Origin of the sequence: Enterobacter cloacae complex sp. S1 (assembly GCF_014930525.1) — a bacterium.
Lineage (GTDB): Bacteria > Pseudomonadota > Gammaproteobacteria > Enterobacterales > Enterobacteriaceae > Enterobacter > Enterobacter hormaechei_C.
The window spans coordinates 1-56921 of sequence record NZ_JADBRE010000023.1; the positions used below are offsets into that span (position 1 = coordinate 1).

Genomic DNA, 56921 nt, shown 5'->3' on the forward strand with positions numbered 1-56921 from the left:
GGCGCAGCCGCCACCGGGCAAAAACTACGACCTGCGAAACGCCATCAGCGTCACCACAATCCCCACCACCGCAGAAACTGCACCGGCCAGGAAGACGGACGGGTAGCCAAACGAGGTGGCTAACACCCCGGCCAGCGGCCCGGTGACCCCGTATGAGATATCCTGAAACGCCGCATAGCCGCCCAGCGCCGTGCCGCGCACCTGCGGAGCCACGCGTTTCACCACTTCAACGCCCAGCGCCGGGAAGATCAGCGAGCAGCCGCAGCCGGTCAACGCCGCACCCAGCAGCGCAACGGATGCAGAGGGCGCCTGCCAGAGCAGTACCAGACCCACGGTCTCAATGACAAGTGACGCCACGGCCACCTTCACGCCGCCAAAGCGATCCGGCATCCAGCCAAACAGCACGCGCATCAATACAAACGCGCCGCCAAAGGCCGTCAGCGTAAAGCCCGCCATCGCCCAGCCGCGGCTCATGAAATAGAGGGAAACAAAGGTACCAATAACCGCGAAGCCCACCCCCTGAAGCGCCAGCCCAAGCCCCGGCTGCCAGATTTGCCCCACCACGCTCCACAGCGAAGGACGCTCGCCTTTATGGGCGGGCACCTTACGCACCGAACCGTTAAACGCCCACGCCAGCAGCGGCAATACCATGGTGGTGCCTGCCAGCGCCGCAAAACCAAACTGGCTGTGGATCAGCAGCCCCAGCGGTGCGCCTGCCGCCAGCGCGCCGTAAATCGCCATCCCGTTCCAGGACATCACTTTTCCGGAACGCGCAGGCCCCACCAGCCCCATTCCCCAGGTAAGGGTGCCGGTCAGCAGCTGGCTTTCGCCAAAGCCGAGGATCAGACGCCCTGCCACCAGCAGCGCGAATTTATACGCTGCATCTATCGGCAACAGCGCCGCCAGCAGCCAGGCTCCCCCCGCCAGCCCGCAGGCAAACATGCCCTGCAACGCCGAGCGTTTTGCGCCGTGCTGATCCGCCAGGCGACCGGCGTAGCCCCGGGTTAATACCGTCGCTAAAAACTGAATGCCCACCGCAATACCGACCATGGTGTTGCCATAGCCCAGCTCCTGGTGAACGAACAAGGGGATCACCGGCAGCGGCAGGCCAACGGTCATATAGGTCAGAAACACCGCAAAGGCGATGCGGAAAAGGGAAAGGTTCCCGGAAGGAGCGCTCTTCTCAGGGGTAACAGCCTTCATGCATAACTCCGTGTTCAGGCATAAAAAAAGGGAGCCGCGCGGCTCCCTTCTACTATACCTTCAAACGCTTACGCTTTCAGCTTACGCATCACCAGCGTGGCGTTGGTGCCGCCGAAACCGAAGCTGTTGGACATAACGGTCGTCAGCTCACGTTCGGTGGTTTCGGTCACGATGTTCAGGCCAGCCGCCTGCTCGTCCATCTCTTCGATGTTGATGCTTGGCGCGATAAAGCCGTTTTCCAGCATCAGCAGAGAGTAGATCGCTTCCTGCACGCCCGCCGCTCCCAGAGAGTGACCGGTCATGGCTTTGGTTGCAGAGATAGCCGGGCTATTGTCGCCGAACACTTCACGGATCGCACCCAGCTCTTTCACGTCGCCTACCGGCGTTGAGGTGCCGTGGGAGTTCAGGTAGTCGATTGGAGTATCAACACCGTGCATCGCCATCTTCATGCAGCGCACCGCGCCTTCACCGGATGGAGCAACCATGTCAGCGCCGTCAGACGTTGCGCCGTAGCCCACGATCTCAGCATAGATGTGCGCGCCACGCGCCAGCGCGTGTTCCAGCTCTTCAACCACAACCATACCGCCGCCGCCAGCGATAACAAAACCGTCGCGGTGTGCGTCATAAGTACGGGACGCTTTGTCTGGCGTTTCGTTGTATTTGGTGGACAGTGCGCCCATCGCGTCGAACTCACAGGCCATTTCCCAGCCCAGCTCTTCGCCGCCGCCAGCAAATACGATGTCCTGTTTGCCCAGCTGGATCTGCTCAACCGCATTACCGATACAGTGTGCGGAGGTCGCACATGCAGAGCTGATGGAGTAGTTCACACCGTGGATTTTGAACGGCGTTGCCAAGCACGCGGAAACCGCTGACCCCATGGCTTTGGTCACAACATATGGACCGACCGCTTTCAGGCCGCGCGGGCTGCGCATGGCGTCAGCACCGAACACCTGAGCTTTAGAGGAACCGCCGGAGCCTGCAATCAGGCCCACGCGTGGGTTGTTCTGGTAAGCGTCTTCGCTCAGACCAGAATCCTTGATCGCTTCCTGCATGGAAAGATAGGCGTAGATAGAGGCATCGTTCATGAAACGAACCACTTTACGGTCAATTAAACCGGTGGTGTCCAGTTTAACGTTACCCCATACGTGGCTACGCATTCCAGAATCTTTAAACTCTTCAGAGAAAGTGATCCCGGAGCGTCCTTCACGCAGAGATGCCAGGACTTCCTGCTGGTTATTACCGATGCTGGAAACGATGCCCAGGCCAGTAATCACTGCACGTTTCATTCAATACCTCTGTAAGTCGCACTATAAAAAGTTTCGAGTCGCACAATAGCGTACACTTGTACGCCGAACAAGTCCGATCAGCCATTTTCTGTGGAAATTTGCACCGATGGGCTCACATCGCTAAGATCGTGCCACTGCCTGTCGGACGAGTAACTTACGTGAAACAAAACGCCATACAACCTGCCAACCTCGAATTCAACGCTGAGGGTACACCTGTTTCCCGAGATTTTGATGACGTCTACTTTTCTAATGATAACGGACTGGAAGAGACGCGCTATGTCTTCCTCGAAGGAAATCATCTCAGCACCCGCTTCCCTGAGCATCCGCGCAGCCTGTTTGTCGTAGCGGAGAGCGGTTTCGGCACCGGGCTGAATTTTCTGACCCTCTGGCAGGCGTTCGACCAGTTTCGCACTGCACACCCCGAGGCTACCTTACAAAGATTACATTTCATCAGTTTCGAAAAATTTCCGCTTACCGCGCACGATCTGCGGCTTGCCCATCAGCGCTGGCCGGAGCTTACCCACTGGGCGGAACAGCTTCAGGCCCAGTGGCCTCCGGCTATCGGTGGCTGTCATCGTCTGATTCTGGACGACGGACGCGTCACGCTCGACCTGTGGCTTGGCGACATTAGCGACCTGACCGATAAGCTCGATGACTCAATGAATCAGAAGGTGGACGCCTGGTTCCTGGATGGTTTTGCGCCCGCCAAAAACCCGGACATGTGGAGCCCGCACCTGTTCAGCGCCATGGCACGTCTGGCGCGCCCGGGCGCGACGCTTGCCACCTTCACCTCGGCGGGATTTGTTCGCCGTGGGTTGCAGGAGGCGGGGTTTACCATGCGGAAAACCAAAGGCTTTGGCCGCAAACGCGACATGCTGGTCGGGGTGATGGAACAGGATCTGGCGATCCCGGCGCAGGCCCCCTGGTTTGCCCGTCGCGCCAGCACCTCGCGTGAGGTCGCCATTGTGGGCGGGGGTATCGCCAGCGCCCTGCTCTCGCTGGCGCTGCTGCACCGTGGCTGGCAGGTGACGCTCTACTGCGCTGACGAGGCGCCGGCGACGGGCGCATCAGGCAACCGTCAGGGCGCGCTTTATCCCTTATTAAGTTCACACGATCCGGCACTGTTCCAGTTCTTCCCGGCGGCGTTTACGTTTGCTCGCCGCCTTTACGATAGCCTGCCGGTTGCGTTCGACCACAACTGGTGCGGCGTGACGCAGCTCGGCTGGGACGAGAAGAGCCAGCAGAAAATCACACAAATGCTGTCGCTGGGTCTGCCGGAGGCCATCGCCCATGCAGTGACGGCACAGCAGGTTGCTGAGACCGCTGGCGTCGACACCGGCTGCGGGGGTATTCAGTATCCACTCGGCGGCTGGCTGTGTCCGGCTGAACTGACTTCTGCGGCGATAGCCCTCGGGCAGTCGCGTGGGTTGACAGTGCATTATGCCCATAAGGTTCAATCGCTAAGCCGCACTGCGCACTGGAAACTGCGTTTCGCTGACGGCAAAGAGGTCCAGCATGCCAGCGTTGTGCTGGCCAACGGGCATCATATCAGCCAGTTTACCCAGACAGCGTCATTGCCGGTTTATCCAGTTGGCGGCCAGGTGAGCCATATCCCAACCGCCCCCCAACTGAGCAAGCTGCGTCAGGTGCTGTGTTACGACGGCTACCTGACGCCGCAAAATCCGTCCAACGGCCATCACTGCATCGGTGCCAGCTACCATCGCGGTGAAACAGATATGCAGTACAGCGAAGCGGATCAGCAGCAAAACCGCCAGCGCCTGCTCGACTGTTTCCCGGATGCGTCGTGGGCAAAAGAGGTGAATGTCAGTGAGGGTCAGGCGCGCTGCGGCGTACGCTGCGCGACCCGCGATCACCTGCCGATGGCGGGAAACGTGCCGGACTATGACGCCACGCTTGAAGTCTATCAGGATCTTGCTGACAACAAAGAAACGGCGGTAAGCGCGCCCGTTCATCCCGAGCTGTTTATGCTGGGTGGCTTAGGCTCGCGGGGATTATGCTCCGCGCCGCTGCTGGCTGAAGCGTTAGCCGCGCAAATGAGCGACGAGCCGGTTCCGCTGGACAGGGTTACGCTCGCGGGGCTGAATCCAAACCGACTGTGGGTGCGGAAATTGCTGAAGGGGAAAATGGTCAAGTAGGGTGCGGTCTGGTGCCCTTACCCCGGCCCTCTCCCTGTGGGAGAGGGTGGTGATACACTTACTTCGCTTTCGCCTGCTGGAACAAATTGTCCCACATGCCCAGCACTAAAGACTGGTCGCGCGGAGAGAGTTCCCCGGCCAGAATGGCTTTTTCCAGGCTGCGAGTGACTTCCGCGTGAACGGCGTCGGCAGAGTGATCGTCCCCGGCTTCCAGCGCGGCTACAGCCAGCGTCAGGTGACCACGCAGATAACCGCTGGCGAACAGCTCATCATCACTGGCGTGTTCCACCATGTCATCAATTAACGCCAGAATGCGTGATTCAAATTCTGCGATCATCTTCTTTCCTCTGTTAAAGATCTTCCGGCCAAGGGAAGCATTCCGCCGTGATCTCCGGCGTGTGGTAATAATTCTGTAAAGCCTCGATCAGGCGTGCCGGACGTGCCGGGATGCCTTTCTCAAGATAATCCATCACCTGCGCATGAACGCGGCGCTGGAAGACGATACGGTCTGGCTCGAAGTCGCCTTCGAGGTTGTCACAACTTACGTTGAACGGGAAACCCGCCGCTACGCAGAACAGCCATTCCAGCGCCTGAGGTTTCACCTCCACATCTTCGAACTGCCCCTGGGTGGCGGCGTCGCGCCCGTCCGGGCAGTACCAGTAACCAAAGTCCACCAGCTCGCGACGCGCTTTCCCGGCGATACACCAGTGCGAAATTTCGTGCAAACCGCTGGCGTAAAAGCCGTGGGCAAAGGTGATGCGGTTATACGGAACCTCGTCATCAGCAGGAAGATAGATCGGTTCGTCGTCGCCTTTAATCAGACGGGTATTAAAATCATCAGCAAAACAGCTATCGAAGATCTCAATCAGCTGTTCGTAGTTATGCGTACTGTTCATTAGTTCATCCCCAACCAGGTGAGGATCTCCTGTCCATGGCTGTCATAAAGAAGTTTGGCGCTCATTACCGCCGAGACGACAACAATCATCGGGCGGATCAGCTTTTGTCCTTTGCTTAATACCAGACGCGAGCCTGCGCGCGCGCCCAAAAACTGCCCTGCCATCATCACAAACCCGGTTGCCCAGATAACCTTGCCGCCAATGATAAACAGCAGCAGACCGCCAACGTTGGAGGTCGCGTTGAGGACTTTGGCGTGGGCGGTGGATTTGGCGAGGTTGAATCCGGCCAGCGTCACGAATGCCAGCGCATAAAACGAACCTGCCCCCGGGCCAAAGAAGCCATCGTAAAAACCGACGCAGCCACCGGCAATCAGCGCAAACGGCAGGCCGTGAAGACGACGCTGTCGATCTTCTTCCCCGAGCTTTGGCATCAGCAGGAAATAGAGGCCGATACAGATAACCAGCAGCGGCAGGATCTGGCGCAGAATGTCGGACTGTACGTGCTGGACCAGCAGCGCACCCGCCGTTGAGCCAATAAACGTCATCAGGATATTGAGCTTCTGATCGGCGAGATTCACCACTTTGCGCCGGATGAAATAGAGCGACGAGGAGAGCGAACCGCCGCATGCCTGGAGTTTGTTGGTGGCAAGCGCCTGGGCAGGGCTCATGCCTGCCGCCAGCAGCGCCGGAACGGTGAGCAACCCGCCGCCGCCCGCCAGGGCATCGATAAATCCGGCTAACATCGCAACAAAAAAGAGCACCGCCAGCAGCAGCGGTGACACCATGAACAGATCGACGAAATTATCCATTAAAGTACATGCTCATCCAGTAGCGCCTGGCAGGAAGGCGGCAACGGAGGCGGTGTCTTCTTCTCAGGCTTAGAGGTTCCAGGCTTGGCCGGTTCAAACCAGCTTTGCAGTTCGTAACCACAACCATCGCCAGGCGGTGGCAGCGGCTGATCTTCACATTCCAGGCTGTTCGCCGGACAGCGCAGGCGAACATGCATATGCGCCCGGTGCTGGAACCACGGGCGCACTTTACGCAACCAGTCGCGATCCGTTCCCGCATCCAGGCAAAGCTGCTGCTTGATGGCCGGATTAACAAAGATCCGCGTGACGTCGTTATCCTCTGCCGCCAGCTTAATCATGCTGGAAATTTCCGGCGACCAGCGCGAGGCGACGACCCGTTTACCGTCGGCCGAGACCAGATCCAGCGCCTGCGGTTTCAGCAGCTGCGCTGAGCTCCAGCGCGTTTTCGGCAATTGCAGGAAGATATCCACATCCAGTCCGGTCTGGTGGCTGGCGTGACCGCCGTTGAAGCGACCACCGGCAGGCATCCCCATATCGCCAATCAGCATCGTCCCCAGCCCCAGGTTATGCACCTGGTTGCCAAGACGCTGAATAAACAGCAGCAGGTCAGGATGGCCGAAATAACGGCGCTGATCGGTACGCATCACCTGATAAGTGTCCGACTGCAACGGCAGCGCCTGCGCACCGACAATACACCCGTTGGAGAAAGCGCCAATGGACTGCGCGCTCCCCGCTACCGGGTGGGTGATTTTCTGCCACGGCGTAGCGGCCAGGCTTGCTCCACTGGCCAGCAGCGCCAGCAGAGCGATTGCGGTTTTTTTCATAGTTACCAGCGTGGAATGGTGGTCGTCACATCCGCATTCTGCGCGCGCTGGCGCAGGAAGTGATCCATCAGCACGATCGCCAGCATCGCTTCTGCGATCGGCACCGCGCGGATCCCCACGCACGGATCGTGACGCCCTTTGGTGATCATCTCAACTTCATCGCCAGCGCGGTTAATCGTGTGGCCCGGGACGGTAATGCTGGACGTTGGCTTCAGCGCGATATTGGCAATAATTTGCTGCCCACTGCTGATGCCGCCCAGAATGCCGCCCGCATGGTTGCTCTGGAAACCCGCCTTCGTGATTTCGTCGCGGTTCTGGCTGCCGCGAAGCTTGACCACGTCAAAACCGTCGCCGATTTCAACGCCTTTCACCGCGTTGATGCTCATCAGCGCGTGGGCGATGTCGGCGTCAAGGCGGTCAAATACCGGCTCGCCCCAGCCAGCCGGCACGCCGTCGGCCACCACGGTGACTTTCGCACCAATGGAGTCGCCCTCTTTTTTCAGGCCACGCATCAGCTCGTCCAGCGCGTCCAGCTTGTCGGCATCGGCGCAGAAGAACGGGTTGAGCTCTACCTGATCCCAGTCTTTGATTGCCAGCGGAATGTCGCCCATCTGGGTCAGACAGCCGCGGATAACGATGCCGAATTTCTGCTGGAGATATTTTTTGGCAATTGCCCCTGCCGCCACGCGCATCGCGGTTTCACGCGCGGAAGAACGTCCGCCGCCGCGATAGTCGCGAAAGCCATATTTTTGTTCGTAGGTATAGTCGGCGTGACCAGGACGGAAAACGTCCTTAATCGCGCCGTAGTCCTGAGAACGCTGATCGGTGTTTTCAATCAGCAGACCAATGCTGGTTCCTGTGGTACGGCCTTCAAATACGCCGGAGAGAATTTTGACCTGGTCCGGCTCGCGACGCTGCGTGGTGTAGCGAGAGGTACCCGGACGACGACGGTCAAGGTCATGCTGTAAATCGGCTTCGGTCAGTTCGATGCCTGGCGGGACGCCATCAACGATACAACCCAGTGCCAGACCGTGCGACTCGCCAAAGGTGGTCACACGGAATACCTGTCCAATACTGTTTCCTGCCATCACGGCTCCGATGTTGTTGTTTGTGTTTGAGCGTTGTGAAACGGGCCGAAGCCCGCTGGATTAATCTTTGTAAATGCTGAAGTATTCGCGTGCATCAAGCAGCTGCGCCTTGGTCAGCATAAAGACGCCGTCACCGCCGTTGTCGAACTCAAGCCAGGTGAACGGCACATCCGGGTACTGCTCTATCAGATGTACCATGCTGTTGCCTACTTCACAAATCAGAACGCCGTCGTCGGTCAGATAATCCGGCGCGCAGGCCAGGATGCGGCGGGTCAGCTTCAGCCCGTCAGAGCCTGACGCCAGGCCCAGCTCCGGCTCGTGACGGTACTCGTTCGGCAGGTCGGACATATCTTCTGCATCCACGTACGGCGGATTGGTGACGATCAGGTCGTATTGCAGCGTCGGCAGGTCGCGGAACAGGTCAGAGCGGATAGGCGTGACGTGATGAATCAGCCCGTGCTCTTCAATGTTGTGTTCGGTGACGGCCAGCGCGTCGGTGGAGATATCGACGGCGTCCACTTCCGCTTCCGGGAAGGCGTACGCGCAGGCAATGGCGATGCAGCCGCTGCCGGTGCACATATCAAGAATGTGCTGCGGCTGATGGTTAATCAGGCCGTCAAAATGGTTGTTGATCAGCTCGCCAATCGGCGAACGCGGCACCAGCACCCGCTCATCAACATAGAATTCGTGGCCGCAGAACCAGGCTTTGTTGGTCAGGTAAGCCACCGGAATGCGCTCGTTTACGCGACGGATCACGCGCTCAACGATGCGGTGTTTTTCACTGGAGGTCAGGCGCGCGGTGCGCATGTCTTCCGGAATATCCAGCGGCAGGTAGAGAGACGGCAGCACCAGCTGCACGGCCTCATCCCACGGGTTGTCGGTACCGTGTCCGTACCAGATATTGGCGGCGCTGAAGCGGCTAACCGACCAGCGCAACATGTCCTGTATGGTATGCAGCTCGTTTACTGCTTCATCGACAAAAATTTTATCCACTCTTTCCTCCAGGGCATGCTCGCATAATTTTCGGCGGCTAGTTTGCCATGAAGACGGCGATAAATCAGCAATGACGCGTACCGCTTGAGGTTAAAAAATGCGTTTAGTCGGGTACACTATCGGAAATACGAGATGAGAATGACGAATGAAAAAGAAAACATCGCTCAGCGAGGAGGATCAGGCTCTCTTCCGCCAGCTGATGACCGGGACGCGTCAAATCACGCACGACACCATTGTCCATCGCCCGCAGCGTAAAAAAGTCAGCGAGGTACCGGTCAAACGGTTGCTCCAGGAGCAGGCCGATAACAGCCACTATTTTTCAGATGAGTTTCAGCCGCTGCTAAATACGCAGGGTGCGGTGAAATACGTGCGCGAAGACGTCAGCCATTTTGAACTGAAAAAATTACGCCGGGGAGATTATTCGCCGGAGCTGTTCCTCGATCTGCATGGGTTGACCCAGATGCAGGCGAAACAGGAGCTGGGGGCGTTGATCGCGGCATGTCGTCGCGAGCATGTTTTTTGCGCCTGCGTGATGCACGGCCACGGCAAACATATTCTTAAGCAACAGACACCGCTGTGGCTGGCTCAGCATCCACACGTGATGGCTTTTCATCAGGCGCCAAAAGAGTACGGCGGAGATGCCGCATTGCTGGTATTGATTGAGGTGGAGGAGTGGCAGCCGCCAGAATTGCCCTGACAGGATGGCGGGAGGCACGCTGCACCCCGCCATATCGCACGTCACGTCAGATGGCTTTTGCCATCTTCAGGTTGCACGGACTCATTTGCCAGTTAAAGACCCCTTTGCCGGTTTCGTCGAGGGTGACGTTGGCAATGGCGGACGTTGTGAACATCGGTGGCGTTTCGCCCGGGCACAGCTCAGATACCAGATAGCCGACCAGCGGCAGGTGGGAAATGACCAGTGCGGAAGCGACACCTTCATTGCACAGCGCCTGAAGGTATGCACTGACAAGGCCAACATCGCCACACGGCGTGAGTTCAGGGAGAACATCCACACTGGATGGCAGGTTCATACACTCCCCTACCACATCCAGCGTCTGTTCTGCCCGCAGGAACGGACTCACCAGAACGCGTTCAATGTCCACTTTTTGACCTTTAAGCCATGTCGCCATCTGACGGGATTCGTCGCAGCCACAGACGGTTAAAGGACGTACTGAGTCACTGGCGGCATCGAGTGCCGCGTCGCCGTGACGCATGATAAAAACTTGCATATTGCACCGCTTTTGTTAACCAGAATCACCGGCGTTAACTACCCGCGATTAATGCTCTGAGGTAGAAAACCCGATGGCCGGGCATTGTGCCTGATCCATTCGGTGAATGAAACGCTGTTTTTTACCTCAATGGCGTAAGTATAGTCAATCTCTGTTTACAATTTCGCCAGAACAGGTTCCATCACCTCAGGATTTACCCTTCTTTGACTTCAGTTTACGCAATCAGTTTCCCTTGCGGGCCAGAATGTCTGACCCCGTTCCGCCATCTGCAATAATTCGTCACAAGGTGTAAACCGTGGACCATATTGCGAGGCCAGACGTTGCAGGATCGCAACCACTTCACCCGCCCCGAGGGTATCCATATACCGGAACGGACCGCCAAGGAATGGCGGAAAACCGATACCAAACACGGCGCCGATATCGCCGTCCCGCGCGCTTTTGATCACCTGCTCACCAAAGCAGCGCGCCGCTTCATTGAGCATCATCATCACGCAGCGCTCAGCACACTGAACCGCCGACAGTTTTCCCTGACCCGTGACAGGAATAAGCGCATAAACCGAAGGGTCGACCTGTTTCTTGCTTTTACGCCCTTTCACGGCGTAAAGATAGAAACCGCGTTCATTTTTTCTGCCTTTGCGATCGTCCTTCAAAATTGCGGAAACAAAGTTTGCAGGCGGCGCAAAACGATCGCCATAAGCCGCTTCCAGCACAGGGATAATTTTAGTCCCCGTATCAATTCCTACCTCATCCAAAAGTTGGATTGGGCCGACGGGGAAGCCAAACTTCACCAGGGCGTCATCGACGTGCTCAATTTTCTCCCCTTCCGTCAGCAACCGCATCGCTTCGTTAATGTACGGCGCCAGAATGCGGTTGACGTAGAAGCCGGCTTTGTCCGCGACCACAATCGGGGTTTTGCCCTGTTTTTTCGCCAGCTTCACCACGGTGGCAATAGTTTGCGGGCTGGTTGTGGCATGCGGGATAACCTCCACCAGCGGCATTTTTTCGACAGGGCTGAAATAGTGCAGCCCTATCACCTGCTCCGGGCGCACGGCTTTCGCAGCGATGTCGCCGATCGGCAAAGACGAGGTGTTTGATGCGAAAATGGTGTGCGGCGCGCAATGCTGTTCAACGTCCGCCACCATCTGCTGCTTAAGGGCGAGATCTTCGAACACGGCTTCAATCACCAGATCGCGGTGTGCAAACCCACTGTAGTCGGTGGCGCCAGTGATCATCGAGAGGGTTTTATCACGCTCACAGGCCTTGATATGGCGGCGCTTCACTTTGCGATCAAGATTCTGCCAGCTGTACTGCAACGCGTGGTTGATACCCTTTGGGTTGATATCTTTGATACGTACGGGCAATTTGCCTTTGCTGGCGGTGACAAATGCGATGCCGCCGCCCATCAGCCCACCACCCAGAACGCCAACGGCACGCAGCGGAGCCGGTTCAGCTTCACTGCCCGGATCTTTTTTAACCTCCGTGCTGGCAAAGAAAATGCCGCGCAGCGCCTGCGACTGCGGCGTCATCGCCAGCTCGCCAAAGGCTTTCGCTTCCGCAGCATAACCGCTGCTGCTGCCCTGCGATAAACCGGTTTCAATCACCTTCAGAATGCGCGTCGCTGCCGGATAGTTCCCTTTGGTTTTTTGCTCGGTTTTTTTACCCACCATATTGAACAACAGCGTGCGCCCCAGCGGCCCGGCGAGGATACGCTCGCGCACCGGCAGAGGGCGTTTCGCCTGACGACCTTTCAGCGCCCGCTCAACGGCGGCCTCAAGCAAGATGGCGTGCGGAACGACCTCATCAACCAGACCCGCCTTTAACGCCTGACGGGCGCGCAGCTGTTTACCGGTTAAAATCATCTCCAGCGCCGTACTGACGCCCACCAGACGCGGCAGGCGCTGCGTGCCACCTGAACCGGGCAGCAATCCAAGCTGTACCTCCGGCAGTCCGAGTACGGTTTTCGCATCGTCGGTACAAATTCGGCTGTGACAGGCCAGCGCCAGCTCAAGCCCACCGCCCAGGCAGGCCCCGTGGATCGCAGCGACAACGGGTATCGACAGCGCATGGATCTCCGCCATTACCTGCTGCCCCTGACGGGCCAGGTCTTCTGCTTCCTGAGCGCTTTTCGCCCGGGCAATCATGTTGATATCGGCCCCGGCAATAAAGTTATCCGGCTTTGCCGAGATAAATACCAGGCCACGTATCGCTTTGTTTTCGCGGATCTGTCTGAGCATCGCACGCACCTGAACGCCGAACTCGGCCTTCAGGGTGTTCATCTTTTCGTCGGGTACATCAATGGTGATAACAGCCACGTTATCAAGGCGAACAGCCAGGTTAAATGCAGATGTCGTTTCCATTATTCAGCCTCCAGAACCATTGCTGCACCCAGGCCGCCCGCCGCACAGGCGGTAACGAGACCAAAACCGCCGCCGCGGCGACGCAGCTCGTGCAAAGTCTGGGTTATCATTCTCGCGCCGGTCGCCGCAAATGGATGGCCGTAGGCGATGGATCCGCCAAGCACGTTAAACTTACTCTGATCCACTTCGCCGGTCGCGTGGGCGCGGCCCAGTACATCGCGCGCGAAGCGCTCGCTTGCCAGCAGCTGAATGTTTGCCAGGGTTTGTGCGGCAAAGGCTTCGTGCATATCGATCAGGGTTAAGTCAGCCAGCGTCAACCCCGCACGCTCCAGCGCCAGCGGCGTGGACCAGGCCGGACCGAGCAGCATGTCCTGCCTGACATCAATGGCGGTAAAGGCGTAGCTACGCAAATAGCCCAGCGGTGTTATGCCAAGCTCTTTCGCCCGGGATTCCGTCATCAGGATCACGGCGGCGGCACCGTCCGTCAGTGGCGTACTGTTGGCCGCCGTAACGGTGCCATGTTTACGATCAAACGCCGGGCGCAGTTTTGCGTAATCCTCCAGCGTCGAGGTGCCACGGATATTGTTATCTTCCACCAGCGGTTCGCGGAAAGGCGGGATGTAAGCCGTCATCACCTCGTCGGCAAGTTTGCCTTCCGACCAGGCCTTCGCAGCGAGCTGATGCGAGCGATGCGCCAGTGCATCCTGCTGTTCGCGGGTAATACCGTAGGTTTTTGCCATCTGCTCGGCAGTGTCGCCCATACGCAGGCCGGTGGAGTATTCAGCAACGGCAGGTGGCACGGGCATGAGGTCGCGCAGACGTAAACGCGAGAAGAGTTTGAGCTTCGCACCGGTGGTCCGGGCTTTGTTGGCATCCACGAGGATGCGGGCCAGCTGTTTGCTCACACCGATGGGCAGCACGGATGAGGAATCCGCGCCGCCGGCGATCCCCGCGCGAATGGTCCCCGCCATCAGGCTTTCCGCCACGTTCGCCACCGCCTGGAAACTGGTGGCGCAGGCGCGGCTGACGCTGTATGCGTCGGTGTGAACATTCATGCCGGTGCCCAGCACGATTTCACGTGCGATATTGGGCGCTTCCGGCATTTGCACCACCTGGCCGAAAACCAGTTGCTCAATAACCTCTGGCGGGATCTCGCTGCGAGCCAGCATCTCCCCCACCACCATTTTTCCCAGTTCGACAGCCGGTATACCGTGAAACGCGGTTGCCTGACGCGCAAACGGCGTACGTAACCCGCTGACAATGGCAATGCGGTCACCGTGTCGGGTGATAAGCGGTAATGCCTGACTCATAACACTCCCCTGTAAAAAAATTTTGCGCACACATTAAGTGGTCTGACCTGATAATAGTCTTAACTATTTTTTTACATTGAGCCAATCGGGGAAGCCAAAAATTGCGAGCTAAGGCACAGAGAAGAAAAAGAAAATGCCCCTGCATGGCAGAGGCATTTGTGAGATTTGTTGCCGGGTTGCGGCGTTGCCTTAACCGGCCTACACGATCGTAGGCCCGTGCAAAAAGTATTAACGCAGGCCCAGCTGGAAGATCAGCGTTTCTGCTTCGCAGGCGAACACAAAGTCGATATCCAGCCGCACGCCGCCTTCCACTTCCGTGAAGGTGGATTTGATTTCACACGGATCGGATTCGACTTCACGCGCGCGCTGGCTCAGCGCGGCCAGCGTCTCTTCCGCTTCAGCGCGGTTAGGGAATACGCGGCTGTAAGAGGCGGTGCAATCGGTGTTGTCCATAATGGTGCCAACATCCATACAGCAGCAAACCGGGGTTTCATCAGCACTGCATTTACTCATAGCTCAATTTCCTCTGTATTCGCGCAGGGCGCGAGATAAACACGATGCGTCTATTTTACGCCCCCGAACGAGCCCCCTCCAGCCGTTAATGGCGCAAAATCGGATAAGTGAGCAATATCACACTAAAAAATGATCTAAAACAAAATTCCCCTTTTCAGAGGAATCGCACTGGTCACAATTTTGCCAACCAGATCTCGTTTCAAGAAACATATCTGAAAATATTAATAAACAAACTTGCAACATCCCAGCTGGTCAGACCTATACTCTCGCCACTGGTCTGATTTGTAAGTCATACCTCAGACCCTACACTTCGCGCTCCTGTTACGGTATGTAACAATTATTGAATAAAAATAACTCAATGAGGTTATGGTCATGAGCCAGAAAACCCTGTTCAAACAAACTGCTTTAGCAGTTGCAGTGGCAATCGTCTCAACGTCCGCCTGGTCAGCGGGCTTCCAGTTAAACGAATTTTCTTCCTCTGGCCTTGGCCGTGCGTATTCCGGGGAAGGTGCGATTGCCGATGACGCAGGCAACGCGAGTCGTAACCCGGCACTGATCATGATGTTTGATCGCCCTACCTTCTCTGCCGGTGCGGTTTACATCGATCCTGATGTCAATATTTCTGGCAAATCTCAGTTCACCGGCGCAGATCTGAAGGCGGATAACATTGCGCCGACCGCGTGGGTGCCTAACCTGCACTTTGTTGCGCCAATCAATGAACAGTTTGGTTGGGGTGCCTCTGTCACCTCTAACTATGGCCTGGCAACGGAATTCAATAACAACTATCCGGCCGGGGAATACGGCGGTAAAACCGACCTGACGACCCTGAACCTCAACCTGAGCGGCGCATATCGTCTGAACGATAACTGGAGCTTTGGTCTGGGCTTTGATGCTGTCTACGCCGATGCAAAAATCGAGCGTTACTCCGGGGAGCAAACTGCTGCGCTGCCAAAAAACAGCAATAAAATTGCCAGCCTGAAAGGTGATGAATGGGGTTACGGCTGGAACGCCGGTATCCTGTATGAACTGGATAAAAACAACCGCTGGGGTCTGACCTATCGCTCAGAAGTGAAAATTGATTTCGATGGCGATTACAAAAGCGGCATCCTGAGCCCAGTCAACGGTATGGTGCCAGGCGCAGGTACCACCATTCCATGGGGTACCTCGAATCAAACCGTACCGGGCTCACTGTCGCTGCATCTGCCAGAAATGTGGGAAGTGTCAGGTTATAACCGCGTTGCGCCGCAGTGGGCAATTCACTACAGCCTCGCGTATACCAGCTGGAGCCAGTTCGAGGAGCTTAAAGCCACCGGCAGCAACGGCCAGACGCTGTTCTATAAAGACGAAAGCTTCCACGATGCTTACCGTATCGCGCTTGGTACGACCTATTATATGGATGACAACTGGACGTTCCGTACCGGCGTGGCATTTGATGACAGCCCGGTACCGGCCGATAAACGTTCTATCTCCATTCCGGATCAGGACCGTTTCTGGGTGAGTGCGGGGGCAACCTACGCGTTCAACGAGAATGCCTCTATCGACGCGGGCGTGTCGTACATGCATGGCCAGAAGGTGACCTTCCAGGAAGGCCCATACGAGTTTACCTCTGAAGGTAAAGCCTGGCTGTTTGGTACCAACTTCAACTACGCGTTCTAATCCCAACACGATTAAAAAAGGTGAGCATTGCTCACCTTTTTTATTTATTCCGAATCGATATCTTTTAATTCGTTCTCAATGGCTTTCGCGTTCGGATTATCTTCCGGCTTCAGCTTACCGCCGTTGGCAATAAAGTCATGGTTCTGGAAGTAGGCCTCGCGGACCATGATGTACGGATCGGAAGACTGACGCAGCAGACCATCAGAATCCAGCAGTTGCGCACGCGTTTCAATTCCTTCCACGGTCCATTTACCAATCGACAGCGGCCAGGTGAGCCATGACAGTACAGGATACAGCGTATCCACCATGTCGCCGCCATCATCACGCACGGTAAAGCTGCCGTAGAATGGCAGGTGCACATACGGACCATAACCTACGCCATAATGACCCAGCGTGCTGCCGAAACGGTGCGGCTGTTCACGCTGTAATTTCGGGTTCGCCATGCCTGCGACATCAATTAAGCCGCCCATACCCAGCAGGGAGTTCAGGAAGAAGCGGGTGAAATGCACCATCCCCTGATACGGGTCGCCCTGGAGGAAGTAGTTCACCATAACCGCTGGCTCTTCCAGGTTACTGGTAAAGTTGCTCAGCCCGTTACGCGCCGGCTGCGGAACGTAGTCACGCCATGCCACGGCAACCGGACGAACCAGATATGGATCCAGCACATTATAGTTAAAGCTGTACATTGAACGGTTAAATCCTTCGAGAGGATCGGAGCGTCCCGTTTGCTCGCCAGAGCTGGCGCAGCCCACAAGCATTGTTACGCCCAGCGCAAGCGCCGACAGCCGAAGCTTCATAAATTTCTCCCTGTTCAATATGGCTATCGTTGAATGCCATCTGTGACGGAGCCTGTGATGCTCCGCCTGAAACGTGCAAGTGATTGTAACAGCACGCTTACCGATGTCTACGAGGACAATGACGACCCGCTCGCGTCATCACGCTAATTTCAGCATAGCCTGTCTTTCAGAATTCGTTTCGCTGGCAATTTTATATTGGCTTTGAAAGAGATGTCTCACCTTTATTGCCATTTTCAGCAATTTAAGAGCATCCCCACGGGGAAAGCGCTAAAAGCCGCTACGCTTAAATGAGCAATTACCCCGAAGGAGCTGTTATGAAAGACATTAGCGAAGAGAAAATTGGTGAAAGCAAAGAGGAGCTTGAGATTGAAAGTGAGGAGAAAGACCGGGGAGAAGAGATAGAAGTCGATGAAGATCGCCTGCCGTCGCGCGCCATGGCTATTCATGAGCATATTCGCCAGGACGGGGAAAAAGAGATGGAGCGCGACGCGATGGCCCTGCTGTGGTCAGCCATTGCAGCCGGTCTGTCGATGGGCGCCTCTCTGCTCGCCAAAGGGATATTTCACGTTCAGCTGGAAGGCGTGCCGGGCGGTTTTTTGCTGGAAAATTTAGGCTACACGTTCGGCTTTATTATCGTCATTATGGCGCGACAGCAGCTATTTACGGAGAATACCGTCACTGCCGTACTGCCCGTCATGCAAAATCCGACCCTCGGTAATTTCGGTTTACTGATGCGCCTGTGGAGCGTCGTGCTGCTGGGTAACCTGATCGGTACGGGCATAGCCGCCTGGGCGTTCGAGTATATGCCAATATTTGATGAACCGACCCGCGACGCATTTGTGAAAATTGGCATGGATGTGATGAAAAACACGCCGGTTGAAATGTTCTCTAATGCCATAATTTCCGGCTGGATCATCGCCACTATGGTCTGGATGTTCCCGTCAGCGGGCAGCGCGAAAATCGTGGTAATTATCCTGATGACCTGGCTTATCGCACTCGCCGATACCACACACATTGTTGTCGGAACCGTTGAAATCCTTTATCTGGTATTTAACGGCACACTCCACTGGAGTGACTTTTTCTGGCCGTTCGCCCTGCCAACCCTCGCAGGCAACATTTGTGGCGGGACCTTTATCTTTGCGCTGTTGAGCCATGCACAAATCCGTAACGACATGTCCAACAAGCGTAAGGCCGAACTTAAGGCTCAGGAAAAAAAGGATAAAACTGCCGAAAAATCGGCGTAAACGGTGACTCTTTGACCAGTCAGGCGGCAATGCGCTTAACGAAAAGTGTAAATAACGCTATACTCTTGCCGCTTCGTCCCCTTAGTTAAATGGATATAACGAGCCCCTCCTAAGGGCTAGTTGCAGGTTCGATTCCTGCAGGGGACACTTCTGTCTTTCCTTACGCCCCCTTCCAAAGCTCCACGCAGTTTCGGCCACGCCGTTTCGCGCCATATAAGGCTTCATCCGCCGCCTGAATCAATCGCTCGTAATCGGGATGCCCGTTGAACATCGCAACGCCTATCGAGAGGGAGAGCGGGATAATATCGCCGGTTGGGGAGTTAACCTTGATTTTTTCCACCCGCCTGCGGATACGCTCGGCAATTCGCAGCGCGTCCACCTCTGAGATTTCCGTTAGCACAATCAGAAATTCATCGCCGCCGTAGCGAAAAACGTAATCACAGGTTCGCACGTTGTCGTAGAACGCGCCGGAGACTTTTCGCAGGATCTCGTCCCCGGTATTGTGCCCCCAGGTATCGTTGATTTGTTTAAATTTGTCGACGTCAATCAGCAGCGTCGAGAGCTTTGTTCCCGCCCGGGTGGCGTGCAGGATTTCGCGTTTGAAGATGGTTGGCAGGAAACGGCGATTCAACAGGCGGGTCAGGACATCAACCCCCACCTCGTGTCGCGACACTTCGTCAAACAGTTCGCGCAAAAGCGTGATGATTTGCGAGAGGGTATTACGCATTCGCTGCAAGAATTTATCCCGCTGCGCTTTATCACTCAGACCCTGCCCTGCAAGACGGACCTCGTTAAAAAGGTCATCGAATTCCTGAATCAGACGAGAGATATGACCGGCCTCAGCGATGCCGCTGAAATAGTGCCGACCTTTATGGCTAAACCACAGTCCAAATTCAGACTGCCCCAGCGGCAGACTGTTGCCGATACTGGAATTAAGCGTGATCTTATACAGAAGCACCATTTCCCATGACAGCAGCGCCGCGGTCTGTCTCTCCTTCTCCTCTTCTGCGTTCTCCATTAAGGAAAAGATGCGATAATTTTCGTCCTCTTTCGCCGCATTGTTCTCGCTAAATACATAGGCCCGCGACATCACTTCCATGGCCAGATCGATACTGTTTATCGCGTAGTGATAAATATGCAGCTTCACCTCAGGCGAATGGGCGCTGGTAGTAATGACAGGTAACAGCAGCTTTTTCAGAACACGGAAGCCCATTTCAACTAAATCAACCGAAATACCAATACGGGCATGAACATCCGCAGCGCGCTGCTGCGCCCGCATCTGCTCTTCAACCTGCTCCACACGGCATGAAAGCACATCAATAAGCCAGCGACGAAGCGCCTCCTGAAGCTGCCTCTCCACCTGTTCGGTTGTCAGGAATTCAGCTGCCGATGGATCTGCCAGCACAACACAATAGAATTCAGCGACCAGGGGAGTTGCGTTGTCTCTGGCAAGCTCAGTCGCAAGCCGATGCACATCGGGATCGGTTTCATTAATCAGCTTCACCCACTCTTCTTTCACCGTTTGCAGGTAGGTTTCCATGGTCTGCACCTTCAGGAGACATGCGGGAACGCAGATTTAACAATAGCAAAATCAAACCACTCCGTAATTGCCGCTTTTTTCAACAAAAACGAGTGATGGCTCATAATGTATAACGGTGCTACATTATGCCGCCCACCCAAGTCAGCAATGGCCAGGCAACGTCGTAAAGAACGGTAAAGCCTGCAACCATGACCTCGTCCTACGGTCTTAATGGCACGTGGTATCGCGAAGTCTGCGCTACCTTAACAGGCTTTACAAAGGTTCCACTATTTTGTCTCAATCCAAATTTCAGCGGGCGTTTTTGCACCCGCGCTACTGGTTTACATGGTTCGGCCTTGGCGTACTTTGGCTGCTGGTTCAACTTCCATATCCCGTGATCCGTTTCCTGGGTTCTAAGCTCGGCAGCGCATCGCGTTACTTTCTTAAGCGTCGTGAATCCATTGCCCGAAAAAATCTCGAACTGTGCTTTCCGCATTACAATGCGCGGCAGCGCGAAACGCTGATTGCGGAAAACTTTAAATCTATCGGTATGGCGCTGCTTGAAACCGGTATGGCCTGGTTCTGGCCAGACGAGCGTGTCCGTAAATGGTTTGACGTGGAAGGCCTGGATAACCTGAAACGTGCCCAGATGCAAAACCGCGGCGTGATGGTTGTGGGTGTGCATTTTATGTCGCTTGAGCTGGGCGGCCGCGTTATGGGTCTTTGTCAGCCAATGATGGCAACCTATCGCCCGCATAACAGCGCGCTTATGGAATGGGTACAAACGCGGGGCCGCATGCGTTCAAATAAGGCGATGATCAGCCGTAACAATCTCCGCGGTATGGTTGGCGCCCTGAAAAAAGGTGAAGCCGTCTGGTTTGCCCCGGATCAGGACTACGGTCCTAAAGGCAGCAGTTTTGCCCCTTTCTTTGCGGTTAAAGATGTCGCTACGACGAACGGTACCTTTGTGATTTCACGTCTCTCAGGCGCCGCGATGTTGACGGTGACCATGGTCAGAAAAGCGGATAAGTCAGGCTATCGTCTGCATATCTCCCCAGAGATGGCGAACTATCCTGAAGATGAGAGTGAAGCCGCGACCTTTATCAATAAGGTGATTGAGTTTGAAATTATGCGTGCGCCTGAGCAGTATCTGTGGATGCACCGCCGCTTTAAAACCCGCCCCTTGGGCGAAGCCTCGCTCTATATCTGACCCCTTTCGAAGGTTAGTTTCGCTAAGAAACTAACCTTTTCAAACACCTGTAATCGCAGTGCGTAACGGCTTTTTTCGACCGTCGCTCAACAGGCATTTATTGCGTACCGAAATCAAACTGTCGCCGTTCCACGACACTCGTAAGTGTAGGAAATTATTTAAAAAAATGCCTCTTGTCACTCCTGAAATTTAGGCGTACATTAGCGCCGTCTGGCGACAGGAAAGCACAGAATTCAGAGCTGAAGTTAGCGACGTCACGGGATAATTCCGATTTCCCCTTTCGCATGATTTCAACTCTCTATACTCAGTTGGACTCTGTTTTTTTAATGCGTACCGGAAGATACGCGGAGCGATGAAACGTGAAATATTTCTTTATGGGCATTTCGGTTATTGTTTTAGTTTGGGCCGGAACGTTTGCTCTGATGATCTAGTTAAGAAAATGCAGTCAAAAAAACAGGCGCCGTTGGCGCCTGTTTTTTTTGGTGTCCGTTACGACTCGGGTTGTTCCGCAACGCTCTTCGCTGCAAGCAGGCCATCCGCGCGGAACATGCTTTTAATGCCCCGCACTGCCTGACGGATACGGTCGCTGTTTTCAATCAGCGCGAAACGCACGTGCGTGTCACCGTAGTCACCAAAGCCAATGCCTGGAGAGACGCAAACCTTCGCGTCCTGAAGCAGTTTTTTGGCAAATTCCAGAGAACCCATCGCCGCATACGGCTCAGGGATTTTCGCCCAGACGTACATAGAGGCTTTAGGCATTTCCACCATCCAGCCTGCTTCATGAAGCCCTTTTACCAGCACATCACGGCGGCGTTTGTACTGAGCGGCAATATCGAGCACGCATTGCTGCTCCCCTTCCAGCGCCGCGATGGCCGCGACCTGTAACGGCGTAAAGGTGCCATAGTCATGGTAGCTTTTAATACGCGCCAGGGCGCTCACCAGCGTTTTGTTTCCCACCATAAAACCAATTCGCCAGCCCGCCATGTTGTAGCTTTTCGACAGGGTGAAAAACTCAACCGCCACATCGCGGGCACCCGGTACCTGCATAATTGACGGCGCTTTCCAGCCATCATAAACGATATCGGCGTAGGCGAGATCGTGTACCACCAGCACGTCGTAACGCTTAGCCAGCGCGACCACTTTCTCGAAGAATTCGAGTTCAACGCATTGTGCTGTTGGGTTTGACGGGAAACCGAGGATCATCATTTTCGGCTTCGGATAGCTTTCACGAATCGCCCGTTCCAGCTCGTTAAAGAAGTCGACGCCTTCCACCAGCGGGACAGAACGCACCTGCGCGCCGGCAATCACCGCCCCATAGATGTGAATGGGGTAGCTCGGATTCGGCACCAGTACGGTATCGCCGTGATCCAGCGTCGCCAGCATCAGGTGGGCCAGCCCCTCTTTGGAGCCAATGGTCACAATCGCTTCACTTTCAGGATCGATATCGACCTGATAACGATCCTGATACCAGCGGGAGATCGCCCGACGTAAGCGTGGAATGCCGCGTGAGGTGGAATACCCATGGGTATCGGGACGCTGGGCAACCGTGCAGAGTTTCTCAACGATATGCGGCGGCGTTGGGCCGTCAGGGTTACCCATACTGAAATCGATAATGTCTTCGCCGCGCCGACGCGCAGCCATTTTCAGTTCAGCAGTGATATTGAAAACATAAGGGGGGAGACGATCGATACGCGTAAAACGGCGTTCAGGACTGAATTCAGCCATAGATTCCTCAGAGTCACGTTAGCGCCCGGACCGTCCGAGCGACGCTGCCACCCGTGTGGCGTGCTTAGAAAATAACCTGAAGAAAAAGACGCTGTCGAGAGGATAACGGCAAAACAATATTTTGCGCTAAAACGGGAATGCGATTGCAGTGAAAAGCGGAACTCTTATCGCGAACAGGCAGTTTTAAGCGCTACGATTTAACACAATATTTTCAGTATCGTTACCTGGCTTTTCTCCCCAAACGGAAAAGCACCGGCTTTCAGTCAAAAGCCAGCAATCCCCTTTGAGAATTATGGTTTTTCCCCATTTGATAAATCTGATGGATAGCTGGTCATCAGGCCCTATGTTTTCTATCATAGCTTTTTCCCGTTTTCCCAGGCCTGACCGTGCACGAAATCTTCAATATGCTCCTCGCGGTGTTCGACCGCGCGGCATTAATGCTGATCTGTCTCTTTTTCCTTATCCGCATCCGCTTGTTCCGCGAACTGTTGCATAAATCTGCCCATTCGCCAAAAGAGCTGCTGGCCGTCACGTTTATCTTTTCGATGTTTGCCCTGTTCAGCACCTGGTCCGGGGTGCCGGTAGAAGGCTCGCTGGTGAACGTGCGCATCATCGCCGTCATGTCGGGCGGGATCCTCTTTGGTCCCTGGGTAGGGATTATCACAGGTATCATCGCCGGCACCCATCGATACCTGATTGATATAGGCGGCGTGACGGCAGTCCCCTGCTTTATCACCAGCATTATTGCCGGGCTGCTCTCGGGCTGGATTAACCGCAAAATCCCGAAAAAGCAGCACTGGCGTGCAGGGATTATCGCGGGGATGGTCTGCGAAACGCTGACCATGATCCTGGTCATCGTCTGGGCGCCAACCGTTGCGCTGGGGCTGGATATCGTCTCGAAGATCGGTATTCCTATGATCCTCGGGAGCGTCTGTATCGGGTTTATCGTGCTGCTGGTGCAAAGCGTGGAGGGCGAAAAAGAGGCCAGCGCCGCGCGTCAGGCCAAGCTGGCGCTGGATATTGCCAACAAGACGCTGCCGCTTTTCCGACACGTTAACGCCGAATCTTTACGTCAGGTTTGCGATATCATCCGCCGTGATATTCACGCCGATGCGGTCGCCATCACCAATATTGACCACGTGCTGGCTTACGTTGGCGTCGGGGAGCGCAATTATCGCGACAGCGACGATACCATCAGCCCGACCACCAGACAGGCGATTAACTACGGAAAAATCATCATTAAAAACAATGATGAAGCCCACCGGACGCCAGAGATCCACTCAATGCTGGTGATCCCGCTGTGGGAAAAAGGCGTGGTCACGGGGACGCTGAAAATTTACTACTGCCATGCGCACCAAATCACCTCCTCGCTCCAGGAGATGGCGATTGGCCTGTCGCAGATTATCTCCACTCAACTTGAGGTTTCGCGTGCAGAGCAGCTGCGCGAGATGGCAAATAAGGCAGAGCTGCGCGCCCTGCAAAGCAAGATCAATCCCCATTTCCTGTTTAACGCGCTGAACGCTATCTCCTCTTCCATCCGTCTGAATCCGGATACCGCGCGGCAGCTGATATTTAATCTGTCGCGCTATCTGCGCTACAACATTGAGCTAAAAGACGACGAGCAGATCGACATCAAAAAAGAGCTGTATCAAATCAAGGATTACATCGCCATCGAGCAGGCACGCTTTGGCGATAAGCTCACGGTCATTTACGATATTGATGAAGAGGTCAGCTGCGTGATCCCAAGCCTGCTGATCCAGCCTCTGGTGGAAAACGCCATTGTTCACGGTATTCAGCCGTGTAAAGGCAAAGGCGTAGTAACGATTAGCGTGACGGAAAGCGGTAACCGCGTGCGCATCGCCGTGCGCGATACCGGGCACGGCATCGATCCGAAAGTCATCGAGCGCGTCAAATCAAACGAAATGCCGGGCAACAAGATCGGACTGCTGAATGTGCATCACCGGGTCAAACTGCTGTACGGTGACGGGCTGCATATTCATCGTCTTGAGCCGGGCACCGAAATTGCCTTTTATGTTCCGAATGAGCGAACGCCCGTGAATGCCCCGATATCCTTGTTGCCGTAGGCCGGAGTAACAGATGAAAGTCATCATCGTAGAAGATGAATTTCTGGCTCAACAGGAGTTGAGCTGGCTTATCAAAACCCACAGCCAGATGGAGATTGTTGGCTGTTTTGAGGATGGTCTGGACGTGCTGAAATTTTTACAGCATAACCGGGTCGACGCGATATTCCTCGATATTAATATTCCGTCGCTGGACGGCGTCCTGCTGGCGCAAAATATCAATCAGTTCGCCCACAAGCCGTTTATTGTGTTTGTCACCGCGTGGAAGGAGCATGCCGTGGAGGCATTCGAGCTTGAGGCGTTTGACTATATTCTCAAGCCGTATCAGGAGTCGCGTATTATCAGCATGCTGCATAAGCTGGAAGCCGCGTGGCAGCAGCAAGCATTACCCGCCAGTGCCAGCCCGGTAGCGCGGGAAAACGACACGATTAATCTGGTGAAGGACGAACGGATCATCGTCACGCCTGTCGACGATATTTACTATGCCGAAGCGCATGAAAAAATGACGTTTGTCTATACGCGGCGTGAATCCTACGTCATGGCGATGAACATCACCGAATTCTGCAATAAACTCCCGGCCGCTCACTTCTTCCGCTGCCACCGCTCGTTCTGCGTCAACCTGAACAAGATCCGCGAAATCGAACCCTGGTTTAATAACACCTATATTTTGCGGCTAAAGGATCTGGATTTCCAGGTGCCGGTAAGCCGCAGCAGGGTGAAAGAGTTCCGCCAGCTCATGCACCTGTAGCGCGTTCCCTCTCCCGCAGGAGAGGGGAATGAGCATCAGAGGATCTGACCCAGTACCTGACGCAGATGCGCCCCGGAGCCCAGTAAGCCTGGGTTGTCTTGGACAATCAGGTAAACAGGAATGTCCTGGACATAGCTCCTGAAGCGGCCTTTGTCTTCGAAGCCGCCACGGAAGCCGGAGGCGGTAAAGAAATCGAGGAAGCGCGGCACGATCCCGCCCGCAATATAGACCCCGCCAAAGGTGCCAAGGTTCAGCGCCAGGTTGCCGCCAAAACGCCCCATGATGACGCAGAACAGCGACAAAGCACGGCGGCAGTCAATACAGCTGTCGGCCAGCGCGCGTTCGGTCACATCTTTAGGTTGCAGATTTTCAGGCAGACGACCGTCTGATTTTACAATCGCCCGATACAGGTTCACCAGGCCCGGGCCAGAAAGCACCCGCTCGGCCGACACGTGCCCAATCTCGGCGCGTAGCTCCTCCAGAATAATGCCCTCTTCTTCGCTGTTCGGCGCAAAATCCACGTGACCGCCCTCGCCCGGCAGGCTGACCCAGCGTTTGTCGACGTGGACCAGGTGCGCCACCCCCAGGCCGGTGCCTGCGCCGTAAACGGCAATCGGTTTGCCTTCAACCGGGGCCGTACCGCCGAACTGAATCAGATGCTCTGGTTTAAGCATTGGGATAGCCATGGAAACCGCAGTGAAGTCGTTGATAATTTCAAGGTGCGAGAAGCCGAGGTTTTTCCGCATTTCGGCAATTGAGAAGGCCCACGTGTGGTTGGTCATCGCCACCCAGTCGCCGGTGATCGGACAGGCAATAGCGATACAACCGTCTTCAACGCTCACTTTATGCTCTTCCAGATAGACGCGAACCACCGCTTCCAGGCTTGGGTAATCCAGCCCTGAATAGGTTTTCGCCTGAGAAATTTCACCGCTGTTCACATCGCACAGGGCAAGGCGCGCGTTGGTGCCGCCTACATCACCTACCAAAGCATACTTTGTCATTCTTCTACTGCTCCGCTAAAGTCAGAATAAATCTTTGGGACACTGTAAATTCAAGGCGTGATAACAACAACGACCAGAAGGTGACTGCCCATGGATTATCGATCTTCGTCACATTATAACTTTACCGTTTCAGCACCTTTTGCACTATTGCCACAATGCTGATTGTGCAAAGTAACGTTAAGCCGTTTTGTACAAGGAAATCATCATGCTCCATCCGCGAGCCAGAACCATGCTGTTATTGGCTGTCCCGGCGCTGATTATTGGCGTGGCGTCGAGCCTGGTGCTCATCGTCGTCATGAAAGTGGCGGCGGTGCTGCAAACGATTTTATGGACCGCGCTTCCGGTAAAACTCGGCATCAGCATTGACTCGCCGGGCTGGATCATGATGATGCTGACCCTGACCGGGATTGCCGTAGGGCTGGTGATCCGCTATAGCCCGGGTCATGCCGGGCCGGACCCGGCACTGGAACCCTTGATTGGCGCGCCTGTCTCTCCCTCTGCTCTGCCGGGGCTTATTATCGCGCTGATTATCGGTCTTGCGGGCGGCGTAAGCCTCGGGCCTGAACATCCCATTATGGCGGTTAATATCGCGCTGGCGGTCTTTCTGGGGGCGCGTCTTTTCCCGCGCGTTGGCGCGCTGGACTGGACGATCCTGGCGTCAGCAGGCACCATCGGGGCGCTGTTTGGCACTCCGGTCGCGGCTGCGCTCATTTTTTCGCAAACCCTCAGCAGTGATCATGAAGTACCGCTATGGGATAAACTCTTCGCGCCGCTAATGGCCGCCGCTGCGGGAGCCCTCACCACCAGCCTGTTTTTCCATCCCCATTTTTCACTCACCATCCCCCACTACGGCCAGATGCAACTCACCGATATTTTCAGCGGTGCCGTCGTCGTCGCGATCGCCATTGCGCTGGGGATGGTCGCGGTGTGGTGTCTCCCTCGCCTGCATCGCCTGATGCACAGGCTGAAGCATCCGGTGCTGATTCTGGGCATGGGGGGTTTTATTCTGGGCGTTTTAGGCGCCATCGGCGGGACGGTTACGCTGTTTAAGGGTCTGGACGAGATGCAGCAGCTGGCCTTCAGCCAGGTCTTTAGCGTCTCCGATTATCTGCTGTTCGCGCTGGTAAAACTGGCGGCGCTGGTGGTCGCTGCGGCCTGTGGTTTCAGGGGAGGTCGAATCTTCCCGGCGGTATTTGTTGGCGTCGCGCTGGGGCTGATGCTGCATGAGCACGTTGACGCTGTCCCTGCGGCGATTACCGTCTCCTGTTCCATTCTGGGGCTGGTACTGGTGGTCACGCGCGATGCGTGGCTGAGCCTGTTTATGGCGGCCGTTGTCGTGCCGGATACCACGCTTCTGCCGCTGCTCTGTATCGTGATGTTGCCCGCCTGGCTCCTGCTGGCGGGCAAACCGATGCTGATGGGATGGCGAAACGACAGGTAATCAGGCGTTATTGCGCGCCTCCAGCGCTTTGGTCAGCGCGCTCAGCAGCGGCGGGATATCGGCTTTCGGCAGCATCACCTCGATCAGCGAAAGCCGCTCATGGTGTGCCACTTTATCCAGCACCTCCGCCAGCGCTTCCGCTTCGCTGACGCGCCAGCACTCTGCCTGAGGCGCCAGGCTCAGCGCCTGCGGGATCTGCGTCCAGTTCCAGAGGGCAATATCGTTATAGCGCTGCTCCGGCCCGTGGATGGCCCTTTCCACCGTGTATCCTTCGTTGTTAAGCACCAGAATAATCGGGCGCTGTTTGTCGCGCAGCATCGATCCCAGCTCCTGAATGGTCAACTGCGCGGCGCCGTCACCCGTCAGGACAATCACGCGTCGGTTCGGACACGCCGTTTGCGCGCCAAATGCCGCCGCCAGCGTGTAGCCAATCGATCCCCACAGCGGCTGGACGATAAAGTTCACGTCCGCCGGTAAACGCAGATCGATAGCGCCGAAAGCAGACGTTCCCTGGTCAGCCAGAATAATGTCTCCGGGGCGGATAAACGTTTGCAGGGTACGCCAGAAGCTCTCCTGAGTCAGCGCCCCTTCGATAGTCGGGAACGAAAAGCCGCTGTAATCCAATGGCGCTCGCGTATCACGAACATAGGTTTTACACAGCGCTGTCAGCGTTTCAATGGCCTCCCTCATCGGGATACCCGTAAACCAGACGTCGCCGACGCGGGACGCGTGGGGCTGAACCTCTATCGTCTGGTCCGGCGTCAGCTGGTGGGTAAACCCGGCAGTGAGCGTATCGGTAAAGCGCGTGCCAATACACAGCACCGTATCAGCCCCCTCGATGGCCTCTTTGACCGGCGCGGCGCTCGCCGATCCGCTGTAGGTGCCGTAAAAACCGCTCTGTCGTTCGTCAAAAATGCCCTTGCCCATCAGCATGGTGGCGTGTGCCATCGGCACCTCTTTCACCCACGTCTGAAGGGCCGTGCGCAGACCATGGCGGAGTACGAGGAAGTCCGCTAACAGCGCGGTGCGTTTGCTCGTGGACAAGCGCTTTTCGGCAGCCTCACGGAACGCCTGCAAGCAGGCTGAATCAGCTGGCGCGGGGTTAACAGTGAGAGCGCTTACAGGGGGCGTAGCGGCTTTTTTCGCCACATCAGCGGGCAGCATCAGGTAGCCCGGACGGCGCTCCCGCAGCATAGTGGTCAGGACTCTGTCAATTTCATAGCAGGCGTTTTGTTCGGTAAGTACCGCCTGTGCAACGGTGATGGGTTCGCTCATATGATAGAAATGGCGGAACTCGCCGTCACCCAACGTATGGTGCAATAACTCTCCTCGCTGCTGCGCCGCCATACCCGGGGCCCCCACAATATGGAGGACGGGAACATGTTCGGCAAAGCTGCCCGCCACACCGTTCATGGCGCTTAACTCCCCAACGCCGAATGTCGTCAGGAGCGCGGCAAAGCCATTACAGCGGGCATAGCCGTCTGCGGCGTAAGACGCGTTCAGTTCATTGGCACAGCCCACCCAGCAGATGTCCGGGCTGTCTATCACGTGATCGAGAAATTGCAGGTTATAGTCGCCTGGCACGCCAAACAGATGATCGGCACCACAATCTGTTAGTCGGTCCAGCAGGTAATCGGCGACGCAATAGGGGGTACGCATATTATAAGTGTCCTTCTGACGTTGACCTCACTCTGAGTATTAAATAAGCGTGAAGCGTGTCCAGAATTGGCGACAATCAGGGTCTGGAAAGAATGCTTTACGAAAAAAGCTGAGCTATGCTCATTTTCTTCAGGTTAGTGTAAACGTATACACTGATGTTTCTTTCCAGCGCCAGAGGTCTCGCCAATGGGTTATCAGCCTGACAAAAATCGTTATCAGACAATGCAATATCGCCGCTGTGGACAAAGCGGCCTTAAGCTTCCCGCCATCTCGCTGGGGCTTTGGCATAATTTTGGCGACGCGACGTTACTCGAAAACAGCCGTCAACTTTTACAGCGTGCTTTCGATTTGGGTATTACGCATTTTGACCTTGCCAATAATTACGGCCCCCCTCCTGGTTCGGCCGAACGTAATTTTGGGCGCATTTTGCAGGAGGATTTCCTGCCCTGGCGCGATGAGCTAATCATCTCCACCAAAGCGGGCTACACCATGTGGGACGGGCCTTACGGCGATTGGGGCTCACGTAAATATCTGATCGCCAGCCTGGACCAGAGCCTCAGGCGTATGGGGCTGGAGTATGTCGATATTTTCTATCACCACCGCCCGGATCCACAAACGCCGCTACGTGAAACCATGAAAGCGCTTGACCATGTGGTGCGTCAGGGCAAGGCGCTGTACATCGGTCTGTCCAACTACCCGGCAGAAGTGGCAAGACAGGCGATTGAAATACTGGAGGATCTGGGCACGCCATGTCTGATCCACCAGCCGAAGTACTCCATGTTTGAACGTGCGCCTGAAGAGGGGTTGCTGGACGTGTTGCAGCAAAAAGGGGTGGGATGTATCCCCTTCTCCCCCCTGGCGGGCGGACAGTTGACCGATCGCTATCTGAACGGCATCCCGGCGGATTCTCGCGCAGCAAGCGGCAGTAAGTTCCTTAACCCGGAGCAGATCACCAACAAAAAGCTGGAAAAGGCACGCAAGCTGAATGCGCTGGCGGAAAAACGGGGGCAAAAGCTTTCGCAAATGGCACTGGCCTGGATCCTGCGCCACGATGCGGTGACATCCGTGCTCATCGGCGCAAGCAAGACCGGACAAATTGAAGATGCAGCAGGCGTGCTTGAAAATTGTCGGTTCACGGCAGAAGAGCTGAAGACGATAGATACGATCCTGTCCAGTTCAGATTAAAAATACTTTTAGCAAAAAGTGCTCTCGTTCATGATTTAGGAGTTGAGGCGATGAAACGAATGTTTACCAACTCGTAAAATTGCGTTAACAGGTCGCACAGCGGCCCCGATCGTGAAGGAGAAGAGTATGTTCAGGTCACTGATTCTTGCAGCGGTATTACTGGCTTCGGCCCCGCTGGTCGCCAGTGCGGGCGAAATCACCCTGTTGCCATCGATTAAATTACAAATTGGCGATCGTGATGACTACGGCAGATACTGGGACGGTGGCTACTGGCGCGACCGTGACTACTGGCATCGCCATTATGAATGGCGTCAAAACCGCTGGTGGAAACACGATAACGGCTATCACCGTGGCTGGGATAAGCGTAAGGCTTACGAACGCGGCTACCACGAAGGCTGGAACGATCGCGACGACCGCCGTGGCGGCTGGGGTCACGGAAAAGGCAGAGGCCACGGTCACGGCCATCACCATTAACAACAAAAAGGAGCCTTCCGGCTCCTTTTTCTTTTACAGGCCTGCGGCTGTGCCTATCAGCAACCACAAGTTTAACGCCACCACCACGACCACAATGGCCCACCCGGCGCGCTTCACCCACGTCGAATTCACCAGTTCGCCCATCAGCGATTTATTACTGGTGAAGATCAGCAGTGGCACCAGCGCCAGCGCAATCCCGAAACTTAGCAGTACCTGACTCATCACCAGAATGCGGGTCGGATCCAGCCCCATCAGGATCACAACAAAGGAAGGCAGCATCGTGACCGAGCGGCGAACCCACAGCGGAATATGGAAACGTACGAACCCCTGCATCACCACCTGCCCGGCCAGTGTCCCCACAACCGTAGATGAAAGACCCGCAGCAACCAGGCTTAAACCAAAAATAGTGGCAGCGGCATGACTCAGCAACGGCTCCAGCGTCAGGTAAGCCTGGTCGAGATCGGCAACCCCGGTATGCCCGTTAAAGTGGAACGCGGCGGCGGCGGTTGCCATCATCGCCAGATTCACAAATCCGGCAATGGTCATCGCGATAGTCACATCCCATTTCGAGGCGGAGTAGCGCTCTTTACTCGTCCCGCCATGCAGATTCTGGGTTAAGGAAGAGTGCAGATAAATGACGTGCGGCATGATGGTCGCCCCCAGCACCCCGGCAGCCAGAAAAACGGCTTCAGAAGTGGGTAACGACGGGATCACCATCCCTTTCGTCAGCTGCGCCAGATTCGGCTGGGAGAAAATCAGCTCAACAATATAGGCGGCAGCGACGAACAGCAGCAGGCCGCCGATGACTTTCTCCAGCGGTTTTTGTCCCCGCCGCTGGAGCATCAGAATCAGGAAAGTGGCGATACCGGTCAGCACCGCCCCCTGAAGCAGGGAGACGCCCAGGATAAGCTTAAAGCCGATCGCCGCCCCGATAAACTCGGCGAGATCGGTGGCCATGGCGATAATTTCCGCCTGAACCCAGTAAAACCAAACTGCCGGACGTGGATAATGATCGCGGATTTGCTCCGCCAGGTTTTTTCCGGTAGCAATACCCAGCTTCGCGGAGAGCATCTGAATCAGCATCGCCATCAGATTGGCCCAGACCACAACCCACAGCAGTTTATAGCCGAAACTGGCCCCGGCCTGAATGTTGGTCGCAAAATTACCCGGATCGATGTAGCCAATCGCGGCAATGAATGCCGGTCCCATTAATGCGAACCGCAGCTTGCGTGCCGCTCTGCCGCTGCTACTCTCTACGCGACTATTCGTCATTTCTGCCTCTGGAAATATAGCCTTTGCTATGTTTTATGCCATCAAAATGAGAATGATTATCAAGTTCATTTGTAACGGTTAACATGATTTCTCTGATAGTCAGGAACGATAGACAGGCAGGTGGAGCAAGGTCACAGAATGTGAAAATGCGCAGACATTTGTGAAGCGTAGCACACAAACTTAACTTTTCACTCATTTACCTAACATAACAAAAATGTATTGTTGATCACTATTTTTGAGACTCGTCACAGGATGTAACTATAGTGTGGGCTTGATCTCGTTTTCTTTGTGCTTGTTACATAGAATGTGCACGGAAATTAAACCTGCCTCATATTTGGAGCAAATATGGACCGCGTCCTTCATTTTGTCCTGGCACTCGTTGTCGTTACTGCACTTGCATTGCTGGTCAGCACAGACCGCAAAAAAATTCGTATTCGCTATGTTGTCCAACTGCTGGTCATTGAAGTTTTACTTGCGTGGTTCTTCCTGAACTCCAACGTAGGCCTGGGCTTCGTGAAAGGCTTCTCCGAAATGTTCGAAAAACTGCTCGGATTTGCCAACGAAGGGACAAACTTCGTCTTTGGCAGCATGAACGATCAGGGTCTGGCCTTCTTCTTCCTGAAGGTGCTCTGCCCTATCGTCTTCATCTCTGCCCTGATCGGTATCCTTCAGCACATCCGCGTTCTGCCGGTGGTTATCCGTGCGATCGGCTTCCTGTTATCGAAAGTTAACGGCATGGGCAAACTGGAATCCTTTAACGCAGTCAGCTCGCTGATTCTCGGTCAGTCTGAGAACTTCATTGCGTATAAAGATATTCTCGGCAAGATGTCCCGTAACCGCATGTACACCATGGCGGCAACCGCAATGTCTACCGTTTCCATGTCTATCGTGGGCGCGTATATGACCATGCTGGAACCAAAATACGTAGTTGCGGCGCTGGTTCTGAACATGTTCAGCACCTTTATCGTGCTTTCGCTGATTAACCCGTACCGTGTGGATGCCAGCGAAGAGAACATTCAGATGTCAAACCTGCACGAGGGACAGAGCTTCTTCGAAATGCTGGGTGAATACATTCTGGCGGGTTTCAAGGTTGCAATTATCGTCGCCGCGATGCTGATTGGCTTTATCGCGCTGATCGCTGCGCTGAACGCCCTGTTTGCGGCCGTACTCGGTATCTCCTTCCAGGGTATTCTGGGCTACATCTTCTACCCGATTGCCTGGGTGATGGGCGTGCCCGCTCACGAAGCGTTGCAGGTGGGCAGTATCATGGCAACGAAACTGGTTTCCAATGAGTTCGTGGCGATGATGGATCTCCAGAAGATTGCCAGCACACTCTCCCCTCGTGCGGAAGGGATCCTGTCCGTCTTCCTGGTCTCCTTCGCGAACTTCTCTTCCATCGGTATTATCGCTGGTGCGATTAAAGGCCTGAACGAAGAGCAAGGTAACGTCGTTTCTCGCTTTGGCCTGAAGCTGGTTTACGGTTCAACGCTGGTGAGCGTCCTGTCTGCCTCTATTGCAGCACTGGTTCTGTAATTCATACCGTGCAATAAAAACCGGGAGCCATCGCTCCCGGTTTTTTTTATGCCTCCAGCGCCGTCAGGGGCAGTGGTTTACCAATCAAATAGCCCTGCAAATAGTCCACGCCGAATCGCAGCAACATCTCGCGTTGTTCAGCCGATTCCACATATTCAGCCACCACACAAAGCGATTTCGTTTTGGCCATGTTGCAAATGGACTGCACGATCATCGCATCCATGCTGTCGGTGCAGATATCTTTCACGAAGCAGCCATCGATCTTTATAATATCGGCCTCCAGCCGCTTCAGGCGCTCAAAGTTGGCATAGCCGGTACCAAAGTCATCAATAGCAATGCGGAAGCCGTAATCCCGCAGCTGCTGGATATTGTTGATGCTGCTTCCCGAGTCAGAGAAAGCCTGTTCCTCGGTGATCTCAATGACGATATCTTGCGGCGCAATGGCGTAGCGTTCAAAAAGCGCGATGATCTCAGCCGCAATCTCATTTTGCATCAGCGTCAGCGGCATCAGATTAACGGAGAACCGCGTTCCGGCCCGTTCGGACGGATGGCTGCGCATCCACATCAGCAATTTTTCCACCACGTTCAGGTCAAATCGGTGGCTCAGGTTAAACTGAGCAATCAGTGGAATAAAGCGATCAGGCGTGATGATCTCCCCCTCGCTTTCAAGCCTTGAGAGGATTTCAAAGTACCCTTCCCCACGCGCGTTATGGATTGGCTGGGCGTAAAGGTGAAGCCCACCGATATCAAGGGCGCGTTTTATGCGGGCCAGCATCAGCACTCTGTCCGTCGTCTGACCGGAGACATCATCCAGACTGTTGGTTAACGCCAGGACGTTGTGCCCGGCACAGGACTGCTCGGAGAGCCAGCTCAGCTGACCCAACGTGTGATGCAGGCTTTCTCCATCCGGCACTTCCCCCCAAGAGGCGCCAAACTCGATGTCGAGCTCAGTCTTGTTCCAGATAATCTTACGGCTGTTCAGATGATCAACCATATATTGCAGACGTTCAGCCGTGCCCGGACCCAGCAAGACCACCACCAGCTCACTGCCCGGCAACTGGAAGAGCTTCTCGTCTTTTTGCAATAACGGTTGCAGCGACGCGGTTATCATCTTTTTACAATGTACACGCATGAGGATGCCGTAGTGACGGCTCAGGAATTCGAGATTATCCAGGCGCAGGCAGCAGACTTTGGCCTCGGGATGGTGCTGTAAAAACACTTCCAGCGCACGAATGTTAGGCAGACCGGTGAGCGGATCGGTAAGCGCCCTCTCCTGCCACCCCTGTTTCAGCCATTCACTTTTCTGATAGATCCGCGACATGTAAAGCAGGCAGATGGCGAAAGAGATTAGCACCGACAGGATAAAGGAGAGCGAGTGGCCCGATTCAACGCCATTAAGAAAATTATAATTATAGGTCAACAGCATGAGCGCCGAGGCCGCCCAGAATAAAGAGATGAGCGCATAGCTCAGACGACCAATCCCCAGGGTGAAAAGAATGAAAACGATTGGCATCAAATAACCCGCAATAAACTGCGACTCAAAAGGCGCGCATAAAATAGCGATCATCGAGATCAACAGCATCAGCCACACAACGATAAATAACGCTTTTTTGTGACAAAAGAGGGGCTTCACGCTTCGCCGCCAGAATGTTCGGGCATAGCGAGGATTAATAATCATTCTTAACGGATAATAGAACATCATGGTGAAAATCAGGGCGGCACAAATCAGACTCTGAATATCGATAACGTTATAAATTGCAGAGCCTTCGCCGAAATAGGAGGAGATTGTCACCGGGAAATCAAATAAATATCCCGCCAGATACATCGATAATTTGATGCCTACAGGCACCATAAATCCGAGCCAGAAAATACGTATGCCAATGTACTTATTCGGCATGCTGTGTCGCCAGCGCTTGCCCAGCACCAGACGGATGACGCCACAGGCGGCGAAGACGGTAAACGTCTGACAACATAATAATACGGCAGATTGTAGTGGCGCTAAATCAAGATTATAAATATTAGTAATACTAAAACTTAACAGCAAAGGAATGATTGCCCGCCGTCCAAATAACAACACGATGGCGAGCATGGCACTTAAGGGCAACCACGCCAGATAAACATCATTTTCGCTGACGATGGCCCGTGGAGAGATATAACGAGAAAAAGGAATCGCAATCAGGCTTAGCGCCAGGGCAATCATAAATATCTTTACATTATTGTAAATTTTTCTATTCATTAATCCGGATAATCTATTTTACCATCGTCTCATTGACCGCATGGATAATAGGTTTATTAATAACACGAATCAAGTTCAGGTCTATTTATAGACTTGTTTATTGATTTGGATTGAGGTGAGGTGTAGAAAACGACGTTAATTGCAACAAAAACAGTCTAAAATATTTTACAAGATATAAAAAAACCCCCGTCTTGCGACGAGGGTTTAAATTTTGGTGGAGCTAAGCGGGATCGAACCGCTGACCTCTTGCATGCCATGCAAGCGCTCTCCCAGCTGAGCTATAGCCCCACATGTTACTTTACCTACCGCACTCTGTTGGGTTCAGAGTTTGGTGGAGCTAAGCGGGATCGAACCGCTGACCTCCTGCATGCCATGCAGGCGCTCTCCCAGCTGAGCTATAGCCCCGTCGTAAAGCTGTCATGTTGACGGGCGGCATAATATGAATTCCGCCGCAGAGTGTCAACGGCAAATTCAGCCTCCGCCTTTCAATCGCCGAAAAATCATGCAAATGAATCACTTTGAGAGCCTGCTCGCAGCCAGGAGTTAAGCTTGTCACGTTTTCACGTAAAACGGTGCTATAAAATGAACCACTAATTAACCCCACAGATATTCAGGAAATTGTATGATCAAGGAACGAATGACGCCAGAAGAGTTAGCCCTGCTGACTGGCTATAGCCGACAGACCATCAATAAATGGGTACGCAAAGAGGGTTGGATTACATCGCCAAAGCCAGGCGTTCAGGGTGGCAAGGCGCGTCTGGTACACGTCAATGAAAAAGTGCGCGACTTTATTCGCAGCGCGCGCAGGGCAACAGAGACGCCGGAACTGCCAGATAAGGCGTACCACGAGGGCTCGCTTCATGCCCTGCTCCTGACGCTGGCGAATGAAATGACGCCGGAAGAGCAAAAGCAGATGACATCGCTGTTACTGCGGGAAGGGATTACCGGCTTGTTACAACGTTTAGGGATTCGCGACCAACGCTGATATGAAAAGATTACGCAGCAAAATGACCACGGAAGAGCTGGCGGACAGTCTGGGCGTAGCCCGACAAACCGTTAATCGCTGGATACGACAGAAGGGATGGAAAACGGAGGGTATCAACGGTGTAAAAGGCGGAAGAGCGAGGGTGATATGTATTGATGCGCACGTTAAGGAGCACATCATTAGTCTTCCTGCCATTCGTAACCGTCGGGCTGTTTACCATGTGGCGGAAAGCCCTTCCCACTACGGCGTGGCAACCTCATCCAGCCTGCTTCCACAAATTATCGACTCGCTGGAAAACATGACGACTGTCGAACAGGAACGTTTGCACAAGTTGCTCGCTCGTGAAGGTTTGCAGGGTTTTCTCACGCGTCTTGGTATTGCTGAATAACAGGCATAAAAAAACGGCAGGTTACCCTGCCGTTTTTTGTATTACACGAGTATTACTGCTGGCTTTCACGCTCAGCAATAAAGCCCAGCGCTTTGTTGATACGCGCAACGCTACGTGATTTGCCGATGGCATGAACGGTCACGTCCAGCGCCGGAGACTGGCCTGCCCCCGTCACCGCAACGCGCAGCGGCATACCGACTTTACCCATGCCAATTTCCAGCTCATCAGCGGTAGCCTGAATCGCGTGGTGAACATTTTCCGCAGTCCATTCGGTAATGGCTTCGAGTTTATCACGCACCACTTCCAGCGGCTGACGCGCAACCGGACGCAGGTGTTTCTTGGCCGCGTCGGCGTCGAACGCGTCAAACTCTTCATAGAAGTAACGGCAGCTTTCAGCAATTTCTTTCAGCGTTTTGCAACGCTCGCCAAGCAGCTTCACCAGATCCGCCAGTTCAGGGCCCGTACGGGTATCGATGTTTGCCTGCTCAATGTGCCATTGCAGATAAGTCGCCACATATTCTGGCTGCATGGTATTGATGTAGTGATGGTTCAGCCACAGCAGTTTATCAGTGTTGAACGCGCTGGCTGATTTGCTGACAGAGTTCAGAGAGAACAGCTCGATCATCTCTTCGCGGCTGAAGATCTCCTGGTCACCATGAGCCCAGCCCAGACGCACCAGGTAGTTCAGCAGCGCTTCCGGCAGATAGCCGTCATCACGGTACTGCATCACGCTCACCGCGCCATGACGTTTGGACAGCTTTTTACCGTCGTCACCGTTGATCATTGATACGTGCGCATACACCGGTACAGGCGCGTTCAGCGCTTTCAGAATGTTGATTTGACGCGGGGTGTTGTTGATATGGTCTTCACCACGGATCACGTGAGTGATTTCCATATCCCAGTCGTCCACAACTACGCAGAAATTATAGGTTGGCGATCCGTCAGTACGACGAATGATAAGGTCATCCAGCTCCTGGTTGCTGAATTCGATCGGACCACGGATCTGGTCATCAAAGATAACAGAGCCATCCTGTGGGTTAGCAAAACGCACTACGCAAGGCTCATCCGCAGCATGCTCGCTGTGGTCATGGCGGCAACGACCGTCATAACGCGGTTTTTCGCCTTTTGCCATTTGCTCTTCACGCAGCGCATCCAGACGCTCCCTGGAGCAGTAGCACTTATAGGCCGTGCCTGCCACCAGCATCTCGTCAATTACGGCGTTATAGCGGTCAAAACGTTTGGTCTGGAAGTATGGGCCTTCGTCCCACTCCAGATTCAGCCAGTTCATCCCATCCATAATGGCTTCAATTGCTTCCGGCGTTGAGCGCTCCAGATCGGTGTCTTCAATACGCAGCACAAACTCACCGTTGTTGTGACGTGCGAAAAGCCAGGAGTAGAGAGCGGTACGTGCACCACCGACATGCAGATAGCCTGTCGGGCTCGGCGCGAAGCGAGTTTTGATTTTCATGAAATGGCCTTACGTTATAAAGATGCCGGTAATCGGCAAATTCCGGGAAGAAAACAATGGGCAATATTCTATCACTGTGGGCCGATTCCTCAATGTCGATCACTTTATCCGGTTCGAGATTGCTGTTTTTGTTTATAAATCATGCACCACAGTCCGTTTTGCGATCGTTTTGACTAATTTTACGACGAACGAATAAAAACTTTAGAAAATGCGTTGACTCATTTTCAACTCTCCCTATAATGCGACTCCACACAGCGGGGGTGATTAGCTCAGTTGGTAGAGCATCTCCTTTACACGGAGGGGGTCGGCGGTTCGAGCCCGTCATCACCCACCATCTACTTCGGTAGACTCGCAGTGTAGATAAGCATTGAGATTGGGCGATTAGCTCAGTTGGTAGAGCATCTCCTTTACACGGAGGGGGTCGGCGGTTCGAGCCCGTCATCGCCCACCATTCTCACCTTATCGCAGCAGTTCCGAAATGGGCGATTAGCTCAGTTGGTAGAGCATCTCCTTTACACGGAGGGGGTCGGCGGTTCGAGCCCGTCATCGCCCACCATTTCGGGTCGTTAGCTCAGTTGGTAGAGCAGTTGACTTTTAATCAATTGGTCGCAGGTTCGAATCCTGCACGACCCACCAATGTAAAAAAGCGCCCTAAAGGCGCTTTTTTGCTATCTGCGATATAGCACATCCCCATTGCAGCCAGACCGCTTGTTTTACTCAAGCTCACGCCTTCTTTGCCGATACCTCTATTTTATGGCGAAAAGGATCTCAATATGACAACTCTTAAGCCCGTTTCTCTGTCGGCGATGGAAATCGGCAGCGTAGATAACAGCTCCGGCGGAAACGACATTGCTTCTCAAATCACCCGTCTGACCAAACAGATAACGAAAGTCACTCAGCAGCTCAAAGAAGTGGCCATGGGTGATGCCACAGCAGAAGAGAAGCAAAAGCAGCAGGAATTACTCGAATCTCAGCTGGCTATGTTGCAGGCACAACTGGCGCAATTGCAGCGTCAGCAGGCAGAAGAGGCGATGCCAAAACAGGAAAAAGGTCAGGCAGTCGCGGAAGGCATCAATAAGCCCTCCGCGGAGCATCAGATTAATATCTACATCTGATTATTGGTTTCGTTAAAAAGTGGATCGCGTGTGCGGGCCTCCATCAAACGTTCGGCCTGCATACGCACCACATCCCAGCAGGCGTGTGCCGCGCCGGAAAGTGACCTGTTTTTACGGCGTACCAGCATCAGCTGGCGTTCGACACAGGGTACGAAACGCTTCACCGTTAAACGACTCCCCTGCGGCAGTGGCAGCGCCAGCGCCGGCAGAACGCTGATGCCAATCCCCGCTTCGACCATCGGGAAGAGCGTGGCAGGATGCCCAATCTCCTGCACAATGGTTGCCTTAACGCCCTGCGCGGCCAGAGCGGCATCTATCAGCGGACGGCTGCCTGATGCATAATCCTGTAACACCAGGTTTGCCCCCTGCAAGGCCTGCCAGGCCACGTGTGGCAGCGATGCCAGCGGATCATCATCGCGGCAGAGCAATAAAAAGGGCTCCGAGAGCACCACTTCACATTCCAGGTCGCTTACCGCTCCGGGATCAATAACGATGCCAAAATCCACATCCCCCTGACGGATACTCTCCAGAACCCACTGCTGCGGCCTGTCATGCAAAACAAAATCGATATCCGGATAGCGGTGATTACTTTCAGCGATGCACTGGGGAATAAGATGCGCCGAAATCGTCTGGCTCGCCGCCACTCTCACGGTGCCGGAAAGCTGTTGTCCGAGCCGGCCGACATCCCTGAGCGTACTGTGCAGTTCATCCAGCAGCCTCTCCAGACGCATTGCCAGCTGCTGTCCCGCTTCGGTGAGTACCACTTCTCGCGTCGTACGGTCGAGCAGCTTCACTCCCGTTTGCGTTTCAAGCTCCTTAACGCTATGGCTCACCGCCGACTGGCTGAGGCCAATGATCTCCCCTGCCCGGCTAAAGCTGCGGGCCTGCGCGACGGTGACGAAAACGCGAAGCTGACGTAACGAATAATTCATCTGTTTAATTCATGAATGGATGCAATAAATCAATTTTATTTCTCAAAGGGAAGAAAGCACAATAGCGGCATCTGTTTTCAGGAGTGATTATGAAACTTTTTCGTATCCTTGATCCGTTTACGCTGACCCTGATTGGTGTCGTCTTGCTGGCCTCGTTCTTCCCGGCGCGGGGCAGTTTCGTTCCGGTTATTGAAGGACTGACCACGGCAGCCATTGCCCTGCTGTTCTTTATGCATGGCGCCAAACTCTCCCGGGAAGCCATTATTGCAGGCGGTAGCCACTGGCGACTGCACCTGTGGGTAATGTGCAGCACCTTTATCCTCTTCCCGGTTCTAGGCGTGCTGTTCGCCTGGTGGGCGCCGGTGAATGTCGATCCGGCGCTGTATACCGGTTTCCTTTATCTGTGTATTTTACCGGCCACCGTGCAGTCCGCTATTGCCTTTACCTCGCTGGCGGGCGGCAACGTCGCGGCGGCGGTCTGTTCTGCTTCCGCTTCCAGCCTGCTGGGGATCTTTGTTTCACCGCTGCTGGTCGGTCTGCTGATGAATATGCACGGGGCGGAAGGTAATCTGGAGCAGGTGGGTAAAATTTGTCTGCAACTGCTGCTGCCGTTTGTGCTCGGACACTTATCCCGTCCCTGGATTGGGGCGTTTGTGGCAAAACATAAAAAATGGATCGGGAAAACGGACCAAAGCTCAATTCTGCTGGTGGTTTACACGGCCTTCAGCGAAGCCGTGGTGAACGGCATCTGGCACAGGGTGGGCGCTGGATCGCTGCTGTTTATTGTGGTGGTAAGCATCGTTCTTCTGGCCATTGTCATCGCGGTTAACGTCTTTGTGGCCCGCAAATGCGGCTTCAATAAGGCCGATGAAATCACCATTGTATTTTGCGGATCGAAAAAGAGCCTGGCCAACGGGATCCCAATGGCCAATATTCTGTTCCCGACGTCCGTCATTGGGATGATGGTGTTGCCGCTGATGATTTTCCATCAGATCCAGCTGATGGTGTGCGCGGTACTGGCGCGGCGTTACAAGGCGCAGACTGAAAAACTGGCGCAGGAAGAGACCCGCGCCGCGAAAGTTTAAGGACGTTTCAGGGGCTGAACCAGCTGGGTCAGCCCCTCTGTTTTGATCAGTAACGTGATAGCCATCAGCTCGCCCAGACGCCCGGCGGGGAACTCATCCTTACGGGCAAACCACAGCAGATACTCTTCCGGTAAATCAATCAGCCTGCGCCCCTTATATTTACCGAACGGCATCTCCGTATTGGCGATCTCAACGAGCTGCTCTTTTTCCACGTCACTCTCCTAACAGGCGCATCATTTCCGCTTCGTCGATTACCTCGATGCCAAGCTCCTGCGCTTTTGCCAGCTTCGAACCGGCCGCTTCCCCGGCAATCACCAGGTCGGTTTTCTTCGATACGCTGCCCGCCACTTTTGCCCCCAGCGCCACCAGGCGCGCTTTCGCGTCATCGCGCGAGAGCTGGCTCAGGCTGCCGGTCAGCACCACCGTTTTACCGGCAAACGGGCTGTCGATCTCTTCGGCATTAACCACTACCGGTGCAGGCCAGTGAATGCCCTGTTCCAGTAATTTACCGATCACTTCACGGTTGCTCTCTTCGGCGAAGAAGTTGAAAACGTGGGTGGCGACCACAATGCCGACATCAGGGACTTTCTGTAGCTCGTCGATGGTGGCTTTCTCCAGCGCGTCCAGCGTGCCGAAATACGCCGCCAGCCCTGCCGCCGTCGCCTCTCCGACTTCACGAATGCCAAGCGCGTAAAGGAAACGGGCAAAGGTGGTGTTTTTGGCCGCCTCGAGCGCGTTGACGATGTTCTGGGCTGATTTCGGCCCCATACGATCAAGACCGGTCAGCTTACCTGCCGTCAGGGTAAAGAGGTCTGCTGGCGTATGGACATACTCTTTCTCAACTAACTGGTCGATGATCTTGTCACCCATTCCGTCGACGTCCATCGCCCGGCGGGAGACGAAGTGCTTCAGGGACTCTTTACGCTGCGCGCCGCAGATTAACCCGCCCGTACAGCGCGTTACCGCTTCACCTTCCACGCGCTCTACGTCAGAACCACATACCGGACAGTGGGCTGGAAACTCGATGGCACGGGTATCGGCAGGACGTTCAGACTCCACAACGTTAACCACCTGTGGGATCACATCACCCGCGCGGCGAATCACCACTTTGTCACCAATGCGCAGGCCCAGGCGGGCAATTTCATCGGCGTTATGCAGCGTGGCGTTACTTACCAGCACGCCAGCCACCTGCACAGGCTCCAGACGCGCCACAGGCGTAATCGCCCCCGTACGCCCTACCTGAAACTCCACGTCGCGAACGAAGGTCATCTGCTCCTGCGCCGGGAACTTAAAGGCTACCGCCCAGCGCGGCGCACGGGCCACAAATCCTAACTGTTCCTGCAACGCCAGCGAGTTAACCTTGATCACCACGCCATCAATATCAAACCCGAGCGTGGGACGATCCTCTTCAACCTTGTGATAGAACGCCAGCACCGCCTCCGGAGAGTCGCAGAGCTGCACGCGGTTGCTAACCGGTAACCCCCACTCTTTGAACTGCATTAAACGACCCAGGTGAGTATCTGGCAGGTCACCGCCTTCCAGGATCCCGACGCCGTAGCAGAAGAAAGTAAGCGGTCGCTTCGCGGTGATTCGCGGATCGAGCTGACGCAGCGAACCTGCCGCCGCGTTACGCGGGTTAGCAAACACTTTCCCACCGGTACGACGCGCTTCTTCGTTGATCTTCTCGAAGCCCGCCTGCGGAAGGAACACTTCCCCGCGCACTTCCAGCCGGGCGGGAATGTTATCGCCACGCAGTTTCAGCGGGATCGCACGAATAGTGCGCACATTAGTGGTGATGTCTTCCCCGGTAGTGCCGTCGCCGCGCGTTGCGGCACGCACCATCACGCCGTTCTCATAAAGAATGCTAACGGCCAGACCATCCAGCTTTAGCTCGCAGCACCAGCTCAGATTGTCGATGCTCTTCAGGCGATCCTGCACACGCTTGTTGAAAGCCAGAAAACTCTCTTCATCAAACACGTTATCCAGCGACAGCATCGGCACTTCATGGCGCACCTGGCTGAAAGCGCCCAGCGGTTCCGCGCCGACGCGCTGCGTTGGGGAATCGGGCGTAATCAGTTCGGGGTGCTGCGCTTCCAGCTCGCGCAGTTCACGCATCAGGCGGTCATATTCCGCATCCGGCACTTCCGGTGCGTCCATAACATGATAGAGATATTCATGATGGCGAAGCGTGGTTCGCAGTTCAGTAAGTTGTTGTTCGATTGAGTCCATATCGCACCATCAATGAGAAAAACCCCCGACAGGCGGGGGTTGAGGAGGAGGTGAAGTTAACGCGACGATTACGCGTTCGCTTCCTTAACTTCGCGGATGCGGTCCTGATACTCGCGCAGTTTCTGCGGCGTCATCATTCGACGCTGATCGTCGAGCACCACACCGCCCACTTCGTCGGCGATGTGCTGAGCGGACTGTAGCATCAGCTTAAAGTTTTGCAGCTCGTCACCGTAGGACGGCACCTGCATAAAGATCGTAACCCCCGGCGTGACGAAATCACCGGTCATTTCCGGGTCAAACGTGCCTGGATTGACCATATTGGCCAGGCTAAACAGCGCCGGACCGCTACCGTCAGGACTCAGGTGGCGATGGAAAATATTCATGTCGCCGAACTTGAAGCCTGCCTGTTGGATGCTGTTAAGCAGCACGTCACCGTTCAGATGGGTGCCATGATGAGCAGCCACGTTCATGATGATCACCGCTTCTTTACGCTGCGGCTTTTCAACAACCGGTTCTGGCTCTGCGACCGGCTCTGGCTCAACGCGCGGAGCGGGCTGTGGCGCAGGCGGTTCAGGCTGCGGCTGCGGTTGTTGTACCGGCTGCGGCTGCTGAACAGGCTGTGGCTGATGCACTGGCTGTGCAGGCTGTTGCACAGGTTGCGGCTGTACAGGCTGTGGCGCAACGGGCTGCTGTTGCACAGGCTGCTGCGGCGGATGACGAACAGGTTCTTCCACTGGCGGCGGCGCTGGCTGGCGCGGCTGGGCAGAGGCATACGGTGGTTGATACTGGTGCTGCGGAGCGCGGGGGGCTTCATGCTCTCCATGCGCTGCGCCGGGCGCAGTATTGACCCGATGAACACGAACTTCACCCACGCCGTCGTCGTCAGGACCGTCGATGTCGTCTTCAACGTCATCGTCGTCACGACTGGACTTCATGCGCTTCAGTGGACGATCGCGAAACATAGAGGAACGCTCTTTACGGCTGGTCCAGAAACCATGTACCAGTAAAGCGATTATGGCGATCGCGCCAACAATGATTAATATCAGACGCAAATCCTGCATCATTATATTCTCTGTTGTTCTAACACCTTGCCACCACGGCAAACATTTACTCACTAAGAGTATTTGCCGTTTACGTCAAGTGCAAGTGTATGCAGAGCATTCACAGCATAAAGATGAACTAAATCGTGCTTTTTGCTGGTTTTTCGAACATTTCCGAACTGGTCATTGGCCCGTAACTGGATAATATAGGCGGGCAATTCCACTGGTTGTGTAAAAAGGAGTACAGCCTGGTATGGTTTCAACATCTTCTTCTGCCCCACGCAGCGGGGTCTGGTACTTTTCTCAGGGCTGGAAACTGGTCTCCCTGCCGGGCATTCGACGCTTCGTTATTTTGCCGTTACTGATCAACATTATTCTGATGGGCGGGGCCTTCTGGTGGCTGTTCACCAGACTGGAAAGCTGGATCCCTTCCCTGATGAGCTATGTGCCGGACTGGTTACAGTGGCTAGACTACCTGCTCTGGCCGATTGCGGTTATCTCCGTGCTGCTGGTTTTCGGTTATTTCTTTTCGACGATAGCAAACTGGATAGCCGCGCCGTTCAACGGTCTGCTGGCCGAACAGCTGGAAGCGCGCCTGACCGGTGCGACGCCACCTGACACGGGCGTACTCGGGATCGTGAAAGATCTCCCCCGCATCATGAAGCGTGAATGGCAGAAGTTCGCCTGGTACCTGCCGCGGGCGATTGTGCTGCTTATTCTTTATTTTGTACCCGGGATTGGCCAGACGGTCGCGCCCGTGCTGTGGTTCCTGTTCAGCGCCTGGATGCTCGCTATCCAGTACTGTGATTATCCGTTCGATAACCACAAAGTGCCGTTTAAAGAGATGCGCACTGCCCTGCGCACTCAGAAGGTTGCCAACATGCAATTTGGCGCGCTGACCAGCCTGTTCACCATGATCCCTTTCCTGAATTTGTTCATCATGCCCGTTGCCGTTTGCGGCGCGACGGCGATGTGGGTGGACTGCTACCGTGCTAAGCACGCGTTATGGAAGTAATGCAAAAATGTGTAAAAGAGGGGTGGCTTATGCCGCCCCTTATTCCATACTGATCCCCATTATTTCCTTGCAGCATATAGATATGCGATTTCCTTACTTCCCCATACCTGTTCAACAGGTATGCTGGGTCGGTATCCCAATTTCATACAGTTAAGGACAGGCCATGAGTAAGATTTATGAAGACAACTCGCTGACTATCGGTCATACGCCCCTGGTTCGACTGAACCGTATCGGTAATGGACGCATTCTGGCGAAGGTCGAATCTCGTAACCCAAGCTTCAGCGTTAAATGCCGTATCGGTGCGAATATGATTTGGGATGCTGAAAAGCGTGGCGTGCTGAAACCTGGCGTTGAGCTGGTTGAACCCACCAGCGGCAATACCGGTATCGCTCTGGCCTATGTTGCGGCGGCGCGTGGCTATAAGCTGACGCTGACTATGCCTGAAACCATGAGCATTGAGCGTCGTAAGCTGCTGAAAGCGCTGGGTGCGAACCTGGTCCTGACCGAAGGCGCAAAAGGCATGAAGGGCGCGATTCAGAAGGCCGAAGAAATTGTTGCCAGCGATCCGGCAAAGTATCTGCTGCTCCAGCAGTTCAGCAACCCGGCCAACCCGGAAATTCATGAGAAAACCACCGGCCCGGAAATCTGGGAAGATACCGACGGTCAGGTTGATGTGTTTATCTCCGGCGTAGGCACCGGCGGTACGCTGACCGGTGTGTCTCGCTATATTAAAGGCACGAAAGGTAAAAAAGATCTGATTACCGTTGCCGTTGAGCCAACCGACTCACCGGTTATCGCTCAGGCGCTGGCAGGCGAAGAGATCAAACCTGGCCCACACAAAATCCAGGGTATCGGCGCTGGCTTTATTCCAGGCAACCTGGATCTGAAGCTGATCGATAAAGTCGTCGCCATTACCAATGAAGAAGCCATCTCCACGGCGCGTCGCCTGATGGACGAGGAAGGCATTCTGGCGGGTATCTCTTCCGGTGCGGCGGTTGCGGCAGCCCTCAAACTGCTGGAAGATGAAACCTTTACCAATAAGAACATTGTGGTTATCCTACCGTCTTCGGGTGAACGTTACTTAAGCACAGCACTGTTTGCCGATCTCTTCACAGAGAAAGAACTGCAACAGTGATGCCAGCATGTTAAAAACGCGTAAAAAAGCACCTTTTCAGGTGCTTTTTTGTGGCCTGCTTCAAAGTTTTACCCCTCCTGGCATTGCTTCACCCCGTTGGGTCTGGTATTTAAACCAGCAATTATTTTGATGCGCGAAATTAATCGGTGAACGAAATAGCGCTGCTGAATCGATTTTATGATTTGGTTCAAGTCTTGCTTTCACTGCATAATGTTTAATGACGATTGAAACGTCAGCGCTAACTATACAGGCTAAAGTTAAGTCGCCAGGCTAGACTTTAGTTCCACAACACTAAACCTATAAGTTGGGGAAATACAATGTTCCAGCAAGAAGTTACCATTACCGCTCCGAACGGTCTGCACACCCGCCCTGCTGCTCAGTTTGTTAAAGAAGCGAAAGGCTTCACTTCTGAAATCACCGTGACTTCCAACGGCAAAAGCGCTAGCGCAAAAAGCCTGTTCAAGCTGCAAACTCTGGGCCTGACTCAGGGTACCGTTGTTACCATCTCCGCTGAAGGTGAAGACGAGCAGAAAGCAGTTGAGCATCTGGTTAAGCTGATGGCTGAACTCGAGTAAGTTTACCGGGTTCTTTTCAATATCAGTCACAAGTAAGGTAGGGTTATGATTTCAGGCATTTTAGCATCCCCGGGTATCGCTTTCGGCAAAGCATTGCTGCTGAAAGAAGACGAAATCGTCATTGACCGGAAAAAAATTTCTGCCGACAAGGTTGATCAGGAAGTTGAACGTTTTCTGAGCGGTCGTGCCAAGGCATCTGCGCAACTGGAAGCGATTAAAACTAAAGCTGGCGAAACTTTCGGTGAAGAAAAAGAAGCCATCTTCGAAGGGCACATTATGCTGCTCGAAGATGAGGAGCTGGAGCAGGAAATCATAGCCCTGATTAAAGATAAAGGCATGACGGCCGACGCGGCTGCGCATGAAGTTATCGAAGGTCAGGCATCTGCCCTGGAAGAGCTGGACGATGAATACCTGAAAGAACGTGCGGCTGACGTACGTGACATCGGTAAGCGCCTGCTGCGCAACATCCTGGGTCTGGCCATCATCGATCTGAGCGCGATTCAGGACGAAGTCATCCTGGTTGCCGCTGACCTGACCCCGTCTGAAACCGCACAGCTGAACCTGAACAAGGTGCTGGGTTTCATTACTGATGCAGGTGGACGTACCTCCCACACCTCAATCATGGCGCGTTCTCTGGAGCTGCCAGCCATTGTGGGTACCGGTAGCGTTACCTCCCAGGTTAAAAACGACGACTATCTGATTCTGGATGCCGTAAACAATGTGGTTTACGTCAACCCAACTAACGATGTGATCGAGCAGCTGCGTTCCGTTCAGGAGCAGGTTGCTACCGAGAAAGCGGAACTCGCTAAACTGAAAGATCTGCCAGCTATCACGCTGGACGGCCATCAGGTTGAAGTGTGCGCTAACATCGGTACCGTACGTGACGTTGACGGCGCTGAGCGCAACGGCGCGGAAGGTGTAGGTCTGTATCGTACTGAATTCCTGTTCATGGATCGCGACGCTCTGCCAACGGAAGAAGAGCAGTTTGCAGCGTACAAAGCGGTTGCGGAAGCGTGCGGCTCGCAGGCTGTAATCGTCCGTACCATGGACATCGGTGGCGACAAAGAGCTGCCGTACATGAACTTCCCGAAAGAAGAGAACCCGTTCCTGGGCTGGCGTGCCGTGCGTATCGCCATGGATCGTAAAGAGATCCTGCGTGACCAGGTTCGCGCTATTCTGCGTGCCTCCGCTTTCGGTAAACTGCGCATCATGTTCCCGATGATCATCTCTGTTGAAGAAGTGCGTGCACTGAAGAAAGAGATCGAAATCTACAAACAGGAACTGCGCGACGAAGGTAAAGCATTTGACGAATCCATTGAGATCGGCGTGATGGTGGAAACACCGGCAGCCGCGACCATTGCGCGTCATTTAGCCAAAGAAGTTGATTTCTTTAGTATCGGTACCAATGATTTAACGCAGTACACCCTGGCAGTTGACCGTGGTAATGATATGATTTCACATCTCTACCAGCCAATGTCACCGTCCGTACTGAATTTGATCAAGCAAGTTATTGATGCTTCTCATGCAGAAGGTAAATGGACTGGCATGTGTGGTGAGCTTGCAGGCGACGAACGTGCTACACTTCTGTTGCTGGGTATGGGTCTGGACGAATTCTCTATGAGCGCCATTTCCATCCCGCGCATTAAGAAGATTATCCGTAACACGAACTTCGAAGATGCGAAGGTGTTAGCAGAGCAGGCTCTTGCTCAACCGACAACGGACGAGTTAATGACGCTGGTTAACAAGTTCATTGAAGAAAAAACAATCTGCTAATCCACGAGATGCGGCCCAATTTACTGCTTAGGAGAAGATCATGGGTTTGTTCGATAAACTAAAATCTCTGGTTTCTGATGACAAGAAAGACTCCGGAACTATTGAGATTGTTGCTCCGCTCTCCGGCGAGATCGTCAACATCGAAGACGTGCCGGATGTAGTTTTTGCTGAGAAAATCGTTGGTGATGGCATTGCTATCAAACCAACTGGCAACAAAATGGTTGCTCCAGTTGACGGCACCATCGGTAAAATTTTTGAAACCAACCATGCGTTCTCTATCGAATCCGATAGCGGTATCGAACTGTTCGTTCACTTCGGTATCGACACCGTTGAACTGAAAGGCGAAGGCTTCAAACGTATCGCAGAAGAAGGCCAGCGTGTTAAAGTTGGCGACCCGGTAATTGAATTCGATCTGCCGCTGCTGGAAGAAAAAGCGAAGTCTACCCTGACTCCGGTTGTTATCTCCAACATGGACGAAATCAAAGAACTGATCAAACTGTCTGGCAGCGTCACCGTGGGTGAAACCCCGGTTATCCGCATCAAGAAGTAATTCTTGCCGCACAGAAAAATGGCGCCTTCGGGCGCCATTTTTGTTTATGCCGGCAGGATAAGCTCGTCATAGCCTTTCGACTGCGTATAGATCATAACGTCAGTCACCCGATCGCCCGCCATGCGAATGGCATCGGCAACGGTTTTCCCTCCCACAATGCCGCTGACCAGCTCCGAACAGAACAGATCGCCCGTTCCTTTCAGATCCGTCTCTACGCGCGGGTGCGCGCTTACGGTAACACCTTCTTCGCTCACCAGCACAACGTGGATATTCTGCGGATCGTCAGCCACTGGCGCACTGGTGATCGCCACCCATTTCAGCGAGTCGGACAGCAGCCCCTGCGCGGCGGCAATGGCGCTCTCCGGCGTACGGCACGGTTTGCCGCTCAGCACCTCCAGTTCATACACGTTGGGCGTAATGCCCTGGGCCAGCGGGAGCAGATGCTCACGGTAGGCTTCAGGAATATCCGGCTTCACGTACATCCCGCTATCGATATCCCCAATTACCGGGTCGACCAGCACCAGCAGATCGGGATGCTGCACTTTGATTGCCTTCAGCCACTTCGCCAGCAGCGCGATCTGGCTGGCGCTGCCCATATAGCCGGTGGTGACCGCTTTAAGCTCGCGCAGGATCTCGCGCTCTTCCAGCGCCTTAAGGTAGCCGCTGAACCACTCGTCCGGGATCACCCCGCCGTAGAAGGTGTCGTAGTGCGGCGTATTGCTGAACAGCACCGTTGGCACGGCGGTAACGTTCAGCCGGTGGGTTCGAATATTCGGCACCGCGATGCTGTTTCCCACGCTGCCGTACACCACCTGCGACTGTACGGCGACAATATCGGTTTGCTGCGCCCGGGTGTTATCCCGGAATAAAATCATCTCCATGACGCTTAAATCCCCGCCCCCTGCGAATAACTCTCTTCACCAAAGACGCCGGTAGACAGGTAACGGTCGCCGCGATCGCAAATAATCGCCACGACCACCGCTCCCGGCGTGGACTCAGCCACCCGGATCGCACCCGCTACGGCACCGCCAGAGCTGACGCCGCAGAAGATACCTTCACGCACGGCCAGCTCACGCATGATATTTTCCGCCTCGCGTTGATGAATATCCAGCACCTGGTCCACAAGCTGCGCATTAAAGATGCCCGGCATATACTCCGCCGGCCAGCGGCGGATGCCCGGAATGCTGCTCCCCTCTTCCGGTTGCAGGCCGACAATCGTCACCGGCTTCTCCTGTTCGCGCAGAAAGCGTGACACACCGGTGATCGTGCCCGTGGTCCCCATGCTGGAGACAAAGTGGGTGATGCGCTCGTCGGTTTGCTGCCAGATTTCCGGGCCGGTGGTGGTGTAGTGCGCGTACGGGTTGTCCGGGTTGTTGAACTGGTCGAGAAGCTTGCCTTCCCCGCGCTCCGACATCGCTAACGCTAAATCTCGCGCCCCTTCCATCCCCTGCTCTTTGCTCACCAGAATCAGCTCGGCTCCATAGGCGCGCATGGCGGCCCGGCGCTCCTGGCTCATGTTATCCGGCATCAGCAGCTTCATGCGGTAGCCTTTCAGGGCGGCAATCATCGCCAGCGCGATACCGGTGTTACCGCTGGTGGCTTCGATCAGCACGTCGCCGGGCTTTATCTCGCCGCGCTTTTCGGCCTGAACAATCATCGACAGTGCCGCCCGGTCTTTCACCGATCCCGCCGGGTTATTGCCTTCGAGTTTGACCCAGATTTCGCTGCCGTTATCGGGCCCCATGCGCTGAAGCTTGACCAGAGGAGTGTTACCGATGGTGTGTTCGAGTGTATTCACGATTTTTACTCAATAAAAAAGCCGGGTGGCGCTTCGCTTACCCGGCCTACAAGACGCAGTGATAACTGTAGGCCCGGTCAGCGCAGCGCCACCGGGCGATAAACATACTAATAACCTATCAGGCTGACTCCGCCAGAGCAATATCCTCGCGCGTTTCAATGCGCTCGTTACCGTGATAAATGCGCGCGTGTTGCAGCCCGACAAACAGGCGCTCCCCCCGGTGCGGCGGCTCGTCGTCACGCATAACCACGGTCAACGGCTCGGTGTACCAGCCCAGGGGCTGTACCACCAATTGGGTGTAGTGCCCTTTAGGGCTAGCTTCCAGCACCTGCACCGGAAGCGGTGAATCCAGGCTGGTACGGCGGCTGACGTCCACTTCCCACGGGCGCAGGAACAGATCGACCGGCCCCTGATGCGCAGAGGTATACCCCAGCGGCCAGCGGTGCGCGCCAACGTGGAACTGACCGCCGCGAATGGTGCCCTGAAGGCGGTTTACTTCCCCCATAAACTCCAGCACAAAGCGGGTCGCCGGTTCACGCCAGAGCTGCTCTGGCTCGTCAACCTGCTCAATGTTGCCCTGACTCATCACCACCACGCGATCGGCCACTTCCATCGCCTCTTCCTGATCGTGGGTCACGAAAACGCTGGTGAACTGAAGTTCCTCATGCAGCTGACGCAGCCAGCGGCGCAGCTCTTTTCGTACCTGCGCATCCAGCGCGCCAAACGGTTCGTCCAGCAGCAGGATTTGCGGTTCAACGGCTAACGCACGCGCCAGCGCCACGCGCTGCTTCTGCCCGCCGGAAAGTTGAGCCGGGAAGCGGTCCGCCAGATGCGCAAGCTGCACCATCTCCAGCAGTTTGGTCACTTTCGCTTTGATGGCGGCGGCATCTGGACGTTCACGACGCGGCAGCACGGTCAGGCCAAACGCGATGTTGTCGAATACCGTCATGTGGCGGAACAGCGCATAATGCTGAAATACAAAGCCCACTTTACGGTCGCGGGCGTGCAGGCGGCTAACGTCCGTACCGTGGAAGCGAATATGTCCGCTGGTCTGGTGTTCAAGCCCGGCGATAATACGCAGCAGCGTGGTTTTACCGGAGCCAGACGGCCCCAGCAGCGCCACCATTTGTCCGGAAGGGATATCCAGCGAGATATCATTCAGCACCTGGGTGCGACCAAAAGACTTCTTAATATTGGCAATCTCAATGCTCATGATTTCCCTCCTGATGCTGACGTTTTTCCTGATTCTCTAAACGCCACTGCACCACACTCTTCAAAAACAGGGTCAAAATCGCCATCAGCGTCAGCAACGCTGCGGCAGTAAAGGAACCGACGGTGTTGTAGTCCTGTTCCAGTAATTCAATCTGTAACGGCAGCGACAGGGTTTCGCCGCGAATCGAGCCGGATACCACCGACACCGCGCCAAACTCACCGATCGCACGGGCGTTGGTCAGCACCACGCCGTAAAGCAGTGCCCAGCGGATATTCGGCAGCGTGACGCGGCGGAACATCTGCCACCCGGAAGCGCCGAGCAGCACCGCGGCTTCATCTTCATGGCTGCCCTGGCTGAGCATCACCGGCACCAGCTCGCGCACCACGAACGGACAGGTGACAAAGACGGTCACCAGCACCATTCCCGGCCAGGCGAACATGATTTGCAGGTCGTGCTCATCCAGCCAGCCGCCCAGCGGGCCATTGGAGCCGTAGAAGAGCAGATAAACCAGACCCGCCACCACCGGAGACACCGCAAACGGGATATCCAGCAGGGTCAGCAGCAGCTGACGCCCCGGGAAGTTAAAGCGCGTTACCAGCCAGGCCAGCAATACGCCAAACACCAGATTCACCGGGACGGTGATCAGGGCAATCATCACCGTCAGCCAGATGGCGTGGAGCATGTCCGGATCGGCCAGGTTTTGCAGCGCGGGCATAATCCCTTTGCTGAAGGCCTGCACGAAGATGTACACCATCGGCACGACGAGAATGAATGCGGAGACCAGCACGCCGGTACCAATCAGAAACCATTTGCCCCAGTTGATGCGGGGCGCGTCATAGCGCTTCAATTGCGTAACTTCCGCCATCAGTGACCTACCACACGTCGACCAAAGCGACTTTGCAGAGTGTTAATCGAAAACAGTAGCAGCAGCGACGCGGCAAGGATCACCGAGGCAATCGCGCTCGCGGCCGGATAATCAAACTCCTGCAAACGGACAAAAATCATCAGCGAGGTCACTTCGGTTTTCCACGCGATGTTCCCGGCGATAAAAATGACCGCGCCAAATTCACCGAGGCTGCGGGTAAAGGAAAGCGCCACCCCCGCCAGCAAGGCCGGAGAAAGTTCCGGCAGCACAACCTTACGGAAACTCTGCCAGCGCGTGGCGCCCAGGGTCTCCGCAGCCTCTTCGTATTCGGGGCCTAACTCTTCCAGCACCGGCTGCACGGTACGTACCACAAACGGGATGCTGGTGAAGGCCATCGCCACCGCGATACCGATCCAGGTATAGGTCACTTTAATATCAAACTTCGCCAGCCATTCGCCGTAAAAGCCGTTCACGGAGAACAGCGACGCCAGCGTCAGACCGGCCACCGCCGTCGGCAGGGCAAACGGCAGATCCATCAGGGCGTCGAGCAGCGTGCGGCCCGGGAAGCGATAGCGGGTTAAGATCCATGCCATCAGCAGGCCAAACACGCCGTTAAAAATCGAGGCCACGAATGCAGACAGCAGCGTGACCTTGTAGGCCGCCACCACCTGCGGATTGGTGACCACTTCCCAGTACTGGGACCAGCTCATCTCAGCGAGCTGCATCACCAGAGCGCTGAGCGGTAACAATAAAATCAGACAGACGAACAGCAGGCTGGTCCCGAGGCTTAAGGTAAAACCCGGCAGCACACGTCTTGTTGATCCTGCAAACATTACTTACGCCCCGCCGCCAGCAATTTGTCTAACTCACCGCCGCTGGCAAAATGCGTTTTCATCACCTCAGGCCAGGCGCCGAAATGATCTTCCACGCGGAACAGCTCGGTCTGCGGGAATTTGTCTTTCAGCTTGTTCATCACGTCCGGATTATTAACGCGGTAGTAATAGTCAGTAATCACCGTCTGCGCCTGCGGGCTGTACAGATAGTTGAGATAGGCTTTTGCCGCTTTCTCAGTGCCGTTGGCTTTGACGTTTTTATCCACCCACGCCACCGGGAACTCGGCCAGAACGTTGGTTTTCGGGATAACCACTTCGAAGCCCTGCGCTTCGTACTGTTTACGAATATTGTTCACTTCGGATTCAAAGCTGATCAGCACATCGCCCAGCCCGCGCTCGGCGAAAGTGGTGGTTGCGCCCCGGCCGCCGGTGTCAAACACTTCGACGTTTTTCAGGAACTGGGTCATAAACTGTTCGGTTTTCGCTTTATCGTTACCGTCAGCTTTGTCCGCCGCGCCCCACGCCGCCAGATAGGTATAACGCGCGTTGCCGGAGGTTTTCGGATTCGGGAAAATCAGCTTGACGTCAGAACGCACCAGGTCGTTCCAGTCGTGAATGTTTTTCGGGTTGCCCTTGCGCACCAGGAAGCCCATGGTGGAATAGAACGGCGAACTGTTGTTCGGCAGGCGGCTTTGCCAGTCCGCCGGGATCAGCTTGCCTTTGTCGTGCAGGATCTGCACGTCCGTGACCTGGTTGTAGGTCACCACATCCGCTTTCAGCCCCTGCAAAATGGCCAGCGCCTGCTTGGATGAGCCAGCGTGCGACTGTTTGATGGTCAGCTTGTCGCCGTTGTTCTCTTTCGCCCACTGCTGTTCAAATGCGGGATTAAGGGCGGCAAACAGCTCGCGCGAAACATCATAAGAACTGTTCAGCAACTCGGTTGCCTGCGCCTGCGCCACCAGCAGTAAACCTGCCAGTGCCAGCGATCCTTTTTTCAGTACAGTAACGGCCATTGCGCACCCTTATAAATGTGATGACTATCTTATAGTCATAATATTTATAACGGAGTCTAAAGGAGTAACGGTTTTATATACCGTTTGGTGATTTAGAAGCAGAAAAGGGAATAAGGGGTGCGGGAGAAATTGCCGGGTGGCGCTAACGCTTACCCGGCCTACGAATGGAGAGCGATTTACAGCGCCAGCAGGCGCTCAACGGACGGCGCAAAGTAGTAGCCGCCGGTCACCGGACGGGTGAAGCGCAGCATGGCGTCACGCTTGCCGTCGGTATCGCCAAACATGCTCAGCAGCTGCTGTTCGATGTTGTAGAGGCGTGCACAGTAAGCGCAGAAGTACAGGCCGTGCGTACCGCTCGCGGTGCCGTACGGCAGGCTCTGGCGAACAATCTTCAGCCCCTTACCGTCTTCTTTAAGGTCAACGCGGGTCAGGTGGGACGTGACCGGACGCGCATCGCCGTCAAT

The 56921-nt window shown here is 54.8% G+C and carries 52 protein-coding genes and 7 tRNA genes (1 of these 59 running past the window's edge); 26 read left to right on the forward strand and 33 right to left on the reverse strand.

Annotation, left to right across the window (positions count from 1 at the left end):
- Window positions 1–24: 24 nt before the first annotated feature.
- Window positions 25–1203 carry an MFS transporter gene (locus IM290_RS15535; RefSeq protein ID WP_193042323.1) on the reverse strand — a complete coding sequence of 393 codons (1179 nt, stop codon included), beginning with the start codon at window positions 1201–1203 and terminating at the stop codon, window positions 25–27.
- Window positions 1204–1271: 68 nt separating this feature from the next.
- A complete protein-coding gene (gene fabB, locus IM290_RS15540; RefSeq protein ID WP_017383449.1) occupies window positions 1272–2489 on the reverse strand; it encodes a beta-ketoacyl-ACP synthase I in 1218 nt (405 codons plus the stop codon).
- Window positions 2490–2647: 158 nt separating this feature from the next.
- On the opposite strand from fabB, the gene mnmC reads away from it, so the two are divergent.
- A complete protein-coding gene (gene mnmC, locus IM290_RS15545; protein WP_193042324.1) occupies window positions 2648–4645 on the forward strand; it encodes a bifunctional tRNA (5-methylaminomethyl-2-thiouridine)(34)-methyltransferase MnmD/FAD-dependent 5-carboxymethylaminomethyl-2-thiouridine(34) oxidoreductase MnmC in 1998 nt (665 codons plus the stop codon).
- A 58-nt stretch (window positions 4646–4703) separates the two neighbouring features.
- Here mnmC and IM290_RS15550 read toward each other — a convergent pair whose 3' ends face one another.
- Genes IM290_RS15550 through prmB form a run of 6 tightly spaced genes read right to left on the reverse strand, consistent with a single transcriptional unit; the run spans window position 4704 to window position 9255 of the window.
- Window positions 4704–4982 carry a YfcL family protein gene (locus IM290_RS15550; RefSeq protein WP_017383451.1) on the reverse strand — a complete coding sequence of 93 codons (279 nt, stop codon included), beginning with the start codon at window positions 4980–4982 and terminating at the stop codon, window positions 4704–4706.
- Between the two features lie 13 nt (window positions 4983–4995).
- Window positions 4996–5541 carry an elongation factor P hydroxylase gene (locus IM290_RS15555; protein WP_193042325.1) on the reverse strand — a complete coding sequence of 182 codons (546 nt, stop codon included), beginning with the start codon at window positions 5539–5541 and terminating at the stop codon, window positions 4996–4998.
- On the reverse strand, window positions 5541–6350 hold the full coding sequence (locus tag IM290_RS15560) for a sulfite exporter TauE/SafE family protein (RefSeq protein WP_003861386.1): 810 nt from the start codon (window positions 6348–6350) through the stop codon (window positions 5541–5543). The genes IM290_RS15555 and IM290_RS15560 overlap by 1 nt, the downstream gene beginning before the upstream one ends.
- Window positions 6350–7174: a penicillin-insensitive murein endopeptidase gene (gene mepA, locus IM290_RS15565; RefSeq protein ID WP_017692986.1), complete on the reverse strand. Its 825-nt coding sequence runs from the start codon at window positions 7172–7174 to the stop codon at window positions 6350–6352. The genes IM290_RS15560 and mepA overlap by 1 nt, the downstream gene beginning before the upstream one ends.
- Before the next feature lie 2 nt (window positions 7175–7176).
- Complete coding sequence (gene aroC, locus IM290_RS15570) at window positions 7177–8262, reverse strand: chorismate synthase (protein ID WP_003861383.1); 1086 nt, start codon at window positions 8260–8262, stop codon at window positions 7177–7179.
- A gap of 60 nt (window positions 8263–8322) precedes the next feature.
- Window positions 8323–9255, reverse strand: coding sequence for a 50S ribosomal protein L3 N(5)-glutamine methyltransferase (prmB, locus tag IM290_RS15575; protein ID WP_003861381.1), 933 nt, complete (start codon window positions 9253–9255; stop codon window positions 8323–8325).
- 145 nt (window positions 9256–9400) lie between these two features.
- Between prmB and smrB the strand changes: the two genes are divergently transcribed.
- A complete protein-coding gene (smrB, locus tag IM290_RS15580; RefSeq protein WP_015572246.1) occupies window positions 9401–9952 on the forward strand; it encodes an endonuclease SmrB in 552 nt (183 codons plus the stop codon).
- 46 nt (window positions 9953–9998) lie between these two features.
- Here smrB and sixA read toward each other — a convergent pair whose 3' ends face one another.
- From sixA to IM290_RS15600, 4 genes are all read right to left on the reverse strand, one after another.
- Window positions 9999–10484: a phosphohistidine phosphatase SixA gene (sixA, locus tag IM290_RS15585; protein ID WP_003861375.1), complete on the reverse strand. Its 486-nt coding sequence runs from the start codon at window positions 10482–10484 to the stop codon at window positions 9999–10001.
- Window positions 10485–10693: 209 nt separating this feature from the next.
- Window positions 10694–12841 carry a fatty acid oxidation complex subunit alpha FadJ gene (fadJ, locus tag IM290_RS15590; protein ID WP_193042326.1) on the reverse strand — a complete coding sequence of 716 codons (2148 nt, stop codon included), beginning with the start codon at window positions 12839–12841 and terminating at the stop codon, window positions 10694–10696.
- Entirely contained in the window at window positions 12841–14151 is a 1311-nt protein-coding gene (gene fadI, locus IM290_RS15595; protein WP_193042327.1) for an acetyl-CoA C-acyltransferase FadI, read from the reverse strand. Before fadI ends, fadJ begins: the two co-directional genes overlap by 1 nt.
- A 228-nt stretch (window positions 14152–14379) precedes the next feature.
- On the reverse strand, window positions 14380–14664 hold the full coding sequence (locus IM290_RS15600; RefSeq protein WP_017383455.1) for a YfcZ/YiiS family protein: 285 nt from the start codon (window positions 14662–14664) through the stop codon (window positions 14380–14382).
- A 372-nt stretch (window positions 14665–15036) separates the two neighbouring features.
- On the opposite strand from IM290_RS15600, the gene fadL reads away from it, so the two are divergent.
- Window positions 15037–16320, forward strand: coding sequence for a long-chain fatty acid transporter FadL (fadL, locus tag IM290_RS15605; RefSeq protein ID WP_032102746.1), 1284 nt, complete (start codon window positions 15037–15039; stop codon window positions 16318–16320).
- A 44-nt stretch (window positions 16321–16364) separates the two neighbouring features.
- Here fadL and mlaA read toward each other — a convergent pair whose 3' ends face one another.
- Window positions 16365–17117, reverse strand: coding sequence for a phospholipid-binding lipoprotein MlaA (gene mlaA / locus IM290_RS15610; protein ID WP_003861365.1), 753 nt, complete (start codon window positions 17115–17117; stop codon window positions 16365–16367).
- Between the two features lie 314 nt (window positions 17118–17431).
- Here mlaA and IM290_RS15615 point away from each other — a divergent pair, with 314 nt between their 5' ends.
- Both IM290_RS15615 and IM290_RS15620 read left to right on the forward strand, forming a co-directional pair.
- Window positions 17432–18361, forward strand: a complete 930-nt coding sequence (locus tag IM290_RS15615; protein ID WP_048229778.1) for a formate/nitrite transporter family protein — start codon at window positions 17432–17434, stop codon at window positions 18359–18361.
- 75 nt (window positions 18362–18436) lie between these two features.
- Window positions 18437–18508 (forward strand) — tRNA-Arg (locus tag IM290_RS15620).
- Between the two features lie 13 nt (window positions 18509–18521).
- Here the strand turns inward: IM290_RS15620 and IM290_RS15625 are convergent.
- Window positions 18522–19901 (reverse strand): diguanylate cyclase, encoded by a 1380-nt coding sequence (locus IM290_RS15625; RefSeq protein ID WP_193042328.1) that lies wholly within the window; start codon window positions 19899–19901, stop codon window positions 18522–18524.
- Window positions 19902–20169: 268 nt separating this feature from the next.
- Between IM290_RS15625 and lpxP the strand changes: the two genes are divergently transcribed.
- Together lpxP and ypdK are read left to right on the forward strand one after the other, a co-directional pair.
- Window positions 20170–21090, forward strand: coding sequence for a kdo(2)-lipid IV(A) palmitoleoyltransferase (gene lpxP, locus IM290_RS15630; protein WP_086524742.1), 921 nt, complete (start codon window positions 20170–20172; stop codon window positions 21088–21090).
- A gap of 359 nt (window positions 21091–21449) precedes the next feature.
- The gene (gene ypdK / locus IM290_RS21820) at window positions 21450–21521 is read left to right on the forward strand and encodes a membrane protein YpdK (RefSeq protein WP_099458937.1); all 72 of its coding nucleotides are present in this window, start codon (window positions 21450–21452) and stop codon (window positions 21519–21521) included.
- Window positions 21522–21579: 58 nt separating this feature from the next.
- On the opposite strand, the gene alaC is transcribed toward ypdK, so the two are convergent.
- Complete coding sequence (gene alaC, locus IM290_RS15640) at window positions 21580–22815, reverse strand: alanine transaminase (RefSeq protein ID WP_193042329.1); 1236 nt, start codon at window positions 22813–22815, stop codon at window positions 21580–21582.
- 386 nt (window positions 22816–23201) lie between these two features.
- Here alaC and IM290_RS15645 point away from each other — a divergent pair, with 386 nt between their 5' ends.
- Window positions 23202–24899, forward strand: coding sequence for a sensor histidine kinase (locus IM290_RS15645; protein WP_193042330.1), 1698 nt, complete (start codon window positions 23202–23204; stop codon window positions 24897–24899).
- 13 nt (window positions 24900–24912) lie between these two features.
- On the forward strand, window positions 24913–25644 hold the full coding sequence (locus IM290_RS15650; RefSeq protein ID WP_015572237.1) for a LytTR family DNA-binding domain-containing protein: 732 nt from the start codon (window positions 24913–24915) through the stop codon (window positions 25642–25644).
- Window positions 25645–25679: 35 nt separating this feature from the next.
- Here the strand turns inward: IM290_RS15650 and glk are convergent, their stop codons facing one another.
- Entirely contained in the window at window positions 25680–26645 is a 966-nt protein-coding gene (glk, locus tag IM290_RS15655) for a glucokinase (protein WP_193042331.1), read from the reverse strand.
- Between the two features lie 205 nt (window positions 26646–26850).
- On the opposite strand from glk, the gene IM290_RS15660 reads away from it, so the two are divergent.
- Window positions 26851–28086, forward strand: coding sequence for an ion channel protein (locus tag IM290_RS15660; protein WP_032619299.1), 1236 nt, complete (start codon window positions 26851–26853; stop codon window positions 28084–28086).
- On the opposite strand, the gene ipdC is transcribed toward IM290_RS15660, so the two are convergent.
- Window positions 28087–29745 carry an indolepyruvate decarboxylase gene (gene ipdC, locus IM290_RS15665; RefSeq protein ID WP_193042332.1) on the reverse strand — a complete coding sequence of 553 codons (1659 nt, stop codon included), beginning with the start codon at window positions 29743–29745 and terminating at the stop codon, window positions 28087–28089.
- A gap of 186 nt (window positions 29746–29931) precedes the next feature.
- Between ipdC and mgrA the strand changes: the two genes are divergently transcribed.
- Complete coding sequence (gene mgrA / locus IM290_RS15670; RefSeq protein ID WP_193042333.1) at window positions 29932–30930, forward strand: L-glyceraldehyde 3-phosphate reductase; 999 nt, start codon at window positions 29932–29934, stop codon at window positions 30928–30930.
- A 126-nt stretch (window positions 30931–31056) separates the two neighbouring features.
- Entirely contained in the window at window positions 31057–31404 is a 348-nt protein-coding gene (locus IM290_RS15675) for a DUF2502 domain-containing protein (RefSeq protein ID WP_193042334.1), read from the forward strand.
- 33 nt (window positions 31405–31437) lie between these two features.
- Here IM290_RS15675 and IM290_RS15680 read toward each other — a convergent pair whose 3' ends face one another.
- Window positions 31438–32676, reverse strand: coding sequence for an Nramp family divalent metal transporter (locus IM290_RS15680; RefSeq protein ID WP_023295104.1), 1239 nt, complete (start codon window positions 32674–32676; stop codon window positions 31438–31440).
- 345 nt (window positions 32677–33021) lie between these two features.
- Here IM290_RS15680 and nupC point away from each other — a divergent pair, with 345 nt between their 5' ends.
- A complete protein-coding gene (nupC, locus tag IM290_RS15685) occupies window positions 33022–34209 on the forward strand; it encodes a nucleoside permease NupC (RefSeq protein ID WP_006811440.1) in 1188 nt (395 codons plus the stop codon).
- 46 nt (window positions 34210–34255) lie between these two features.
- Here the strand turns inward: nupC and IM290_RS15690 are convergent, their stop codons facing one another.
- The 3 genes from IM290_RS15690 to IM290_RS15700 all read right to left on the reverse strand — a co-directional run bounded on the left by IM290_RS15690 (window position 34256) and on the right by IM290_RS15700 (window position 36850).
- Complete coding sequence (locus tag IM290_RS15690) at window positions 34256–36445, reverse strand: EAL domain-containing protein (RefSeq protein WP_193042335.1); 2190 nt, start codon at window positions 36443–36445, stop codon at window positions 34256–34258.
- Window positions 36446–36657: 212 nt separating this feature from the next.
- Window positions 36658–36733: transfer RNA gene (locus IM290_RS15695), tRNA-Ala, on the reverse strand.
- Between the two features lie 41 nt (window positions 36734–36774).
- A tRNA-Ala gene (locus IM290_RS15700) sits at window positions 36775–36850 on the reverse strand.
- 217 nt (window positions 36851–37067) lie between these two features.
- Between IM290_RS15700 and IM290_RS15705 the strand changes: the two genes are divergently transcribed.
- Window positions 37068–37430, forward strand: coding sequence for a YfeC-like transcriptional regulator (locus IM290_RS15705; protein WP_015572232.1), 363 nt, complete (start codon window positions 37068–37070; stop codon window positions 37428–37430).
- Between the two features lies 1 nt (window position 37431).
- On the forward strand, window positions 37432–37818 hold the full coding sequence (locus IM290_RS15710; RefSeq protein WP_017383469.1) for a YfeC-like transcriptional regulator: 387 nt from the start codon (window positions 37432–37434) through the stop codon (window positions 37816–37818).
- Between the two features lie 52 nt (window positions 37819–37870).
- Here IM290_RS15710 and gltX read toward each other — a convergent pair whose 3' ends face one another.
- Entirely contained in the window at window positions 37871–39286 is a 1416-nt protein-coding gene (gene gltX / locus IM290_RS15715) for a glutamate--tRNA ligase (protein WP_193042336.1), read from the reverse strand.
- A gap of 258 nt (window positions 39287–39544) precedes the next feature.
- On the opposite strand from gltX, the gene IM290_RS15720 reads away from it, so the two are divergent.
- The 5 genes from IM290_RS15720 (at window position 39545) to IM290_RS15740 (ending at window position 40401) form a co-directional block, all read left to right on the forward strand.
- Window positions 39545–39620: transfer RNA gene (locus IM290_RS15720), tRNA-Val, on the forward strand.
- Window positions 39621–39661: 41 nt separating this feature from the next.
- Window positions 39662–39737, forward strand: a tRNA-Val gene (locus IM290_RS15725).
- Window positions 39738–39766: 29 nt separating this feature from the next.
- A tRNA-Val gene (locus tag IM290_RS15730) sits at window positions 39767–39842 on the forward strand.
- A 4-nt stretch (window positions 39843–39846) separates the two neighbouring features.
- Window positions 39847–39922: transfer RNA gene (locus tag IM290_RS15735), tRNA-Lys, on the forward strand.
- 137 nt (window positions 39923–40059) lie between these two features.
- Window positions 40060–40401: a FlxA-like family protein gene (locus IM290_RS15740; protein WP_017383471.1), complete on the forward strand. Its 342-nt coding sequence runs from the start codon at window positions 40060–40062 to the stop codon at window positions 40399–40401.
- On the opposite strand, the gene IM290_RS15745 is transcribed toward IM290_RS15740, so the two are convergent.
- A complete protein-coding gene (locus tag IM290_RS15745) occupies window positions 40392–41333 on the reverse strand; it encodes a LysR family transcriptional regulator (RefSeq protein ID WP_032649001.1) in 942 nt (313 codons plus the stop codon). The genes IM290_RS15740 and IM290_RS15745 overlap by 10 nt on opposite strands.
- A gap of 89 nt (window positions 41334–41422) precedes the next feature.
- On the opposite strand from IM290_RS15745, the gene IM290_RS15750 reads away from it, so the two are divergent.
- Window positions 41423–42418, forward strand: coding sequence for a bile acid:sodium symporter family protein (locus IM290_RS15750; protein WP_015572227.1), 996 nt, complete (start codon window positions 41423–41425; stop codon window positions 42416–42418).
- Here IM290_RS15750 and IM290_RS15755 read toward each other — a convergent pair.
- The 3 genes from IM290_RS15755 to zipA form a co-directional block, all read right to left on the reverse strand.
- Window positions 42415–42630, reverse strand: a complete 216-nt coding sequence (locus IM290_RS15755; protein WP_003861328.1) for a DUF3820 family protein — start codon at window positions 42628–42630, stop codon at window positions 42415–42417. The genes IM290_RS15750 and IM290_RS15755 overlap by 4 nt on opposite strands.
- Window position 42631: 1 nt before the next feature.
- Window positions 42632–44647, reverse strand: coding sequence for an NAD-dependent DNA ligase LigA (ligA, locus tag IM290_RS15760; RefSeq protein ID WP_017383473.1), 2016 nt, complete (start codon window positions 44645–44647; stop codon window positions 42632–42634).
- Between the two features lie 68 nt (window positions 44648–44715).
- On the reverse strand, window positions 44716–45711 hold the full coding sequence (gene zipA, locus IM290_RS15765) for a cell division protein ZipA (protein WP_015572226.1): 996 nt from the start codon (window positions 45709–45711) through the stop codon (window positions 44716–44718).
- A 229-nt stretch (window positions 45712–45940) separates the two neighbouring features.
- Here zipA and cysZ point away from each other — a divergent pair, with 229 nt between their 5' ends.
- The 5 genes from cysZ (at window position 45941) to crr (ending at window position 50735) form a co-directional block, all read left to right on the forward strand.
- The gene (cysZ, locus tag IM290_RS15770; RefSeq protein ID WP_006811452.1) at window positions 45941–46702 is read left to right on the forward strand and encodes a sulfate transporter CysZ; all 762 of its coding nucleotides are present in this window, start codon (window positions 45941–45943) and stop codon (window positions 46700–46702) included.
- A gap of 163 nt (window positions 46703–46865) precedes the next feature.
- Window positions 46866–47837 carry a cysteine synthase A gene (gene cysK / locus IM290_RS15775; RefSeq protein ID WP_006811453.1) on the forward strand — a complete coding sequence of 324 codons (972 nt, stop codon included), beginning with the start codon at window positions 46866–46868 and terminating at the stop codon, window positions 47835–47837.
- A gap of 317 nt (window positions 47838–48154) precedes the next feature.
- Entirely contained in the window at window positions 48155–48412 is a 258-nt protein-coding gene (ptsH, locus tag IM290_RS15780; protein WP_000487600.1) for a phosphocarrier protein Hpr, read from the forward strand.
- A 45-nt stretch (window positions 48413–48457) separates the two neighbouring features.
- Window positions 48458–50185, forward strand: coding sequence for a phosphoenolpyruvate-protein phosphotransferase PtsI (ptsI, locus tag IM290_RS15785; RefSeq protein WP_006811455.1), 1728 nt, complete (start codon window positions 48458–48460; stop codon window positions 50183–50185).
- 40 nt (window positions 50186–50225) lie between these two features.
- Complete coding sequence (gene crr, locus IM290_RS15790) at window positions 50226–50735, forward strand: PTS glucose transporter subunit IIA (RefSeq protein WP_003861316.1); 510 nt, start codon at window positions 50226–50228, stop codon at window positions 50733–50735.
- 44 nt (window positions 50736–50779) lie between these two features.
- Here the strand turns inward: crr and pdxK are convergent, their stop codons facing one another.
- From pdxK to IM290_RS15825, 7 genes are all read right to left on the reverse strand, one after another.
- Window positions 50780–51616, reverse strand: a complete 837-nt coding sequence (gene pdxK / locus IM290_RS15795) for a pyridoxine/pyridoxal/pyridoxamine kinase (protein WP_193042337.1) — start codon at window positions 51614–51616, stop codon at window positions 50780–50782.
- 5 nt (window positions 51617–51621) lie between these two features.
- Window positions 51622–52533 carry a cysteine synthase CysM gene (gene cysM, locus IM290_RS15800; protein ID WP_193042338.1) on the reverse strand — a complete coding sequence of 304 codons (912 nt, stop codon included), beginning with the start codon at window positions 52531–52533 and terminating at the stop codon, window positions 51622–51624.
- A gap of 118 nt (window positions 52534–52651) precedes the next feature.
- Complete coding sequence (gene cysA / locus IM290_RS15805) at window positions 52652–53746, reverse strand: sulfate/thiosulfate ABC transporter ATP-binding protein CysA (protein WP_032659702.1); 1095 nt, start codon at window positions 53744–53746, stop codon at window positions 52652–52654.
- Window positions 53736–54611, reverse strand: coding sequence for a sulfate/thiosulfate ABC transporter permease CysW (cysW, locus tag IM290_RS15810; RefSeq protein WP_003861305.1), 876 nt, complete (start codon window positions 54609–54611; stop codon window positions 53736–53738). Before cysW ends, cysA begins: the two co-directional genes overlap by 11 nt.
- Window positions 54611–55444 (reverse strand): sulfate/thiosulfate ABC transporter permease CysT, encoded by an 834-nt coding sequence (gene cysT, locus IM290_RS15815; RefSeq protein WP_017383478.1) that lies wholly within the window; start codon window positions 55442–55444, stop codon window positions 54611–54613. Before cysT ends, cysW begins: the two co-directional genes overlap by 1 nt.
- Window positions 55444–56457 (reverse strand): sulfate ABC transporter substrate-binding protein, encoded by a 1014-nt coding sequence (locus tag IM290_RS15820; RefSeq protein WP_032649009.1) that lies wholly within the window; start codon window positions 56455–56457, stop codon window positions 55444–55446. Before IM290_RS15820 ends, cysT begins: the two co-directional genes overlap by 1 nt.
- Window positions 56458–56633: 176 nt before the next feature.
- Window positions 56634–56921, reverse strand: the final stretch of a protein-coding gene (locus tag IM290_RS15825; protein ID WP_193042339.1) for a Dyp-type peroxidase. It continues 612 nt past the right edge of the window; 288 of the gene's 900 nt are visible here — the last part of the coding sequence; its start codon lies off the right edge, out of view — the gene reads right to left on this strand; the stop codon is at window positions 56634–56636.

What these genes read in the sequence shown, in the direction of transcription:
- mepA (WP_017692986.1), bottom strand. Translation starts at nt 7,174, where the DNA reads ATGAAAAAAACCGCAATCGCTCTGCTGGCGCTGCTGGCCAGTGGAGCA.
- cysA (WP_032659702.1), bottom strand. Translation starts at nt 53,746, where the DNA reads ATGAGCATTGAGATTGCCAATATTAAGAAGTCTTTTGGTCGCACCCAG.
- IM290_RS15615 (WP_048229778.1), top strand. Translation starts at nt 17,432, where the DNA reads ATGAAAGACATTAGCGAAGAGAAAATTGGTGAAAGCAAAGAGGAGCTT.
- IM290_RS15555 (WP_193042325.1), bottom strand. Translation starts at nt 5,541, where the DNA reads ATGAACAGTACGCATAACTACGAACAGCTGATTGAGATCTTCGATAGC.
- IM290_RS15745 (WP_032649001.1), bottom strand. Translation starts at nt 41,333, where the DNA reads ATGAATTATTCGTTACGTCAGCTTCGCGTTTTCGTCACCGTCGCGCAG.
- cysZ (WP_006811452.1), top strand. Translation starts at nt 45,941, where the DNA reads ATGGTTTCAACATCTTCTTCTGCCCCACGCAGCGGGGTCTGGTACTTT.
- IM290_RS15740 (WP_017383471.1), top strand. Translation starts at nt 40,060, where the DNA reads ATGACAACTCTTAAGCCCGTTTCTCTGTCGGCGATGGAAATCGGCAGC.
- ligA (WP_017383473.1), bottom strand. Translation starts at nt 44,647, where the DNA reads ATGGACTCAATCGAACAACAACTTACTGAACTGCGAACCACGCTTCGC.
- IM290_RS15710 (WP_017383469.1), top strand. Translation starts at nt 37,432, where the DNA reads ATGAAAAGATTACGCAGCAAAATGACCACGGAAGAGCTGGCGGACAGT.
- fadI (WP_193042327.1), bottom strand. Translation starts at nt 14,151, where the DNA reads ATGAGTCAGGCATTACCGCTTATCACCCGACACGGTGACCGCATTGCC.
- IM290_RS15535 (WP_193042323.1), bottom strand. Translation starts at nt 1,203, where the DNA reads ATGAAGGCTGTTACCCCTGAGAAGAGCGCTCCTTCCGGGAACCTTTCC.
- nupC (WP_006811440.1), top strand. Translation starts at nt 33,022, where the DNA reads ATGGACCGCGTCCTTCATTTTGTCCTGGCACTCGTTGTCGTTACTGCA.
- mgrA (WP_193042333.1), top strand. Translation starts at nt 29,932, where the DNA reads ATGGGTTATCAGCCTGACAAAAATCGTTATCAGACAATGCAATATCGC.
- IM290_RS15650 (WP_015572237.1), top strand. Translation starts at nt 24,913, where the DNA reads ATGAAAGTCATCATCGTAGAAGATGAATTTCTGGCTCAACAGGAGTTG.
- ptsI (WP_006811455.1), top strand. Translation starts at nt 48,458, where the DNA reads ATGATTTCAGGCATTTTAGCATCCCCGGGTATCGCTTTCGGCAAAGCA.
- zipA (WP_015572226.1), bottom strand. Translation starts at nt 45,711, where the DNA reads ATGATGCAGGATTTGCGTCTGATATTAATCATTGTTGGCGCGATCGCC.
- IM290_RS15680 (WP_023295104.1), bottom strand. Translation starts at nt 32,676, where the DNA reads ATGACGAATAGTCGCGTAGAGAGTAGCAGCGGCAGAGCGGCACGCAAG.
- crr (WP_003861316.1), top strand. Translation starts at nt 50,226, where the DNA reads ATGGGTTTGTTCGATAAACTAAAATCTCTGGTTTCTGATGACAAGAAA.
- gltX (WP_193042336.1), bottom strand. Translation starts at nt 39,286, where the DNA reads ATGAAAATCAAAACTCGCTTCGCGCCGAGCCCGACAGGCTATCTGCAT.
- fadJ (WP_193042326.1), bottom strand. Translation starts at nt 12,841, where the DNA reads ATGGAAACGACATCTGCATTTAACCTGGCTGTTCGCCTTGATAACGTG.
- sixA (WP_003861375.1), bottom strand. Translation starts at nt 10,484, where the DNA reads ATGCAAGTTTTTATCATGCGTCACGGCGACGCGGCACTCGATGCCGCC.
- IM290_RS15625 (WP_193042328.1), bottom strand. Translation starts at nt 19,901, where the DNA reads ATGGAAACCTACCTGCAAACGGTGAAAGAAGAGTGGGTGAAGCTGATT.
- IM290_RS15750 (WP_015572227.1), top strand. Translation starts at nt 41,423, where the DNA reads ATGAAACTTTTTCGTATCCTTGATCCGTTTACGCTGACCCTGATTGGT.
- smrB (WP_015572246.1), top strand. Translation starts at nt 9,401, where the DNA reads ATGAAAAAGAAAACATCGCTCAGCGAGGAGGATCAGGCTCTCTTCCGC.
- mlaA (WP_003861365.1), bottom strand. Translation starts at nt 17,117, where the DNA reads ATGAAGCTTCGGCTGTCGGCGCTTGCGCTGGGCGTAACAATGCTTGTG.
- ipdC (WP_193042332.1), bottom strand. Translation starts at nt 29,745, where the DNA reads ATGCGTACCCCCTATTGCGTCGCCGATTACCTGCTGGACCGACTAACA.
- IM290_RS15550 (WP_017383451.1), bottom strand. Translation starts at nt 4,982, where the DNA reads ATGATCGCAGAATTTGAATCACGCATTCTGGCGTTAATTGATGACATG.
- cysW (WP_003861305.1), bottom strand. Translation starts at nt 54,611, where the DNA reads ATGGCGGAAGTTACGCAATTGAAGCGCTATGACGCGCCCCGCATCAAC.
- pdxK (WP_193042337.1), bottom strand. Translation starts at nt 51,616, where the DNA reads ATGGAGATGATTTTATTCCGGGATAACACCCGGGCGCAGCAAACCGAT.
- IM290_RS15660 (WP_032619299.1), top strand. Translation starts at nt 26,851, where the DNA reads ATGCTCCATCCGCGAGCCAGAACCATGCTGTTATTGGCTGTCCCGGCG.
- IM290_RS15560 (WP_003861386.1), bottom strand. Translation starts at nt 6,350, where the DNA reads ATGGATAATTTCGTCGATCTGTTCATGGTGTCACCGCTGCTGCTGGCG.
- cysK (WP_006811453.1), top strand. Translation starts at nt 46,866, where the DNA reads ATGAGTAAGATTTATGAAGACAACTCGCTGACTATCGGTCATACGCCC.
- fabB (WP_017383449.1), bottom strand. Translation starts at nt 2,489, where the DNA reads ATGAAACGTGCAGTGATTACTGGCCTGGGCATCGTTTCCAGCATCGGT.
- ptsH (WP_000487600.1), top strand. Translation starts at nt 48,155, where the DNA reads ATGTTCCAGCAAGAAGTTACCATTACCGCTCCGAACGGTCTGCACACC.
- fadL (WP_032102746.1), top strand. Translation starts at nt 15,037, where the DNA reads ATGAGCCAGAAAACCCTGTTCAAACAAACTGCTTTAGCAGTTGCAGTG.
- IM290_RS15690 (WP_193042335.1), bottom strand. Translation starts at nt 36,445, where the DNA reads ATGAATAGAAAAATTTACAATAATGTAAAGATATTTATGATTGCCCTG.
- IM290_RS15600 (WP_017383455.1), bottom strand. Translation starts at nt 14,664, where the DNA reads ATGAGTAAATGCAGTGCTGATGAAACCCCGGTTTGCTGCTGTATGGAT.
- alaC (WP_193042329.1), bottom strand. Translation starts at nt 22,815, where the DNA reads ATGGCTGAATTCAGTCCTGAACGCCGTTTTACGCGTATCGATCGTCTC.
- glk (WP_193042331.1), bottom strand. Translation starts at nt 26,645, where the DNA reads ATGACAAAGTATGCTTTGGTAGGTGATGTAGGCGGCACCAACGCGCGC.
- IM290_RS15705 (WP_015572232.1), top strand. Translation starts at nt 37,068, where the DNA reads ATGATCAAGGAACGAATGACGCCAGAAGAGTTAGCCCTGCTGACTGGC.
- cysT (WP_017383478.1), bottom strand. Translation starts at nt 55,444, where the DNA reads ATGTTTGCAGGATCAACAAGACGTGTGCTGCCGGGTTTTACCTTAAGC.
- aroC (WP_003861383.1), bottom strand. Translation starts at nt 8,262, where the DNA reads ATGGCAGGAAACAGTATTGGACAGGTATTCCGTGTGACCACCTTTGGC.
- IM290_RS15820 (WP_032649009.1), bottom strand. Translation starts at nt 56,457, where the DNA reads ATGGCCGTTACTGTACTGAAAAAAGGATCGCTGGCACTGGCAGGTTTA.
- IM290_RS15675 (WP_193042334.1), top strand. Translation starts at nt 31,057, where the DNA reads ATGTTCAGGTCACTGATTCTTGCAGCGGTATTACTGGCTTCGGCCCCG.